This is a genomic window from Flavobacterium algoris (genome assembly GCF_048158525.1).
Taxonomy (GTDB): domain Bacteria; phylum Bacteroidota; class Bacteroidia; order Flavobacteriales; family Flavobacteriaceae; genus Flavobacterium; species Flavobacterium algoris.
The window spans coordinates 1-57,671 of the sequence record NZ_JBLNKT010000004.1 but is presented as its reverse complement, the minus strand read 5'-3'; the positions used below and the strand labels follow the sequence as shown (position 1 = coordinate 57,671).

Sequence of the window (57,671 nt, the reverse complement as noted above, 5' to 3'; positions counted from 1 at the left end):
GTACTAACACGACAGAATGTCCTTCACAATCAACAAAAACACTAGACGATGGTGAATACACGGTAGTCTCTAAAATAACTGGAACAATAGCTAGCGATCCTGACAATATTCACGGAGATTTAGCTTGGTACAATGGGGAAGATCATACTACAGGCGATACTAATGGAAGGATGGCTGTTTTTAACGCCAGTTTTACACCCGGCACATTTTATGAAACAACTATTACCGGGGTTTTGTCAAATCTACCAATAACCTATAGTTTTTGGGTATTAAACATAATGGCACAATCTACTTTCCCAAGTTCAATTTTGCCTAATGTAACAGTAGAATTTTATGATTTATCAAATAATCTCCTTACCTCTTTCAACACAGGAGACATCGGAAGATGCTCTGGAAGCATTACAGACAATACCTGCACTCAAGGAGTTTGGAAACAATTCACTACTCGTGTCAACTTAGGAAATGTGAATGCCTTTACCATCCGTTTCAAAAACAATGCTCCTGGTGGTGGTGGTAATGACCTTGCATTGGATGATATTCTAATTTCACAAACTTTATGTGATTTAGACAATGATGGCGTTGCTGATATGTTTGACTTGGATGCTGACAATGATGGAATTGAAGATGTTATTGAAGCTGGCTTAGGAAACTTGAGCAATGCCAAAGGAAGAATTGATGTGGCTTGGGTGGATACTAACGGAAATGGACTTATTGACAGTGCCGAATCTACAGCTGCATTACCGGCATTAGACTCTGATGGTGATGGAATCCCAAATTATATCGATTTAGACAGTGACAACGACAGTCTCTTTGATGTGGACGAATCTGGTGCAGGAAATGCAAATGCGGTAACTGGATTCGAAAATGGCGATGGTGATATCAACGGGGACGGAACAGGAGACGGTCCGGAATCAGAAACATTTAGAAGCAAAGACATTAATGGAGATGGAATAGTTGAAGGTTTTGGTGACGGAATATTAGACATTTATGACTATGGTACGGGAGCTACTAACCAATACGGAAATTTAGGACAAGGTACTGCAACTGCAAATCCTGCTACTACCTATCTAAAAGATACCGACGCAGACGGAATCCCCGATTATCTTGATGTAAAATCTAATGGAAGTACATTTGATATTGCCAATACTTTATTAATCTATGATTATAAAACTTTAGATACCACTAACGATGGTATTATTGATGGCACGACTGACATTGATAAAGATGGAATTCTGGATACTTTTGACACCAATACGTCTCAGTGGGGGTCACCAAGGGATTTACACACTAAACTATTTTTAGACTTTGACGGCAGAAATGATTATGGTCAAAGCACATCAATTCTTGGTGGCTTAGCCAATGCATCTCTAATGGCATGGATTGATTTGAATGGTACTTTTTCTACCGATGGTGTTATTGTAGGACAAAATAATTTTCAAATACGAATTACTGCTGCAAAGAAATTGGAAGCAGTAGTAAATGGCACTACGGTAACCTACAATACAGCTTTAAATACATCACAGTGGTATAATGTTGGAGTAATTTATGATGGTGCAAATATAAAGTTATATTTAAATGGTGCTTTAGTGGCAAACCAAGCTAAAACTGGAAGTATAGCAGCAGATGCATCATTACTTACTTTAGGAAGAGATCCAGGTACAGCTACAAAATATTTTAAAGGAAAAATAGATGAAGTAAGAGTGCTTAATATGGCTTTGTCCGAATCACAATTACAAAGAATGGTGTATCAGGAAATTCAAGATACTGGCTCACAAATTAGAGGCACAATAGTTCCTAAAAATGTTGCTACATCTCCTACTTCTTTACCTTTTAGTAATTTACTGCGCTATTACAGAATGGATACCTACAAAGATGATATTATTGATGACTTGACAACAACAGCTATCGATGTTACAGGAACAAAAATATTTAATCATAAAAATATTTATATGCAACAGGCTCCTATGCCTTTTTTAACAGAGCGAACCGGAAACTTTGCAACTGCAGTGAATAGTCCCACAAAAGAAATTAGAGGTAATGATATCATGGAGCAGGATTGGTCTATAGTAAAAGTTCAGCATGATATTACTGAAACGGCTAATACTATTGATTTAGGAATGTTAGTCGATTCCGGAAAAAATATAGTGATGAATAATGATACCAAAATACAAAATGATTGGTACTTAAAATTAGATGGAAAAATAGATTTAGCAGGAATGTCACAGTTAGTTCAAACTATAGAAAGTGATTTAGATGTTACCAGTTCCGGATCAATAGAAAGAGACCAACAGGGACAATCCAATAAGTACAATTATAACTATTGGAGTTCCCCAGTAAGCCCTATAAATGCAACAACTAATAATACCAATTATAGTGTTACTGGTGTTATGAAAGATGGCACTACAACAACTCCTCAAAACATTAACTGGATTGGAGGCTATGACGGAGCTGCTACTACCCCTATTAGTTTAGCACGATACTGGCTTTATAAATTTGACAATTATACTAATGCTTATGCCAATTGGGTTCGCATTTTAGAAACAGATGCATTGCGTGTAGGACAAGGATATACATTAAAAGGAAGCGGTACAGCATCAGGAACCCAAAATTATACTTTTGTTGGAAAACCAAATAATGGTTCCATAGCAACAAATGCTGTTGGTGATGATCAATTATTGTTAACCGGTAACCCCTATCCATCTTCATTAGATGCAGATGCTTTTATAACTGACAATATAAGTTCTTTAGAAACTTTTACAAGTCCGTCTATTGATGGAACGCTATATTTTTGGGAACATTATGCCTCTAATAATACCCATATTTTACGCGACTATCAAGGTGGGTATGCTGCAAGAAACTTAACAGGTGGATTAGCGCCTTCAGCAGCAGGAGTTGATTTTATTAGTCAAGCAGGTACCCCATCAAGAGGTATTCCCAATCGATATATCCCAGTAGGACAAGGCTTTTTTGTAAACGGGAAAGTTGGTTCGGGTGGTACCGTTGTTTTTAGCAATAGTCAAAGAGCCTTTCATAAAGAAAATGAAGCTTTAAATTCGAATGTGATGTATAAAATCATGCCCGTTAAAGGCAACACTTGGAATAACAATAATAATGACCCTGTCATAAATAATACTTATAAAAAAATTCGTTTGGGATTCAATTCGCATAATGATTATCACAGACAAGTGCTTTTAGGATTTATGGATGAAAAAGCTACCAGCAAAATGGATTATGGTTATGATGGTTTAAATATTGACGATTTCCCTAATGATATGTATTTGTTAAATGGAGAAAATCAACTCGTAATTGAAGGGGAAGGTTTTTTTGATCCCAGTGCCTCCTACCCTATTGGCGTAAAAACAGATGCCGAAGGAACCGTAAAATTCATGATTGATGACTTAGAAAACTTTGGCCATGAACAAACTATTTTTATTTATGACAACGATACTGATATGTATCATGATATTCGCAATGAAACATTTGAAATAAACCTTCCTGAAGGGGAAAACAATACCCGTTTTTCACTACGGTTTACTGACAAAACATTGAGCATTGATGAGAAAACTATCAATGATAATGCGATTAAAATTACTCATTTACAAAATGGAAACACACTTGTAATCAACAATCATTTATTAGATACAACTGTTAAAAAAGCGACTCTATTTAATATTATTGGTCAATCAATAAGTACTTGGGACATTAAAAATCAAGATCAAAAAAACATTCAATTACCTATTAAAAAAATAAGTTCTGGTGTATATATTGTAAAAATCCAGACTACAAAAGGAGATTTTAGTAAAAAAATAATTGTACCATAACCTAATAAAATTAATTTCAAAAATATAAAACTGTCTGAAAAGGCAGTTTTTTTTATGTCAAAATCAACCTTAAATAATGGAAAAACGGAAATATCTAAAGTTTATTTCCTGAAAACGAGCAGTTCATCGGATGATAAAATCCTTTCATCGGAAAAAAAATTTTTTTTAAAACAATATCATTCTAAATAGTTAATTTTAAGACATGTAAGCCTTACACATTAAAACAAAAACAAATAAATAGTACTCCGAGCACAACTCTTTTTGTTGCTTTTTGTGTGAAAAAATTATAAAAAATTGCACCAAAAAAAGTAACAGAATCCATTTTTCATTGAAAATAATACCACTACAATAAACATTTTTTTGTTTCTAAAAACAGCATAAGTTTTTCTATACATTTTTATAAAAATATTAATCGTTTGGTTTTAAAATGTAGGTGTCATGAAAAAAAAATACTTATTTATAATTCTATTGTCTCTAAATTCGCTTTGCAGTTTTGGACAAGATTGCATCACAGAAAAAATCATATCTGACCCTACAATATGTTTAGGTGAAAATGCCATAATCACGTTGTTTAATAGTGAGACCGGTATGGATTATCAATTACGAATAGGAACTACAGATATTGGTAGTCCTGTGACTGGCTTAACAGGAACGGACATACCTTTTTCAGTTTCTCCTTCCACTACAACTATTTATAATGTAATTGCATCAAGTGGAGCAATCTGTACTATCACCTATTCTGATGTAGCAACAGTTACTGTTAATCCTTTGCCAATAGTTTCAGCTGGAAGCAACTCTCCACAATGCGCCGGTTCTACATTAAACCTTACTGCATCGGGAGGGATTTCTTATAGCTGGACTGGACCAAATGGCTTTACATCAACATCACAAAATCCATCAATTACTAATGTAACAACTGCTGCTTCGGGAACTTATACAGTGACCGTAACAGATGCAAATAGTTGTTTCAATACAGCAACGGTAGGGGTAACGGTGAATACACTTTTAGTACCATCAGTAAACATTGGAGTAAATCCAGGAAATAATATATGCGCCGGTACTTCTGTTACCTTTACGGCCACTCCTGTTAATGGTGGCACCACTCCTATTTATCAATGGAAGATAAATGGTGTAAACGTAGGAATTAATAGTCCAACGTTTACTACTTCTTCATTAGTAAATACTGATAAAGTGACAGTTGTTCTAACTTCTAATGCTACTTGTCCTTCTCTTACAAAAGTAACCAGCAATGTAATTACGATGACGGTAAATGATATTGTGATACCATCAGTAAGTATTTCCTCATCGGCTACAACGATTTGCCCAGGTAATTCAATAAATTTTTCTGCTATAGCAATAAATGGAGGCAGTACTCCTTCATATCAATGGATGATTAACGGTTTTAATGCTGGTATTAACAGTCCAAATTTTTCTACCTCATCATTCGTTAATGGTGATATAGTTACTGTTGAACTAACATCAAATGCAGCTTGTTCGTCTCCCACTACTGCGATTAGTAATCCTATTACTATTACCGTAAACCCAGCAACGCCAGCAACACCCGCAGCTATCATAGGAACAACTCCTGTATGTCCTGGTGTTACAACTTTAACTTATGACATTACACCAGTCCTTAATGCGACAACCTACACTTGGACGGTTCCAGCAGGATGGTCAATTACTGCAGGTGCAGGAACTAATTCAATTACTGTAACATCAGGAAGTACAGGTCAAAATGGGAATATTAGTGTTACTGCTGGAAATAGTTGCGGAACGAGTGCTACAAGAACTTTGGCTGTAACTGTAAGTCCGGCAACACCAGCAACGCCTGGAGCAATAACAGGTATTGTTAAACAATGTCCCGCGGTTACTGGCCAAATATATAGTATCGCTGTAGTGACTAATGCGACAACTTATAATTGGACAATTCCAACAGGATGGGCTATTACTGCAGGTACAGGAACTAATTCAATTACTGTAACATCAGGTAATACTGGTCAAAATGGAAACATTAGCGTTACAGCTGAAAATAGCTGTGGCACAAGTGCTACAAGAACTTTGGCAGTAACAGTAGCACCAACAACTCCTGCAACTCCTGGATCAATAACAGGTACAGTTACACAATGTCCTGCATTAACAGGGCAGATTTATAGCATCGCTGCAGTTACCAATGCGACAACTTATACTTGGACAGTTCCTATAGGATGGTCAATAACCGCTGGAGCAGGAACTAATTCAATTACTGTAACATCAGGTAACGCGGGTCAAAATGGAACTATTAGTGTCACTGCTGGAAATAGCTGTGGTACAAGTTCAGCAAACACTTTAGCAGTAACTGTAAGTCCCGCAACACCGACAACACCGGGAGCAATAGCCGGTACTTCATCTGCATGTCCTGGAATTACCGGATTAACGTATAGCATTGCTGCAGTAACCAATGCGACAACTTATAATTGGACAGTTCCAACAGGATGGTCAATAACCGCCGGTACAGGAACTAATTCAATAACTGTAACATCAGGAAGTACTGGACAAAATGGAACTATTAGTGTGACTGCTGAAAATAGTTGCGGAACAAGTGCTGCAAAAACCTTGGCAGTAACCGTAAATCCAGCAACACCAGTAACACCGGGAGCAATAACTGGAACGGTTACACAATGTCCTGCATTAACAGGGCAGATTTATAGCATCACTGCAGTAACCAATGCGACAACATATATTTGGACTGTTCCTACGGGATGGTCAATAACTGCTGGCGCAGGAACAAATTCAATTACTGTAACATCAGGTAGTGTGGGTCAAAATGGAAATATTAGCGTTACCGCTGGAAATAGCTGTGGCACAAGTGTAGCCAATTCCTTGGCAGTAACTATAAGTCCAGTGACACCGGCTACACCGGGAGTAATAAGTGGAACTTCACCAGTATGTCCAAGCATTACTGGGTTAACGTATAGCATAACTGCAGTAGCTAATGCAACAACTTATACTTGGACAGTCCCTACAGGATGGTCAATTACAGCAGGTACTAATACAAATTCAATTACTGTAACATCCGGTACTGCCGGTCAAAATGGAAACATTAGCGTTACCGCTGGAAATAGCTGTGGTACAAGTGCTGCAAAAAATTTGGCTGTAACTGTAAGTCAGGGAACACCGGGAACACCGGGAGCAATAAGTGGTTCAACAGAACAGTGTATAAGCAAATCAGGCCTTATTTACAATATAACTGCTGTTCCAAATGCTACTTCTTATACATGGACTTTACCTTCAGGATGGAGTATAACAGCAGGAGTAAATACAAATTCTATTACGGTTTCAACATCAGGAACTGCAGTTGGTGGAAATATTACCGTAACCGCAACCAATTCTTGCGGTACAAGTAGTGCGCAAACTTTCGCCGTAACTGTAAATACTGCTATTCCAGTAACACCAGCGATACCAACTAGCCCACAATCTACATCAGTATGTCCCGTTGTTTCTGGATTACAATACAGTGTTACCGCTGTGGCTAATGCTACAAGTTATACATGGACCTTACCAACAGGCTGGATTATTACTGCTGGATCTGGTACAAATTCCATCACGGTTACTGCATCATCTTCTGCTGTTACTGGTAATATATCAGTAAAAGCAAGTAATGCCTGTGGTTCAAGTGCATCTAGTGCAAATTTACTCGTAACTGTTGGTAATTTTGCTTTTGTGGATGCAGGGGTTGATCAGGTAGTTTGCGCTGCATCACCGGATGTTTCCCTTTCTCCTACAACTGGAGGAGCAACAGGGAACAATAACGTAGTATGGAGTTCTTCTAACGGAGGTTCTTTTTCTCCTAATGCAAATAAATGGAATGCAACTTATACTCCCGGAGCTGCTGCAATAACTGCGGGAACTGTAACATTAACCATTACATCTGATGATCCGTCAGGATCTTGTACAGCAGTAAGCGACCAAATGATAGTAACCATAACACCGATTGCAAGTATCGCTTCTGTTACGGGGATAAGTACTTTATGCAGTTCCGCAACAACAACCTACACAGCGAACTCTGTCGTTCTTAGTGGTGGTATTGGTGCTTGGAGTAGCAGCAATACTGCTGTAGCCACAGTTAACAGTTCAGGAATCGTAACAGGAATCGCAGCAGGTAATTGCAATATTATTTATACTATCACTGGAGGCTGTGGCGGAACTAAAACAGCCTTTCAATCTATCACTATTAACGCAGCACCAACTGTTAATGCTGGAGGACCTAATGTGGTTTGTCAATCTGCAACTCCTGCAGCCATTACATTAGCCGGTGCATCTGTGGGCGGTGGAGCTACAACCGGTGCATGGTCCATAATCTCAGGCGGGGGACTATTAAGCAGCACAGCACAAACTGCAACTCCTGCAACAGTAACTTATACTCCTGCTGCAAACTTTAGCGGAACTGTTACACTTACACTTACCACAAATGCTCCTAGTGCATGTTCTGTTATAAGTGCAACAAGAACTATAACTATAAACGCTGCTCCAACTGTTAATGCCGGAGGACCTGATGTAGTCTGTCAATCTGCAACTCCTTCAGCTATTACATTAGCTGGTTCATCCGTAGGCGGAGGAGCTACAACTGGCGCATGGTCCATAACCTCTGGTGGGGGATTATTAAGCAGCACAGCACAAACTGCAACTCCTGCAACAGTAACTTATACTCCTGCTGCAAACTTTAGTGGTACTGTTACGCTTACACTTACAACAAATACTCCTAGTGCATGTTCTGTTGTTAGTGCAACAAGAACCATAACTATAAACACTGCTCCAACTGTTAATGCAGGAGGACCCGATGTAGTTTGTCAATCTGCAACTCCTGCAGCCATTACATTAGCTGGTTCATCCGTAGGCGGAGGAGCTACAACCGGTGCGTGGTCTATAACCTCTGGCGGGGGATTATTAAGCAGCACAGCACAAACTGCAACTCCTGCAACAGTAACTTATACTCCAGCTGCAAACTTTAGCGGAACTGTTACGCTTACACTGACTACAAATGCTCCTAGTACATGTTCAGTTATTAGTGCAACGAGAACCATAACTATCAACACTGCTCCAACTGTTAATGCAGGAGGACCTGATGTGATTTGTCAATCTGCAACTCCTGCAGCCATTATATTAGCCGGTGCAACTCTAGGCGGAGGAGCTACAACTGGTGCATGGTCTATAACCTCTGGTGGGGGATTATTAAGCAGCACAGCACAAACGGCAACTCCTGCAACAGTAACTTATACTCCTGCAGCAAACTTTAGTGGTACTGTCACTCTTACGCTTACTACAAATGCTCCTAGTGCGTGTTCCCTTGTAAGTGCAACAAGAACTATAACTATAAACGCTGCCCCAACTGTTAATGCCGGAGGACCCGATGTAGTTTGCCAATCTGCAACTCCTGCAGCCATTACATTAGCTGGCGCAACTCTAGGCGGAGGAGCTACAACCGGTATATGGTCCATAACCTCTGGCGGGGGACTATTAAGCAGTACAGCACAAACAGCAACTCCTGCAACAGTAACTTATACTCCAGCTGCAAACTTTAGTGGTACTGTTACGCTTACACTGACTACAAATGCTCCTAGTGCATGTTCTGTTGTAAGTGCAACAAGAACCATAACTATAAATGCTGCTCCAACCGTTAATGCAGGAGGACCCGATGTAGTTTGTCAATCTGCAACTCCTGCAGCCATTACATTAGCTGGAGCAACTCTAGGTGGTGGAGCAACAACTGGCGCATGGTCCATAACCTCTGGCGGGGGACTATTAAGCAGCACAGCACAAACTGCAACTCCCGCAACAGTAACTTATACTCCTGCACCAAACTTTAGCGGTACTGTTACTCTTACGCTTACTACAAATGCTCCTAGTACATGTTCTGTTGTAAGTGCAACAAGAGCTATAACTATAGACTCGGCTCCAACTGTTAATGCTGGTTCTGACTTAACAATTTGTTCAAATACAACTGCTACAATGGCTGGTTCTTTTGGAGGAAGTGCTACTTCAGCCACCTGGAGTACAAGCGGAAGCGGTACATTCAATAACAATACACCAACTGCAATTTACACCCCAAGCGCTGCTGATATTAGTACAGGTATCATTACGCTAACATATACTACTAATGATCCGATTGGTCCATGTCCATCCGTAAACGCAACTATCTTCCTAACGATTAAAAAAGCTGCAGTAATTACAACACAGCCTTCAAACACGAGTATATGTGCCAGTTTCCCTGTAAATTTAAGCGTCGTTGCCATTGGTGATGGATTGACTTATCAATGGTATAAAGGTTCAGCTCCAAGCGGGACACCAGTAGCTAATTCAGCCAATATTTCAGGTGCTCAATCAACAAATCTTCATTTTAATCAGGCAAATTTAACTGATGATGGTTATTATTATGTAATAGTTGGTGGAGCGTCACCATGCGCATCAGTTACCTCTGCTCAAAGAACATTGAACGTAGACCAAGCTATTATTGTATCAACACAACCAGTTTCACAAGCATTATGCACTGGTTCTAATGTCACATTTACTGTTGTTGCTGATGCAAATGGAGATCCTTTGTCTTTTCAATGGAGAAAAAATGGAATAAATATAAGTGGGGCAACTTCTACCACAACATCTTCTACATTAACAATAAATAATAGTACAGCAGCAGATGCAGCAAATTACGATGTCTTGATTTCAGGCCCTATAGGTTATACGTGTTCATCCGTTCAATCTGCTGTTGCAACATTAACTGTTAATCCGCTACCAACAATTAGTGGAACACTAAATGTGTGTGAAAGTTCCACAACTCAATTAAGCGGTTCAGCAGCACCGGCAGCGGTCAATCCTTGGCTATCTTCTAATACTTTAGTAGCTAGTGTAAGCAATAATGGTCTAGTAACTGGCATAACTGCAGGTACGGCGGTAATAACTTATTCCAATAGTAATGGTTGTAAAATAACTGCTACTATCCTTGTTAATCCAACACCAAGTGCTCTAGCCACAAATGCTACACAAACAATTTGCTCAGCTGGTACAATTACCACAATAGCTTTCTCAGGAAATGTAGCTGCTACAACTTATAATTGGACTAGAAATAATACAGTAACCGTAACCGGAATTCCTACTAGTGGAACCGGTGACATTAGCGGAAGCTTGACCAATTCCACTAATGCGCCAGTAACCGTAACTTTTACCATTACACCTACAGCAAATGGATGTCCTGGAACACCAATAACAGCAACGGTTTTAGTAAATCCAACTCCTAATGCAGTTGCAACTCCAGCATTACAAACAATATGTTCAGCCAGTGCAATTACAACAATAGCACTTTCTGGAAGTGTTGCTTCGACTACTTATAATTGGACAAGAAATAATACAGTAGCAGTAACTGGAATAGTAGCTAGCGGAAGTGGAAATATTAGCGGAAGCTTAATCAATTCCACTAATACGCCTATAACAGTAACTTTTAATATTACTCCTACAGCTAATGGATGTCCGGGAACACCAATAACAGCTACAGTTCTCGTGAATCCAACACCAAATGCAGTTGCTACTCCAGCTTCACAAATGATATGTTCAGCCAGTGCAATTACGGCTATAGTTTTATCAGGAAACGTAGCTTCAACTACTTTTAATTGGACTAGAGATAATACAGTTGCAGTAACCGGAATTTTGGCTAGTGGAAGTGGCAACATCAGTGGAACTTTGACAAACACAACTAATGCCGCTGTAACGGTAACTTTTACGATAACTCCTACTTCAAATGGATGTCCGGGATTACCAATAACAGCTACAATCTTGGTAAATCCAACTCCTAATGCAATTCCAACCCAAGCATCACAAACGATATGTTCAGCCAGTGCAATTACAACAATAGCACTTTCTGGAAGTGTTACTGCAAGTACTTTCAATTGGACTAGAAATAATACTGCAACTGTAAACGGTATAGCAGCAAGCGGAAGTGGAAATATTAGCGGAAATTTAACCAATACAACCAATGCTCCAGTAACGGTAACTTTTACGATAACTCCTACTGCTAATGGATGTCCCGGAACACCAATAACAGCAACAGTTCTGGTGAATCCAACACCAAATGTAGTTGCGACTCCAGCGTCACAAACAATATGTTCAGCCAGTGTAATTACGGCTATAGTTTTATCAGGAAACGTAGCTTCAACTACTTTTAATTGGACCAGAGACAATACAGTCGCAGTAACCGGAATTTTGGCTAGTGGAAGTGGCAACATCAGTGGAACTTTGACAAACACAACTAATGCCGCTGTAACGGTGACTTTTACGATAACTCCTACTTCAAATGGATGTCCGGGATTACCAATAACAGCTACAATTGTTGTTGCAGCACCTTCAATAGGTGGTGTAGTTACTTTCTCAAGTGGTGCCAAAACATTTACTGATTGTCATTCTGCAAGTGGAACTGTAGCTTTAAGTGGGCAAATCGGTATTGTTGATAGATGGCAATCTTCAACAGATGGTGGTAACACATGGTCAGATAAAGGAAATGCCGGCAATACAACATATACTTATACCGCCATAACAACAGCTACCCTGTTTAGAGCCGTTGTTAAAAATGGATTATGTGCAATAAGCTATTCTGATACAGCCATTTTATTTATAATTCCAAACATTAAACCAACACCCGTAAGTGCAAGTCCTTCCACAATTTGCGAAGGAGAATCAACAACTTTAATTTCATTAACTAGTTTTTCAAGCAGTCAAGCCCTACAAAATGGAGGCCTTTTCAATACCGCTCAGCCTCCGGGTTGGTATGTAGATGGAGGAAATTTTAACGCCTCTGGTGATAATGGAAAAAATCATACATTTTCAGAAACTAATGGAAATGCAGGTGACGAATATAATTCTGTCGATAAAAAATTTGCCATAGTACGTGGTAATTTAAATTCGATAATGGAGACCCCAATTTTTGATCTAATCGGATTAACAACAGCTAATTTAACATTTGATAGTGCTTATAAATTAAATAATGGAGCATGGGGAAAAGTGGATCTATCCTTTGACGGAGGCCTAACCTATCCGACTAATTTGGCCAATTATTCAGGGAATCAAGCTCCTTATAATGTATTTAACACCGCAATTAGTTTAAATTTAGATGCATACTTAGGATACAATAACTTAAGAATACGATTTAGTTATCATGGAACTGAAGACAGAAATCTTCCTTCAAATGTAGGTAGTTCCTGGGCACTAGATAATATTAAAATTCCTCAAACTCCAGTTCCTGCATTAACATCCGATTGGAAAGATCTTGGAACAGGGGCAATTATAAGCATTGCCAATTCAACAAACGTAACAGTAACACCACCAGTAACCACGACCTATGAAGTAACATCCTATCTTAATGGTTGTCGAAGTTATGGTAGCGAAGGAACGACACTTATTACAGTAACCGTAAATAAAAGACCTACTGCTAATATAGGGGTAAATCAAACTATTTGCTATGATGGGACAGCTAATTTTAATATTACATTAACGGGTAAAGCACCATGGATTATCACTTATAGTAATGGTACGACACCCACTACCGTAACATATAATGGTGCCAGTCCGTATCTATTTAGCGTTTCTAATATCAAAGCAAACTGCACCTATACTGTTACCAATTTAAGTGACGCAAACTGTACAGTAGCATTACCACAAGGACTGATAGGAGCGGCAACAGTAACAGTGCTGACTGGTACTCCGGGTATATGGACTGGTTTAGTGAGCACCGATTGGTTTGATTGTAAAAACTGGGAACAAGGGTTGCCTTCTCTTACAATTGATGCACAAATCCCTACCAATCCGTCAGGAGGTCCAAGAATGCCGGTAATCGATCGAACTTCTCCTTTTGCTTCTTTATATAACTATATCGCAAGTGCCAGAGATATTATTATAGCAAACAGTGCTTCAGTTACCATGGTGAATTACAATAATTCCGAATTACAAATTAGTCGTGACTGGAAAAATAGTGGTGCTTTTATTCCGGGAACAGGAACAGTAACTTTTAATGGCTATACATCAAATCAGATTCAGAATATAAATCTTGGCATAAAAGCCAAAGAGACCTATTATAATTTAACAACTAATAATTCGGGCGGTGCCAAAGGAATAAGTGTAATTGATGGATTTGAATTAACCGTATTGAATAATTTATCGCTCCTAAGCGGAGATTTACGTTTAACTGGTGAAGCGCAACTGATACAAGCTGGAACTGCAACAAACCCAACAGCTGGTACAGGATATCTATTGAGAGACCAACAAGGGCAAAGAAACAGTTTCAATTACAATTACTGGTCGTCCCCTGTTAGTCTAAATAATACTAATTATTCTGTTGGAAGTGTTTTAAGAGATGGTACAGATATAACAAATGTTATAAATCTTTCTAATTTTAATCAAGAAATCATATCCTTTGGTGATGGAGCCTATTTTGCTGATGGTTCTTTATCAAACCCAGTAAAAATAAGTAACAGATGGATCTGGTCCTACAATTCATTAACACCGGATTCTAATACGGATTGGGATAATTATTACCAATGGAACTATATTGGAAGTACCGGAGTGATTAGAAAAGGTGAAGGATTTACAATGAAGGGAACTGATGGAACATCTTCTCTTCTATCAATGCAGAATTATGTCTTTGTTGGCAAGCCAAATTCTGGAACTGTCGCATTAAACATTAGCCTAGATCAAACCTATTTAATAGGGAATCCATATCCATCTTCACTTGATGCTGATGAGTTTATAAAAGACAATTTAAAAGATTGTACTGGTTGTAGAGCAAGTGCAAATATTTTTAGTGGAGCACTCTATTTTTGGGATCATTTCGGTTTAACAAGCAATCACTTTCTGGCGGAATATGTTGGAGGTTATGGAACTTATACCTTAATGGGTGGGTTAGTTGCCATCGCCGATGATCCTTTGAATGTAAATAATGGTTCAACCGGAACAAAAATACCAAAACGTTACATTCCAGTAGCCCAAGGATTCTTTGTAGACGCTTCTTTAGACCCATCATTAGCAGGAACAGCAACTACCGTTCAAGGTGGAACCTTGAATTTTAAAAACAGTCAAAGAGCCTTTATTAGAGAAAGTTCCGGGAATTCAATATTTATGAAACAAAGTGTTCCTAAAAAAATGGCAGTCGAGCAAATTGACCCAAGATCTAAAATCAGATTGAGTTTAGTATCGGCTTTAGGAATAAATCGACAATTATTAGTGGGAGTAGACAGTAATACCACTAATGAATTTGACATTGGTTATGATGCCCCAATGCTAGAGATAGAAGGAGATAACATTTATTGGGAATTTAGTAATAGTAAGTTTGTGATTCAAGGTGTCCCAGATTTTAATGATGACCAAATAATTCCTATAGGGCTTACTATAGCAAATGAAGGCTTGACTACCATCAAAATTGATGCGTTAGAAAACGTACCTGAAACTACTAAAATTTACTTATATGACAATATTTCCGGAAATTATCATGATATGAAAAATAGTGGATTTGCTATTCCGCTTGCTGTTGGTGAATACAATAATCGTTTCTCTTTGCGATTTACTAACAAAACACTTGGTATTGAAGACAATACTATTAATGATGGTATTCTAATCTTATATTCAAACAACTATAAAGTTTTAATTATTCAAAACAAAGTACTTGACACGATGGTTAAGGAAGTCCACCTGTTTAATCTATTAGGACAAGATCTTACAAAATGGGATGTTGAAAATATAGATCAAACCAGAATTCAGATTCCAATCAAGAATCTAAGTTCCGGAGTTTACATAGTAAAACTAAAAACTTCAAAGGGAGATTACAATAAAAAAATTATAATCAAATAAAAAAGTCATATCTAATGCTAAAACTGGCGTAATTAAGCAAACATTAACCATAAATTTAAAATTGATATTAATTATTCTTTTTATATTTGAAGAATTAATTCCAATTAATTTTTGAACAAAACAATAATTACAATTTTAACTTTACAAAAATGAAAAAAATAGGTACCCTTTTAGCAATACTTTTATTTACAATCAGTGCCAGCGCACAAGATGCTAAACCAGTTGCAAAAGAAAAAGCTAAAAAAGAATCTTGTTGTGCAAAAGCAGATTCGAATGAAAAAACAATGACTGCGGCAGAAGTGGAAAAATGCAAAATTAAATGCAAAGCTGAAGGTAAAAAATGCGACGCAAAAATGGCGCAAGCTGAAGGTAAAAAATGTAGTACTACAATGGCCAAAGCCGAAGGAAAAAAATGCTGTGCTAAAAAAGCATAACTTACTTTAAAAATGAAACGCCTCTAAATTTAGAGGCGTTTTTCTTTTTTATAATTCCTATTACACTAATTTACAAGCGTTTTATTTAACTCTTACACTCCATTCAAAATCCATTTCGGATACTTGGACTCCTTTTTCATCTGTTCCAATGGATTTCATCCAAAAGGTTTGCCCTTCTCCACTAGCAATAGTTTCTTGAATGGCTTTTTCTATTAAAGAACCATCTTTACAAGTAAAAGTGATTCTTCCTGTCGCTTTCTTTGTGAAATTTCCTTTGTTGTTAGCCACTAACATCGATATCTTTCTGCCGCTTTTTTGAATTTGATACATAACCAAAGCTCCCGTAGAAAGCTCAGCAGCCATAGCTTGCACAGCAAAATACATAGAATTAAATGGATTTTGGTTAATCCAGCGGTGTTTTACTGAAACTACACATTTATGCTCGTCTATCTCTTTTACACGTACGCCACAGATAAATGCCGATGGTAATTTGAATAATAAAAATTTATTAAGTTTTGATACGGTAAGTTTCATATGTAGCTACTATTTGTTTTTTATAGGAATTATGGTATCGCCATTCTTCATTATCTTTTGTGTCCCGAAGCTTCGGGATTGAATCATCGCGAGTTGATTATTGCTGCTTTTTTTGCTAAAATACAAAAAAATACTATGCATACATATAAAAACATATTGTTAATGTTTTGTTAATATTTGGTACTATGCGAAACAAGATACTGTCTTTTAGCTATAAATTTGCATAAGAAATTACTATATACTTTTAATCATGGAAACAACAACTGAAAAAAACACCGCTACATTTACTCATTTGAGTGCATTAACTCAATATTTTATTCCTTTTGGGAATTACATTTTTCCAATATTGATTTGGTCTTCAAAAAAAGACAAATCAGAATTTGTAGATCATAATGGAAAACAAGTGCTGAATTTTCAATTGAGTTTATTATTGTATTCTTTAGTACTAATTATGATAGCTGTTCCTATCTTTCTAATTACTTTCTTAAAGAATATTCCTTTTGAGGCGCTAATAAATGATCACGATATTATTTTAAGAAATTTTAGTTTTGAGGGTAACATCGGATTGTTAACAGTAGGTTTAGTAGCTGTTTTGATTTTTGGACTTTTGAAAGTGGCTGAATTCTTTTTAATCATTTATGCTTCCATAAAAACATCAAATGGTGAAAAATACAACTACCCAATTACGATTCCGTTTATTAAATAAAAAAGATTACTTCACTTAAAATCTATTTTCATTGGAGTTCAGTGAACTTCGTTTGAAATGGAAAGCAGGAATAAGCTCCAAAAAAAAATCAATCATCAATCAAAAAATGAATAGTTTAATCAACCAAAAATTAAAAAAAAGAAATTATGAACATTGAAAACACAAAAGCCCAGATGCGTAAAGGTGTTCTCGAGTTTTGCATCTTATCCGTATTGAAAGAAAAAGATGCCTACACATCGGAAATATTAGACACTTTGAAGAACGCTAAATTGTTAGTCGTGGAGGGAACCATTTATCCATTACTTACAAGATTGAAAAACGATGGATTACTCAACTACCGTTGGGAAGAATCAACATCAGGACCACCAAGAAAATACTATGGTCTAACCGAAATAGGACAAACTTTTTTAAACGAACTTAGTGGTACTTGGACTGAATTATCTGATGCCGTAAACCTTATAACCAACCAAAAACAATAGTCATGAACAAAACTGTAAATATAAACCTAGGCGGAATGTTCTTTCATATAGATGAAGATGCATACCAAAAATTAACACGATACTTTGATGCTATAAAACGTTCTTTATCGAATTCATCAGGGCACGATGAAATTATAAAAGATATCGAAATGCGTGTTTCGGAATTATTGAACGAGAAACAAAAAAGCGACAAACACGTTGTAGGATTAAAAGATGTAGATGAGGTAATTGCTGTAATGGGACAACCTGAAGATTACATCATTGAAGATGAATTGAAAGGCTCTCAAACATATAGTGACAACACTAATAGAAGATCAAAAAAATTGTACAGAGATAAAGAAAAAGGAATGATTGGCGGTGTTGCTGCAGGATTAGGGCACTATTTTGGAATCGATTCAGTTTGGATTAGAATTGTTCTTCTATTATTAGTTTTTGCTGGATTTGGAACTGGTATTCTTGCTTATATTATCCTTTGGATTGTAACACCAGAAGCCATTACGACTTCAGAAAAACTAGAAATGACTGGAGAACCGGTTAACATTTCGAATATCGAAAAAAAAGTTAGAGAAGAGTTTGAAAGCGTTTCAGGAAAAATAAAAAATGTAGATTACGACAAATATGGTAATCAAATAAAAACGGGCGCCAGCAAAATAGGAAACTCATTTGGTGATTTTATCATGACAGTTTTTAAAGTTTTTGCAAAATTTTTAGGAGTGATTTTGATTATCACCGGAATTGCAACTTTAATTTGTTTACTGATAGCCGTTTTTACTTTAGGTTCTTCTAATTTTATCGATGTGCCTTGGCAAAGTTTTATTGAAGCGGGAAATTTTACTGATTATCCAATATGGTCATTTGGATTATTGATGTTCTTTGCAGTTGGAATTCCGTTCTTTTTCTTGACTCTTTTAGGTTTCAAATTATTGTCTCCTACTATGAAGTCAATAGGAAATATTGCAAAATATACGCTGTTGGCACTTTGGATAATTGCTATAGCAACCCTAATTTCAATTGGAATAAAACAAGCATCTGAAGTGGCATACGAAGGAAAAACAGTTCAAAAAGAAACTATTAATCTAATGCCAACTGACACTTTATATGTAAAATTCAGATACAATGATTATTACACAAAAAGTATTAATGACAGAGAAAACTTCAAGTTTGTACAGGATTCTGCAAATGCTCAATTAATTTATTCCAATAATGTGAGATTCCAAATTTTACATACTGATGAGAAATTACCATTCATTCAGATTGAGAAAATGGCAAGAGGAAAATCATTTCAAGACGCTAAACTAAGAGCTGAAAAAATAAAGTATGCTATTAAAATTGAAGGAAATCATGTTATTCTTGACAATTATTTATTGACTGAAGTGAGTAATAAATTTCGTGATCAGGAAGTGGAAATCTTCTTATACTTACCTGAAGGAACTTTATTGAAACCAGATTCATCGGTTCAGGATTACGACAGGTCCGATGATTCATTCTTCAACTTACATTACAGTTCTGACAACTACATTTATAAAGTAGAAAACTCACAAATAAAATGTTTGAATTGTCCTGCTGATGAAAATGAATATGATGACGTAGATAATGATACGGACAATGACAGCAGTCAAACATCTGTTACAATCAACAAAGAAGGAGTTTCAGTAAAAAATGACACTATCATTAACTCAAAAAACAACATTCAAGAATTAAAAATTAATAAAGACGGCATTATCATTAAAACCAAATAGCCATGATAAAAATCATCACATTAATCACAAAATTCATTATTGTCACTTTAACTGCCTTATTATTTGCATCATGTAATCATATGATAAACATGAAATCAATAGAAGGAAGTGGCCATGTGACAACCGAAAAACGAATTGTACAAGGCGATTTTAAAAGTGTTGAAGTCAGCAATGCCATAGAGCTTGTCATTGAACAATCAGACAAAACAGAAATTATTGTTGAAGCAGATGACAATTTGCAGAAAGAAATCACCACCAAAGTGGAAAACGGTGTTCTTATTATTGCTTGTGATTTCAATTCTTTCAACAATATAAAATCAAAAAAAGTAACGGTAAAAATGCCTGTTATTGATCGACTAGAGGCTTCCAGTGCAGCTACAATCAAAAGTAGCAATACATTGAAAGGGGAAAACATTAAACTGGAATCCTCAAGCGCGGCCTCAATAGATGTAAATATTGAATCCGATGCTATTTTTGGCGAAGCCAGTAGCGGCAGCACTATTAACATAAATGGGAAAGCACTTAAACTTGATACTGAAGCATCAAGCGGCAGTACAATAGATGCCAAAGATTTATTGGCAAATGAAATCAGTGTTGAGGCTTCAAGTGGCGCATCTGTCCATGTTCATCCAATTGTTAGCCTGAATGCACAAGCATCTAGCGGAGCGTCCGTAAGTTATAATACAGTTCCTAAATCAATTCAAAAAGAAGCAAATTCCGGAGGAAGCATTCATCAGGAATAATAAAACTATTTACTTTAAAAATAAGATCAATCATCCATCAAAAGTGGATGATTTTTTTATATTTGTATACATCCTAATCCAAATGAAATGAAAAAATATACTGCTATACTCCTACTCCTTTTAACAACCACATTGACATTGGCTCAAAAAAAAGATAAAACAAAAGGATCAAAAACGGTAACCATTGAACAAAAGGAAGTTGGCAATTTTGAAGCGTTAGAAGTTGAAGACAATCTCGAAGTTCATTTAGAAAGAGGAGAAAAAACGGAACTTAAAATTGAAGCAGATGACAATTTACATGATATTATTTCATTCGATTTAAGAGACAAAACACTTCGTATTTATACCACTAAAGAAGCCGTAAATTATAAAAAACTAATTGTAAGGGTTACTTATACTAAAGATTTAAATTTGATAACTTCAAAAAATGAATCGACTATAAATGCAATACAAGAAATTCAACTAGACAATTTAACATTTAAAGCCCATGATTTTTCCCAACTTTATTTGAATGTCAATGCTAAAAATTTCATATTACAAGCGGATGATAAATCAAAGACCGAACTGAATTTAAAATCAGAAAGCGCAATTGTTGAATTAAGTAAAAATTCTTCTTTAAAAGCATTAGTTACTGCTATTGATTTGAAAGTTGATATGTACCAAAAATCAAATGCAACTATTGAAGGTGATGCAACCAATGCAATTATCCGATTGGATAATAATTCAAACTTAACAGGGAATAAACTAATTCTAAAAAATGCCGATGTCACCACCGAAAGCTATTCCAATTGCAGTTTAAACGCAACAACAGCAGTAATTATTGATGCTGCTAATAAATCAGAAATTCAACTTTTAGGAACTCCAAAAATTGAAATCAGGAAATTTATCGATGAGGCTAAATTGATAAAAAAACTAAAATAAAAAATCTTCCCCAACCCCTCCGAAGGAGGGGAGCAAAACTTGGACTAAATAATTTATCTCCTAACCAACAAAAAGTCCCACTTACTAAGGCAAATGGGACTTTTTCATTTTGAAAAGTTAGCAAGATTAAAAAAATCTAATTGACTTTATTCTTTAGAAGCTAAATATCTTTCGGCATCCAGAGCAGCCATACAACCTGTTCCAGCAGCAGTAATTGCCTGACGGTATAAATGATCTGCGGCATCACCGGCTACGAAAACTCCATCAACATTCGTTTTTGAAGTCCCAGGAGTATTGATAATGTATCCTGTTTCGTCTAAAGTAATATAGTCTTTAAAAATATCTGTATTTGGTTTATGACCAATAGCGACAAAGAAACCGGTAGCTTCAATATCAAAAATGGCACCTGTCGTTTTATTTAAAGCTTTTACCCCTTCAACAACTTGTTCGTCACCTAATACTTCAACAGTATCGTGATTCATTAATATAGTTATGTTCTCTGTTTTACGAACGCGTTCTTCCATGATTTTAGAAGCCCTGAATTTTTCACTTCGCACCAACATGGTTACTTTTTTACAAAGTTTTGACAAATAATGTGCTTCTTCACAAGCTGAATCTCCAGCTCCAACAATTACTACTTCTTGGTTTCTATAGAAAAAACCGTCACAAACAGCACAGGCAGAAACGCCACCACCCATTTTTAAATAATGTTGTTCTGAAGGCAACCCTAAATATTTAGCAGACGCTCCGGTTGAAATAATTACGGTTTCACAATGCAATTCTTTAGTGTCATTGATCCAAACTTTATGAATATCTCCTGAAAAATCTACTTTAGTAGCCCAACCATCACGCACATCAGTACCAAAACGTTGTGCTTGCGCTTGTAATTGAACCATCATTTCAGGTCCTGTAACTCCATCAACATAACCAGGAAAGTTCTCTACTTCATTGGTTGTTGTCAATTGGCCTCCAGGTTGGATTCCTTGGTATAAAACTGGATTCATATTAGCTCTGGCGGCATAAATCGCTGCAGTATAACCTGCTGGACCAGAACCTATAATAAGACATTTAATTTTTTCTATTGTATCAGACATAGTACGATTATATTATAATTTTTAACAGGACAAAAATAAGTTATAATTGCTGTATTATAGAAGCTGAATAATCAGTTTTTGTTATTCTATAATAAAAAAATCCCTTCTGTTGAGACAGAAAGGATTTTTAGTCGGGGTGGCAGGATTCGAACCTGCGGCCTCCTGCTCCCAAAGCAGGCGCGATAACCGAGCTACGCTACACCCCGAAAGCGGGTGCAAATATACAACTATTTTTTGCTTCTCCAAAACTATTTTGAAAATAAGAAATAAATTTATTTGGTGCAAAAATAGTTCGAAAACCTAAAAGAAATGGACAACACAAAACAGCATTAAACCCTAACTCTCCTAGCCCAGATGGCAGTAAAAAGCTTCGCCGAACAACCCCCTATTTTTTCTTGACATAAAAGAGCGACCAAAGTAAGCTCCTTTTATGGCTTCCGAAAAAACGTAGGAGTAGGCTACAGTCCCGAAGTAACGGGATTGAAATGAACAGCTGAAATAGCTCCAGAAAATCATATTCGTTTTAAAAAATTATAATCTGTCAAATAACGACTAATCAAGCTTTAACAAATGTTAACAAAATAGATTTTTAGAAACCATAAATAATTGTATTTTTACGGTTCAAAATTTAGAAAAATAAATGGGCAAAATCATCGCGATTGCTAATCAAAAAGGTGGAGTTGGAAAGACTACAACGTCAGTAAATCTTGCAGCTTCATTGGGGGTTTTAGAAAAGAAAGTATTACTTATTGATGCTGATCCACAAGCGAATGCATCTTCTGGATTGGGTATTGATGTTGAATCTGTTGAAATAGGTACCTATCAAATTCTGGAACATAGTCATACTCCGAAAGAGGCCATCATACAATGTTCTGCTCCAAATGTGGATGTAATTCCGTCACATATTGATCTTGTTGCCATTGAAATCGAATTAGTAGATAAAGAAAATAGGGAATATATGCTTAAAAAAGCATTGGAAAGTGTCAAAGATGATTACGATTTTATCATCATCGATTGTGCACCATCGCTGGGATTGCTTACCTTAAATGCTTTGACTGCTGCTGATTCTGTAATTATTCCTATTCAATGTGAGTATTTTGCACTAGAAGGTTTAGGGAAATTATTGAATACGATAAAAAGCATCCAAAAAATTCACAATCCGGATTTAGACATCGAAGGCTTATTATTGACCATGTTTGACTCGAGATTGCGTTTATCTAACCAAGTAGTTGAAGAGGTTCAAAAACATTTCAACGACATGGTTTTTGATACCATTATTCAAAGAAATGTAAAACTGAGCGAAGCGCCAAGCTTTGGAGAAAGTATAATAAACTACGATGCCACAAGCAAAGGAGCTACTAATTACTTGCACCTTGCTCAAGAAGTTATAAAGAAAAACAGTAAATAGTTTTATGGCAAAAGCACTAAAAAAACAAGCCTTAGGAAGAGGATTATCCGCATTGTTAAAAGATCCGGAAAACGATATAAAATCCGTAAACGATAAAAATGCCGATAAAGTTGTAGGAAATATTATTGAGCTTGAAATTGATGCGATTGAAATAAATCCGTTTCAGCCCAGAAGTAATTTCAATGAGGAATCATTGAGAGAACTAGCCACTTCTATCAAAGAATTAGGCGTTATTCAGCCCATTACCGTACGTAAATTAGACTTCAATAAATACCAATTGATTTCGGGTGAGCGCCGTCTTCGTGCGTCAACTCTTGTGGGATTGACTACCGTTCCTGCTTACATTCGTATTGCAAATGATAATGAATCGCTGGTTATGGCATTGGTTGAAAATATTCAGCGTCATGACTTAGATCCAATTGAGATTGCACTTTCGTACCAACGTTTGATCGATGAAATTCAGCTGACTCAAGAACAGATGAGTGAACGTGTAGGAAAAAAACGTTCTACAATTGCTAATTACTTGAGACTTTTAAAACTGGATCCAATAATCCAAACCGGAATTCGTGATGGTTTTATCAGTATGGGGCATGGTCGTGCAATAATCAACATTGAAGACCAAGATATTCAAACTGATATTTATCAAAAAATCGTTAGTCAAAACCTTTCGGTTCGCGACACGGAAGCTTTGGTAAAAAATTATCAGGAAAGTTTAAAACCTAAACCTGCAGGAAAACCTAAAGCGGCTTCGTTTGAAATTGCAGATGCTCACAAAAGTACTTTTACAAATTATTTTGGTACCAAAGTAGATGTGAAAGTAGCCGGAAACGGTAAAGGAAAAATTACTATCCCATTTCATTCGGAGGAAGACTTCAACAGAATTATCAAACTAATAAACGAGTAGTGCATAAAATCATTTTCATAGGTCTATTCCTTTTTATAACAGGAAACACTACTGTTTTTGCACAAACGAAAACCGATGCTGTTTTGGTGGCGAAAGACACTTTGAAATCGAATGATATAGATCCTTTAACCCCTGCAAAAGCAGCATTTTATTCGGCTGTCTTACCAGGATTGGGACAAGCTTACAACAAAAAATACTGGAAAATACCGCTCGTTTACGGAGCTATTGGAACCAGTTTGTATTTTTATATTGATAATAATAAAAAATACCATCAATATAGAGATGCTTATAAAAGAAGATTAGAAGGTTACACGGATGACAATTATGCTTATCTGGACAAAACCAGATTGATTGCCGGTCAAAAATTCTATCAAAGAAATAGGGATTTGTCTGCTTTAGTCACTTTGGCATTTTATGCATTGAATATTGTGGATGCTAATGTGGATGCTGCATTAATACAATTTAATGTTGATGAAAACTTATCCGTAAGACCAATTATTTATCCAAATGATGTAACATTCAAAACAAACTTCGGACTAACTCTTAATTATAATTTTTAACTACAAGACAAACAACCTGTCAGGTTATTGATTATTTAAATTTTAAAAAATTAAAACAAATGAAAATTGCGCTTTTAGGATACGGAAAAATGGGTCAGGTAATAGAAAGAATTGCTCTTGAAAGAGGTCATGAAATCGTTTTGAAAAAAGATGAATTCAATACTTATGATGGGCTTTCAAATGCTGATGTAGCGATCGATTTCAGTGTTCCAACTGCCGCAGTTAGCAATATTTCCAGTTGTTTTCATGCCAATGTACCTGTGATTTCAGGAACTACGGGCTGGCTGGAACATTATGATGAAATGCTCGCACTATGCGCAGCAAAAAACGGAGCCTTTATTTCCAGTTCAAACTTTAGCCTAGGCGTAAATATTTTCTTTGAGCTCAATGAATATTTGGCAAAAATCATGTCAAAATTCGACAGCTACACAGTAGAAATGGAAGAAATTCATCATACTCAAAAACTGGATGCACCAAGTGGAACTGCAATTTCATTAGCAAAAGGAGTTATCGAAAATAGTTCATACACCAATTGGACATTAGAAAATCCTGAACCAAATCAAATTCATATCGAAACCAAAAGAATTGGTACTGTTCCCGGGACTCATACGGTAACGTACAATTCATCTGTAGATGCTATAGAGATAAAACATACGGCACACAATCGTGAAGGTTTTGCTCTTGGTGCAGTGATTGCAGCCGAATGGATTGTGGGTAAACAAGGCGTTTTCACAATGAAAGACGTATTAGATTTAGATAAAATTCAATAGACGAATTAGATAATAAATTTTAATTCATCTAATAAACGATTAACAAAATAACATTATTATGACACTATATCAATGGTTTGTGTTTTTTCTTCTGGTTCAGATTATTCACTTTTTAGGAACTTGGAAGTTATATGAAGCTGCTGGCAGAAAACGTTGGGAAGCTGCTATTCCAGTATATAATGCCATCGTGTTAATGAAAATAATAGGTCGCCCTACTTGGTGGACTATTTTACTTTTTATACCTATCATTAACCTTATAATGTTTCCTGTAATTTGGGTTGAAACTTTAAGAAGCTTTGGAAAAAGAACTTCTTTAAATACCTTTTTAGGCATAATTACTTTTGGTTTTTATATCTATTATATTAATTACACGCATAAATTAGATTACGTAACCGACAGAAGTTTACAGCCTGTAAATAAAACGGCAGATACCATTAGCTCGTTACTTTTTGCAATTATTGTAGCTACTTTAGTGCATACATATTTTATTCAACCGTATACCATTCCTACATCATCACTGGAGAAATCATTGTTAATTGGTGACTTTTTATTTGTGAGTAAAATGAATTATGGAGCAAGAGTCCCTATGACCACTGTGGCTTTGCCAATGGTTCACGATTCAATTCCTTTGACTAAAAGTAAATCGTATCTAAGTTGGCCACAATTACCTTATTTCAGATTACCTGGCATTCAAAATATAAACCGAACAGATATTGTAGTTTTCAACTGGCCGGTCGATACCGTTTATAAATTTTTTGACACATCAAAAAGAAGAGCATATAAGCCCGTTGATAAAAAATCGAATTACGTAAAAAGATGTGTTGGTATTCCCGGTGACAGTTTGTCTATAAAAGACGGCATCGTTTACATCAATGGTACAATATTACAATTACCGGAAAGAGCAAAACCTCAGTTTTCGTATGCAGTAGCATTGGACAAAAAAACACCAATCGATTTCGAATCTCTATTAAAAGAATTAGATGTTACGGATGATGCAGGCTTTAAAAGTGATTTAAGAGACACATTATTCTTAAAAGCACTTACTGCTGCCGGAGCGGAAAGGTTAAAAAATGTTCCCGGAGTGGTATCTGTTACCAGACAAATTTCAAAAGGTGTTGAAGATGGGATATTCCCTCATATCAACAAATGGAACCGTGACAATTTTGGTCCGATTTATATTCCTCAAAAAGGGAAAACTGTTGCATTGACCACCGAAACGCTACCATTTTACAGAATGATTATCTCTGAATATGAGAAAAAAGATTTAAAAGTTAATGGAAGCGAAATTAGAATTGATGGTAAAGTAGTTAATAATTATACTTTCGACCAAAATTACTATTGGATGATGGGAGACAACCGTCATAACTCTGAAGACAGCCGTTATTGGGGTTATGTTCCTGAAGATCACATCGTAGGAAAACCAATTTTCATATGGCTAAGTATTGACCCACATGGAAAAGGATTAAATAAAATTCGTTGGGATAGAGTTTTCACAACTGTTAGCGGTGAAGGCCAACCGCAATCATATTTTAAAATTTTCCTACTTGCTTTAGTTGCCTTCTTTATTGGAGAATATTTTTGGAAAAAAAGAAAAGAGAAAAAGGACCTCTAACTAAAACTCAAATCTAAAAAACTTTAAACTATAAACAAATATCATGACACTAAATCAGTGGTTTCTTTTTTTTCTAATCATTCAGGTCGTTCACTTTTTAGGGACTTGGAAACTATACGAAAGCGCAGGTAGAAAAAGATGGGAAGCAGTCATTCCAGTTTATAATGCTATAGTTTTAATGAAAATAATAGGCCGTCCCACTTGGTGGACGGTTTTACTTTTTATTCCGATTATAAATCTCATTATGTTCCCTGTAATTTGGGTTGAAACACTGAGAAGTTTTGGAAAAAAATCTTATTTAGATACTTTTTTAGGCATAATAACTTTTGGATTCTATATCTATTATATCAACTATACTCAAAAGTTAGATTATAAAGCTGACAGGAGCTTACATCCTGAAAACAAAACAGCAGATACCATTAGCTCTTTACTTTTTGCTATCATTGTTGCTACTTTGGTTCATACTTATCTTATACAGCCATTTACGATTCCGTCTTCTTCATTAGAAAAAACATTATACATTGGCGATTATTTATTTGTGAGTAAATTAAATTTTGGAGCAAGAACTCCTATGACTACAATTGCGCTACCTATGGTTCATGATTCAATCCCCTTTTTAGGAGTTAAGTCATACCTATTCAATGATGATATTACAAAAAAGGAAACTTCGATTTTGAACAAGTTTCAATTACCATATTTTAGATTCCCTTCGATTGAAACGATTAAACGCAATGAAATTGTTGTGTTTAATCAACCCGCGGATACTTTATTGGATATGGATAATTTTAAACCAAAAAGAAATTATTACAAACCGATTGACAAAAAAACAAATTTAGTAAAACGCTGTGTTGGAATACCCGGAGATTCTTTGGAGATTCGTGAAGGGAAGATTTACATCAATGGAAAACCAACTAAATTACCAGAAAGTGCAAAACTCCAATATAATTTTTTTGTAAATACTCAAGGTACAAGTATGGATCAAAATTCGCTAGTAAACATGTATGGTGCTAGAGATGGTTTAAAGAACGGGAATGGAGATTTTGCATTGACCAATAATGGAGAATATATATTAACATTAACCGATAACGAAGCAAACAGAATAGCAAACAATCCCGTAGTTAAAGATGTCAAAAAGTTTTTACTTCCAAAGGGAGAAGATGGAGATGTATTTCCTCATATTCATTCGTTAGGATGGAACATAGACAATTTTGGACCAATTTATATTCCAAAAAAAGGAGAGACAGTTAAATTAGATAAAAAAACACTCCCATTTTATAAACGCATCATACAGGAATACGAAAAAAACACATTACTGATTAACGGTGACAAAATTATAATAAACGGAAAACCAGTTAGCACCTATACTTTTAAGCAAGATTATTATTGGATGATGGGAGATAATCGTCAAAATTCTTTAGATGCAAGGTTTTGGGGATATGTTCCTTTTGATCATATAGTTGGCAAACCCGTATTCATTTGGTTTAGTTGGGATAAAGATGGAAAAGGAATTCAAAAAATAAGATGGAATCGAGTTTTTTCTTTCGTAAATACAAATGGAGAGCCTAAATCTTATTTAATTCATTTCTTAATCGCTCTTGCCGCCTTTTTTGTTGGTGAGTATTTTTGGAAAAAAAGAAAAGAGAAAAATAATTAGTTAAAAGTTTCAAAGTCAAAAGTTTTAAAGTTTATATTATCAAACTTTAAAACTTTTGACTTTATTACTTTAAAAACTTTAGACAAACATGAACACACTATTACATCCTACCTATTTCCCATCGATTAGTCATTTTGCGGCCATGGCACAATCTGAAAGTATTACATTTGAAATAGCCGATAATTTCCAGAAACAAACCAATCGCAACCGAACTTATATTTATAGTCCAAATGGGATTCAGTTATTGAATATCCCTGTAAAGCATTCGAAAGAAAGTCATCAAAAAACAAAAGATATAAAAATAGAAACTGATTTTGATTGGCAAAAACAACATTTTAAATCACTGGAAGCAGCATACAGAAGCTCTCCCTTTTTTGAATTTTTCGAAGATGATTTACGTCCAATATTCGAAAAAAAATACACCTTTCTCTTAGATTTAAATTTTGAATCTTTAGCTGTTTTAACTAAGTGTTTGCGAATGAAACTGGAATATTCTAAAACTACCGAATATTTTCATGAAGTAGATACAAATGCCATAAAAGACTTCAGATTTTTGGTAGATGGAAAAAAGGATCCTTCTTCCTTTGAAACATACACACAGGTTTTTGATGACAAATATGGTTTCATTAATAATTTAAGCATTCTGGATTTATTATTTAATGAAGGGAAATATGCAATGGATTATTTGAAGCAACAAGACCTTATAATAAAATAGATTCCAACAGTTTTATTCGAAAGATAATCTGGCCATTATAGGAAAATGATCGGAATTTATAAATTCGGGGAAATTTTCAAATTTCTTGACAGCAATTTTTTCGTCAGCAAATATATAATCGATACGGGCAGGATAATATCTAAATTTATAAGTGACACCAAAACCTTTTCCAGCTTCTTCAAAACTGTCTTTAAGCTTACCTTTAATACTACGGTAAACATAAGAGAAGGCACTATTATTCATATCTCCACAAATTATAATAGGATATTTACAATCCTTTTTATGTTCCATAAAAATCTCTGCTTGCTCTTGTTGCTGTTTAAAAGCAACACTAATTCTTTTGAACATCATTTGAGATTTATCCTGATTAATTGATTCAATATTCTCATCAATTTCATTAACATCAGGAGATATTTTTAAGGATTGTAAATGCATATTATAAACCCTGATGACATCTTTTCCTTTTTTAATATCTGCAAAAACAACATTATTAGTTGAGTTCGGAAAAATAATATTTCCTTGGTCAATAATAGGGAATTTAGAAAAAATAGCCTGCCCACTTTTAATATTGTTTCCATCTGTAAAAATATATCGATGTGGATATACTTTTAAATCAATATTAGCTGAAGAAGAATATTCCTGAATACACAAAATATCAGGATTTTTTTCATTTATAAACGTTAGAATCTCGGCAGGAACATCATCTCTATCAATCCACTTGAACACATTAAACAGGTGAACATTATAACTCATTACCGTAAAATCCTTCTCTTCGACTGGAAAGTCCGTTGTAGAAAATTTATAAAATTTATTTATAAAAGTAATTCCTATCAAAAGAACTAAACCGGAAACAAACATTCTTTTTTTAAACTGTAATGCCCAATAAACAAAAAATAACCCATTCAAAATAAAAAAAAGTGGCATAAAAAGTGTCAATACCGACAAAAGAGGGAAAGATTTCGGAGCTAAAAAAGGGAAAACATAAGCAATGAATGTCACTATAGTGAGCATCATATTTAAAATAAACATACCTTTATTGAACCACGAAAGATTTTTCATTTTTTAGTTTTTTTTCTGCAGATTGAACGCTGGAAACTACCAATTTACTTCCCCGCTTTAAACAAGAATTCTTTTTCTTCTTTGGTTAAACTATCATAACCGGATTGACTTATTTTATCCAAAATCTCATCAATCTGTTGCTGCGCCTTGTCTTTTGTAATTATTCTTGAAGTACTTTTTTCAACTGGTTTGCTATAATTTTTATGGACTGCTTTAAAGGGCCTGGAAGAAGATTTTGAAAATAAATTAGTGAAAAAATCTAAAAAACAAGAAACTATTTTACTTAAATCAATTCCATTTTGGAGCAATTTAATGAAAATAAATCCAAAAAAAGCTCCTGAAAGGTGAGAAATATGACCTCCAGTATTTTCTAATCGAAACTGCATTAAATCAATCAGAATAATTACAAAAGTAATATGCCATAGTTTTACATTACCTATTAACAGTAATCTCACATTCATCAAAGGATGATACGTTGTTGTAGCAACTAAAATAGCCATTATTGCAGCCGAAGCTCCAACAATAGCCGAACTTAAATTCAAGAAATAATATCCGGTAACAAAAGCTATTCCAGCAAATATAGCGCTCAATATATACAACCCAAAATATTGTTTTGGAGTAAAAAATGTCAAAAATAAAGTACTCGAAAAGTTCAAAACCATCATATTAAAAAACAAATGCAAAAAACCATCATGTAGAAACGCATATGTTAAAAAGGTCCAAGGTTTTATAATAAAATTAGAAGGCTCTGAGGAAAGTGCCATCCAACTTGGAAAATCAAATGCGCCAACCTTAAAATTATAAAAAAACAATAATGAAACTAAAAAACAAAGAACATTCCAGAAGATTAGCCTAATTGCTACTCCTCCTATTTTGTATTGTAATTTAAGATCGTCTATAATATTCATAATTTAATTCGTTTTTAATGTCATTCATAATAGCCTTAAAACAGAACCGTACAAATGAAAATTAATTCCTTTTTTAATTCCAGCGATTTTTATTAAACTGATTTTTCTTCCAATACCACATAATTAAAAAGCCAAATAAAGCCCCACCGACGTGAGCAAAATGGGCAACTCCTCCTCCTCCACCAAAAATAGATTTACCAGAAACGCCTAAATACAAGTCTACCAAAACTAAACCTGGCACAAAATATTTGGCTTTTATTGGCACTGGAATAAACATCAAAGCCAATTCAGCATTAGGAAACATAAAAGCAAAAGCAACAATTACACCATATATAGCTCCAGAAGCTCCAACTACAGTTCCAAAATAGGCACTTACGAAATTTTGAAAACTAGGACTATTTAAAAGCGGTACAATCTGATCATTCCCTTTTCCATTTAAAACTGCTAATATTTCCGTTTTAGAAAATCCTTGCTCCATCAAAACATTTAGTCCATCCTGATAGTAATAATAGTTGATTCCTGTATGAAGCAATGCAGCACCTAAGCCACAGGAAATATAGAAAAAGAGAAACTTTTTACTTCCCCAAATACTTTCTAATGCAGAACCAAAAGAATATAACGCAAACATATTGAAGAAAATATGCATAAATCCACCATGCATAAACATGTGTGAAATAGGCTGCCAAACTTGGAAATTTGGGTTTTCAGGAAAATACATGGAAAGCATTTTATAAGCGGGATCCCCTAAAGCAAGTGTCCCCACAAAAAATAAAATATTAATAATGATTAATTGCTTAACCGTTTCTGTTACGTTTCTCATAGTGCAAACTTTTTATCTAAATCTTCCACACGCATTGTGATGAAAGTGGGTTTATGAAATGGGGAAACATTGGGCTCTTTACAGGCAAAAAGCCCATTTACCAAGTTTTCCTGTTCTTTTTCTGTAAGGTGTGTTCCTGTTTTTACTGCTAAACTTTTCGCCATAGATTTGGCAATTGTATCATTCTGGCTAAAACTGCTTTCTGGAATTCCATCCTGTAAATCACTTAGTAATTGTTCCAAAACTAATGAAACTTCACTCTCTGTCACATTCACAGGTATTCCTGAAATGACGATATGATCGGTGTTATTTTCTTCGAAAACAAATCCGGTGTTCATTAATGACAATTGTAATTCAGCGATAAGTTCCATTTCGCTTGACGAAAAAAACAAGTTTAATGGAAATAACAACTGCTGGCTTGATGCCTGATTAACTGTCATATTAATCAGAAACTGTTCGTACAAAACACGTTGATGGGCCCGATGTTGATCCACAATAACCATTCCTGATTTTATCGAGGAAACAATGTATTTTTTATGAATTTGATAGGTTTTATGAACCGCATGCTCCACTTCTTCATCATTAAATAAAGATGAAGTCACTTCTTCATTTTCGAAAGTAATAGGACCAATTTCATCTGTATCTTGCTTTAAGCCTACATACAAACTTTCCCAATTTGCTGTTGGTTCCGGTTTTCTATAACTAGAAAATTGTTTGCTGGGTTTATCTTCAGAGAACGGATTGAAATTCCCATCAACCTGAATCGTTGGCGTAGCACCTTCTAAATCTTTGTAATGATAGGGTGTGTCCAAATTAGAATCCCGATCAAAATCCAAAACTGGAGCCACATTAAATTGTCCCAAACTATGTTTTATTGAAGCTCTTAAAATCGCATATAAAGCGTGTTCATCATCAAACTTAATCTCCGTTTTAGTGGGATGAATATTGATATCAATCGTATTAGGCGGTACTGATAAATATAAAAAATAACTGGGTTGCGCACCATCTTTCAAAATCCCGTCATAAGCAGCCATAACAGCATGATGCAAATAACCACTTTTTATAAAACGGTCATTCACAAAGAAAAACTGTTCTCCACGGTTTTTCTTGGCAAATTCTGGTTTACTTACAAATCCTTGAATAGCTACTATTTCTGTTTCTTCCTGAACTGGCACTAATTTCTCATTGGTTTTACCCGAAAAAATAGTGACAATTCTTTGTCGCAAAGTCGAAGGTGGCAAATTAAACATTTCACTGCCGTTGTGATAAAATGTAAAATGTATTTTGGGGTGAGCCAAAGCCACTCGTTGAAATTCATCAATAATATGGCGGTATTCCACCGTATCTGATTTTAAGAAATTGCGTCGTGCAGGAATATTAAAAAATAAGTTTTTGACAGCAAATGAAGTGCCTTTTGGCAAAACAGCTACGTCTTGAGAGACAAACTTACTGCCTTCAATTATAATGTGCGTCCCAAGTTCTTCTTGATCTTGTTTGGTTTTCATTTCAACATGGGCAATCGCCGCAATAGAAGCCAATGCTTCTCCACGAAACCCTTTGGTATGCAAAGAAAATAAATCTTCGGCTTGACGAATTTTGGATGTGGCATGACGTTCAAAACACAAACGCGCATCGGTTACGCTCATTCCTAAACCATTATCAATCACTTGAACCAATGCCTTCCCTGCATCTTTAATAATTAATTTGATATCCGTTGCTCTGGCGTCAACTGCATTTTCAAGCAATTCTTTAACCACCGAAGCTGGTCTTTGGACAACTTCTCCAGCAGCAATTTGATTGGCAACGTGATCAGGAAGTAATTGAATAATACTCGACATTAAAAATTTTAGGTTTAAAGTTTACGTTTTTAGGTTTTGAAAACCAAGAAGTACAAATTTAATGAAATTCTATTGGGAATGGTAGCTTATTTAATCATAAAAAAAACAAAAAACCTATACTATTCATGAAACAGTATAGGTTTTAATAATTAGTATTTTTATTATTTATTCTTTCAACTCTAAAGGTGAACCTTCTTCAATTTGAATTGCTCCTGCAGACAATAAATGTTGATTATCTATTTGATGTGATAACGAAGCCTGCTGACGAATATACGCCATTTTTATGGCCGCAATAGCCGCTTCAGTACCTTTGTTCCCGTGAATTCCTCCACTTCTATCAATAGATTGTTGCATGGTATTATCAGTCAAAACACAAAAAATAACCGGAATGTCAGTTTGTACATTCAAATCTTTAATTCCTTGAGTTACTCCTTCACATACAAAATCAAAATGCTTTGTTTGCCCCTGGATTACACATCCAATAGCGATAACAGCATCAACATTCTGAGTTTGCAACATTTTCTTTGAGCCATATATAAGCTCAAAGCTTCCAGGAACATTCCAGCGAATAATATGCTGGGATGGAACTTGATTTTCCAAAAGGGCTTCTATAGCACCTTTATAAAGTCCTTCAGTTATGGAATCATTCCATTCTGAAACAACAATCCCAAAGCGAAAATCTTTCGCGTTTGGGATTGAATTTTTATCGTACTCGGATAAGTTTTTATTTACGGTAGCCATTTGATTTGAGAATTTTGATTTGAGAATTTTGATTTGAGATATTAAAGATAGCATTTTGAAAACAAAAATCTTCAATCTTCAATCAGGAATCTTAAATCATTTTTACTATTGTGCCAATCCTATCAAAACGTCAATTGAAGCTGCTTCTGGAGTTGCATCAAAATTTTCTTTTATGTCTGTAAAATATTTCAAAGCATCCGCTTTATTTCCTAATGCCAAAGCAGTTTTTCCTGCTTTCAACAAGAAACGAGGTGTAGTGAAATCATTTTTATTTGTCTCAGCAGCTTTCACATAATTCTCCAAAGCTTGTTTCGGTTGATTTTTTTGAGAATAAGCATCACCTATTGCTCCTTTTGCCAAAGCACCCAATACAATATCTTCAGATTTGAATTTACCTAAATATTCAATTGCTTCAGTATATTTACCCGTGTTCAAATAAGCAATACCAGCATAATAGTTAGCTAAATTTCCTGCATCTGTTCCTGAATACTCATCAGCAATTTTTAAAAAACCAAATTTACCTTCTGAACCATTCAAAGATAATTTATACAATGAATCACTAGCTACTCCGTCAGTCGCTTTTTGAAAATTTTGTTGTGCAACAAACATTTCATTAGCCGCTTCGTCTTGTTTTGGCGTAGCAATAAATTTTTGATATGCTAAATAACCAACAGTAAATAATGCAACACCTGCAACTAATCCAATAATGACTTTTTGATTTCTGGCAACCCAATCCTCAGTTCTTGAAGCTGTTTCGTCTAATGTTGAAAAAACACCAGCTGTTGTACTGTCTTTTTCGTCAATTACTACCTCTTCAACTCCGTCTTTTACTTCCTTTTCTTTTGGTGCTTTATATCCTCTTTTACTGTAAGTAGCCATTTAATTTTAATTTAGTGAGTCGCAAAAATAAAATTTTTATTCAAACCGACATAAAAAATATGCTTTTATATTCAAAAAAATATTATAGGAGGTTCTTTCTTTCCAAAGAAAAAATAATTTCCATAGAAAAAATCTAAAAGCCATTTTTATCGATATTTTTCAATAATTTGCACCCACTTTGAAAAACCTGTTCAAAAACATCAAAGTTCTCAATACCAGCAAGCCTTACAGATGTATTTAAAAAAAATTTCATTATTCAATTATAAGAATTTTTCGGAAGCAAATTTCGATTTTGACAACAAAATAAATTGTTTTGTAGGTAAAAATGGTATTGGAAAGACTAATGTGCTCGATGCAATCTACCATTTATCCTATGGAAAAAGCTATTTCAATCCATTAGCTGTTCAGAATATAAAACACGGTGAAGAATTTTTTGTAATTGATGCTGAATTTGAAAAAAACGAAAGAAACGAACAAATCCTTTGCAGTCTAAAAAAAGGTCAAAAAAAAATATTAAAACGCAACGGGAAAGCTTACGAGAAATTTTCAGATCATATTGGTTTTATTCCTTTGGTTATTATTTCACCAGCCGACAGGGATTTGATTGTAGAAGGCAGCGAAACCAGAAGAAAATTCATGGATAGCGTAATTTCGCAACTAGATTCCCATTATTTACAGCAACTAATTCAATACCAGAAAGTAATGAGCCAGCGTAATGCTTTGTTGAAATATTTCGCGCTGAATCATGTTTTTGAAAACGATACCTTATCTATATATAATGAGCAGCTCAACAGTTTTGGAAATTACATTTTCGAAAAAAGAAAAGAATTTATCGACCAGTTTATTCCTATTTTCAACACACACCATCAAGCCATAACCGGCTCGCAGGAAACCGTTCAACTGGTATATGAAAGTCATTTATTCGAGAAAAATTTACTGACGCTTTTACAAGAGAACATTAATAAAGACAGAGCGCTACATTATACTAGCGTGGGAACTCATAAAGATGATTTATCATTTGAAATAGACGGACATCCTATCAAGAAATTTGGATCACAGGGTCAACAGAAATCATTTCTAATTGCTTTAAAATTAGCACAGTTTGAATTTCTAAAAAAACAAAGTGGCGTAAAACCGATTCTATTATTTGATGATATCTTTGATAAACTAGACGAAAGTCGGGTATCTAAAATTATTGAAATGGTCAACAGTGATACTTTTGGACAGCTTTTTATCTCAGATACACATCCGGAACGCACGGAAGCTATTGTAAAATCGACGCATCAGACTTATAAAATTTTCAATTTATAACTTTTATTTAATAATTTTAAAGGTTCAACATTTGAAAAAATACCTAATTTAGCCTATTTCAATTTAAATCAAATTATAATGAAATTTCATTCTATATGTCTTATAATCTTCTCTTTTGTAATTTTATCCTGTAATGGACAAACTTCAAAAAACGTAAAAACCATTGAAGCCAAAGCTTTTGCAGAAAAAATAAAGGAGACTCCAAATCCTCAAATTCTCGATGTAAGAACTCCTGAAGAATTTGCATCAGATCATATTGACAATGCCAAAAATGTAAATTGGCTTGGAAATACTTTTCTTACTGACGCAGAAAAATTTGATAAATCAAAACCAGTTTTTGTGTATTGCAAAAGCGGAGGAAGAAGCCAAAAAGCAGCTGAAAAATTAAGCGAATTAGGCTTCACAACAATTTACCAATTAGACGGAGGAATTCTAAAATGGGATGCAGCAGGATTATCAAAACCAAGCGATAAAACCATTGGAATGTGCAGTCCGGAATATGCCGAATTATTAAACTCCAATAAAAAAGTATTGATTAATTTCTATGCAGAATGGTGCGCTCCTTGCAAAAAAATGGCTCCGTATATTTTACAAATGCAAAAAGATTTAGCAAATAACGTGACCATCATTCGATTGAATGCAGATGAGAATAAAACATTGATGGCTGAATTGAAAATCAGTGAACTTCCTACCTTATTATTGTATGAAAACGCAGCAGTAAAATGGAAACATTCTGGTTTTATTAGTGAAGACGATTTAAAAAAACAATTACAATAGTTCAAAATGCTTTCAAAAGACACACTACAATTTCTGGATGATTTAAAGGCCAACAACAATCGTGATTGGTTTTTGGAAAATAAAAAAAGGTATGAAGCTGTTAAGAAAAATTACCAGCAATTAGTCACTGATTTACTTGACGTCATGAAACCAATGGATCCTTCGCTGGAAATGTTGGAAGTAAAAAATTGCACTTTTAGAATCAATCGTGACATTCGGTTTTCTAAGGATAAGACTCCTTATAAATCGCACTTAGGCGTTTGGCTTTCTTCGGGAGCAAAAGGTATGAATCGCTCTGGTTATTACCTTCATTTAGAAAAAGGCGCCAGTTTTATTGCCGGTGGATTGTATTGCCCCGAAGCGCAAGATTTAAAAAAAATGCGCAAAGAAATTGCTTATTTCCATGATGATTTAGAAGCTATTCTTAACGAAAAAGATTTTAAACGGGAATTTAAAGATTTTGATAGAAATGAAAAGGATACACTAAAGAATCCGCCACGAGGATATGAAAAAGAACATCCTGCTATTGAATTTTTAAAATTGAAAAGTTTCGAATGTTCTCAAAGAATTGATATCTCCGAAGTGACAAAAAAAGATTTTGTCGCTACAATGAGTAAAAAATTAATCACATTAAAACCGTTGAATGACTTTATAAATCGCGCTTTAACTTCTGAGTAATTCTAATTTATACCGATGCAAAAAAAGAAAATACTTTTTCTGGGAGAATCCTATAGAGCAGATGCCATCACTTGGATGAATGGTCTCAAGGAGTTTGGTGATTTTGAAATCATTACTTGGGAATTAAAAACCCCCAGCAACTGTATTTATAATCGAATTTTAAGGATTTTTGAATTTGAATTGGCTTTTTTTAAAATTAGACAACTAATAAAAACGCATCAGCCAGATATGGTTATTGCAGAAAGAACCACAAGTTATGGATTCTTAGCTGCATTATCCAATGTAAAATCTATAGCAATTGCACAACAAGGCAAAACCGATTTGTGGCCAGAAAAATCTATTTTATTGCCTTTAAAAAAACTCATTCAACATTATGCTTTCCAGAAAGCCAATTTAATTCATGCTTGGGGTCCTGTGATGACACTTTCTATGATAGAAGCCAAAGTAGATATGAATAAAGTTTTCGTTTTACCAAAGGGAATTGATTTGAAAAAATTCGGCAATACCAACAATGCCAATCCAGAAAAAATTTGTGCTATCGTTACTCGCTCCTTGTTGCCGGAATACCGCCATGATATTATTTTAAAATCCTTTGCTATTTTAAACCAAAAAGGAATGGATTTCGTACTTACAATTATAGGAAATGGAACACAACTTTCGGCATTAAAAGAATTAGCAAAAAAATTAAACATTGAAGACAAAGTCTATTTTACCGGAAGGATTCCAAATACAGCATTACCAAAACTATTACAGCAATCTAATATTTACATTAGTATGCCAATAACTGAAGGAGTTTCGGCCTCTCTATTTGAAGCGATGGCTACTAATTGTTATCCAATTGTAACTGATATTCTAGGAAATCAAAGTTGGATTAAACACCGAGAAAACGGACAATTAGTTACCGTTGATAATTTTGAAATGCTCGCAGAAGAATTAATCTGGGCATTTGAAAACAATAAATATCGAAACGAAGCCGTTTTAAAAAATAGAATATTTGTAGAACAAAATGCAGATTACAATATTAACATGAGAATTATTGCCCAAAAATACCACGAATTAATTAACACAAATAATAGCCCCAACTAACTATGTGTGGAATTAATGGAATCTTGCATTTACAATTACAAAAAAAAGTTGACGAACGCGTTCTTACAAAGATGCGCGATTCGCTCGAACATCGCGGACCTGATGATAAAGGATTGTTTATAGAAAACAATATTGGCTTTGGACACAGAAGACTTTCAATTTTGGACATTTCCTTAGCCGGACACCAACCTTTCCTGTCAGAAGACGGAAGGTATGTGCTGGTTTATAATGGTGAAATCTACAATTTCAAAGAATTTTATCCCGAGTTAAAAAGCAATGGATTTGATATTAGGACCAGTTCGGACACAGAAGTTTTGATGAAATTATTCCAATTACATGGTTTAAAAATGCTCAACCGTCTCAATGGAATGTTTGCATTTGCTATTTGGGATAAAATGGAAAAAAAGCTAACTGTTGTTCGTGACAGAATGGGAGTTAAACCGCTATATTATTCTTTTTACAACGAGACTTTTTATTTCGCATCCGAACAAAAAGCACTTTTCACAGCTGGGGTTCCTCTCAAAATGGCACAAGACGGACTGGAGGAGTATATTTTTAACCGATTTGTTGCTGGTGAAAACACATTGTACCAAAATGTAAAAAAAGTATTGCCTGGGCATATCATGACCATTCATGAAGGTGGAAAAACCACTACTGAAAAATGGTGGAATTTAAAAAAGGAAATTCAAAATCAACCCGAAATAAAAAATCCGGCAGAATGGTTTCGCGAAACTTTTGATGATTCCGTAAAACTGCGAATGGTAAGCGACGTTCCTGTTGGTGTATTATTGAGTGGCGGACTGGATTCTTCTTCGGTTTTAGCTTCCTTACACCACCAAAAATACAAAGATATTGAAACGTTTAATATTGGTTTCAAAGAGAAAGAACATAACGAAGCACATTTGGCTAAAATAGTAGCAAATAAATTCGATTACGGTTTTCACACGATGCAATTAGAAGGTAAAAATCTTTTCGATAAACTATTAACTTCTACCTATTTTCAGGATGAACCTATCATGCATTTAAGTGAGCCGCATCTTCTTGCAGTTTCTCAAATGGCTAAACCGTCAGTAAAAGTATTGCTTTCCGGCGAAGGTGCTGATGAATTTATGGGTGGTTATGTACGTTACAAAGCCTTACAATATCCATCATTATTGAATTCCATTGCCACAATTGGTAATTTAGATGTTTTTACAAAACAACCACGGTACGAAAAGTTAACTCGTTATGCCCAAATTATTAAAAAATCTGATTTAATCATATATAATGGGTCCAATATTTACCCCAATGATATTGCGGAAACTTTTGGAATTAATACTCCGCCAACAAACGAATACAGGAGACAAATTTACAAAGAAGCAAAATCTTTATATCCGGACAATTTACGCCGACAAGCACTTTATTTTGACCAACATACTTATTTATGCTCGCTTCTGGACAGAAATGACCGCTGTACAATGGGTGCATCAATTGAATGTAGGGAGCCGTTTTTGGATCCAAGATTAATTGTTGGATTGGGCTCATTGGAAGACAAATGGCTGTTTGCTGGAAAAAAGTGGAAATTCATCCTGAAATCAGCAATGCAAGAACGCTTACCTGATGAAATTCTAAAATTCAGAAAAGTAGGATTGAGTGCTCCTTGGGGAGATTATATCACAAAAAGCCCTGCCTTTAAAGAAGAATTAGAATCTTTTTCTAAAAGTGATTTATTTCAAATCCCTTATTTTGAACACATAAACATTCAGAAATTAATTCAAAATTTACAAAAAGGAGACACCAGAATGACGCCTTATATTATGCCTTTGTTTATGATGCATATCTGGATGAAAACGTATGCAACTAAATTTTAATTCTTACTTTTGACATAGGATTAAACTATTCAAAAAAGCACTTTCTTTTATGGAAATACTACATAATTTCTCTTTAAAAAAATACAATACATTTGGCATTGAAGCCAAAGCAAAACAATTTGTTGCAGTTCATTCAAGCGAAGAATTAAAAACTATTTTACAAGAAAATAAATCCCATAAAAAATTCATTTTAGGAGGCGGAAGCAATATGCTTTTGACAAAAGATATTGATGCTCTTGTGATTCATATTGATTTGAAAGGCAAGAAAATTATAGAAGAAAATGATGATTTTGTTTGGGTCGAAAGTCAGGCCGGCGAAAACTGGCATAGATTTGTGCTTTGGACCATCGACCAAAATTTTGGTGGTTTAGAAAACATGTCACTAATTCCCGGAAATGTAGGAACCACTCCAGTACAAAATATTGGCGCTTACGGTACTGAGATTAAAGACACTTTTGTTTCCTGCGAAGCGATGATAATAGAAAATCAGAAAATAAAAGCGTTCACAAAAGGCGAATGTCATTTTGGCTACCGAGAAAGTGTTTTTAAAAACGAATCTAAAGACCTATATGTCATTACATCGGTTGTTTTTAAATTGACAAAACGCAATCATAAAATCAATACTTCTTACGGCGATATTACGTCAGAATTAGAAAAAAACAACATTACCAATCCTACTTTAAAAGACGTCAGTAATGCTGTAATTGCCATTCGACAAAGTAAATTACCGAATCCAAAAGAACTAGGAAACAGTGGTAGTTTTTTTAAAAATCCTATTCTATTAAAATCGGATTTTAAAAAAATACACCAGCAATTTCCAGAAATGAAATACTATGATGTTTCTGAAACCGAAGTAAAAGTGCCTGCAGGCTGGCTGATTGAACAAGCAGGTTTCAAAGGAAAACGTTTTGGTGATGCCGGAATCCATAAAAACCAAGCTTTAGTTTTAGTAAATTATGGTAATGCGACCGGGCAGGAAATTTTGAATGTTTCAAAAGATATTCAAGCAACGATTTTTAAAACATTTGGCATTCACATTGAAGCCGAAGTAAATGTGATATAGGTTTCAGATTATCAATACCAAAATAGTATTTCAAAAATTCTAATTCTTAAATTAAAGATGTTTATTCCAGAAATCTACAAAAACGAGAATCAAGAAGAAATCAAAAAATTTCTTCAAGAAAACAGCTTTGGTATCCTAGTCAATCAAACGGATGGAAAATTGTGCGCAACACATATTCCATTAGAACTGGATACTAATGAAGATGGAAATCAAATTTTATGTGGCCACATTTCTAAAGAAAACCCACAATGGAAAGGTTTTACTGATAACGACCAAATTTTAGCTATTTTCTCTGGACCACATTCTTATATTTCTTCCTCTTGGTACGATCATGAAAATGTGCCAACATGGAACTATATTGCTGTTCATGTTTACGGAAAAATCAAAATCATCGAAGGAGAAGCAGTAATAGAATCCCTAAAAAAACTGGTTGATAAATACGAACAAAATTCTGAAAATCCAGTTCGTGTAGCAAATTTATCTAAGAAAACAATGATGCAAACCCGAGGGATTGTAGCATTTGAAATTGAAATTACAGAAATCCAAGCCACTAGAAAATTATCGCAAAACCGAGATAATAAAAATTTCCAAAACATTATTTCCGAATTAGAGAAGACAGAAGATGCCCAAGCGATTGCTGTAGCAAATGAAATGAAGAAATGCCCTCGATAAATTATTTCGAAATTCATACATTGTACTTAACAATTCACAATTCTATTCATACCTTTGCACTCTCCCGAAATTTCGGGATTAAAAACTCATTAAAATCAGATGTTTATACTAATTCTTTACTTTTTTATTTTTATAGTTGCTGTTCAAATTTCGTATTATCTGGGTGTTTTTGGAAAGTTTGCTTTCGCCAAAGCACAAAAGATAACGCCAAAAAGAATCCCGATATCGGTTATTGTTTGTGCCAAAAACGAAGCAGAAAATGTAACAAATTTCATCCCGTTACTCGCTGAACAAAACTATCCTGACTTCGAAATCGTCTTGATTGATGATGCTTCGAGTGATAACACTTTGGCTATTTTTGAAGAATTTGAAAAGCAATATTCAAATGTACGTTTGGTAAAAGTGGAAAACAATGAAGCTTTTTGGGGGAACAAAAAATACGCACTGACTTTAGGAATTAAAGCCGCAAAAAAAGAATATCTATTATTCACTGATGCCGATTGTTACCCGACTTCAAAGGATTGGTTAACAGCAATGAGTTCTCAATTTACGATGCAAAAAACAATTGTTTTAGGTTACGGTAAATATGAAAAAATCCCTAATTCATTTCTGAATAAAATAATTCGCTTTGAAACTCTGCTTACGGCAATTCAATATTTTTCTTGGGCAAAAATAGGACATCCTTATATGGGTGTAGGACGAAATTTAGCCTACAAAAAAGAAACCTTTTTTAATGTAAATGGTTTTATAGAACACATGCAAGTCCGTTCTGGAGATGATGATTTATTTATCAATCAAGCAGCAAATGCAAAAAACACCACGATTGCTTTTACACCAGAAAGTTTTACACTTTCTAGACCAAAAACGACATTCAAAGACTGGTTTACCCAAAAAAGAAGACACGTATCAACGGTAAATTATTACAAACCTTTCGATAAATTACAATTAGGAGCCTTTTATTGTTCGCAATTACTATTTATTTTATTGCCTATTCTCTTATTGGCTTTCCAATTTCAATGGATCTTAGTTTTGGGTTTAATAGCGCTCCGATATTTAGTTGCTTGGACTGTTGTTGGGTTTTCAGCAGGAAAATTAAAAGAAAATGACATTAAATTCTGGTTTCCTATAGTTGAAATAGTACTTATATTTACACAAATCAATATCTTTATAACGAACATATTCTCAAAACCAGTACTTTGGAAATAAACAAACAAATAGAAAAAGCAAAACAAGGCGATCAGGTTGCCTTTACTTTTCTATTGAATTATTATTGGAATGAAGTGTATGGTTTTATGCTCAAGCGTACTGAAAACGAAACCAATGCGGAAGACATTACCATCGAAACGTTCTCGAAAGCCTTTGACAAAATAGCGACTTACAATTCGGAATTTCAGTTTAATACGTGGCTCATCGCTATTGCAAAAAACGTTCACATTGATTTATTGCGAAAAAAGAAATCGAGTCTTTTTGTAGAAATTACGGAAGATGAAGATCAGCAAGCTTACAATATTGCCGACACTACTCCATCGGCTGAAGACGAATTGATCACGGAACAAAACCTTTCGCAATTATTGCAATTCATCAAAGAATTGAAACCTCACTACCAAGAAGTCATCCAATTGCGCTATTTTCAGGAAATGAGTTATCAGGAAATTGCCAACAAAATTGACGAACCGCTGAGTAATGTAAAAATTAAATTGCTTCGCGCCAAAAAACTTCTGGCCGAAATCATTCAGAATAAAAGGTAACTTTAGGTTTATTCGATAATTTGGTTAATCGTTTAATCGAAACTTAGCCTAAAGGTCAAACGAATAAACGGTTAAATAATTAAACTAAAAAATAACCTACACTTTACATACTAAATTTCTTGTTATTTACGTTGTTAAATAAAAACAACACTTGCTTATGATTTACTGATACTTAACCTTTAAATCCATAAATTATGTCCAAATTAAGCATTTACGAGACCCGCTGGATTGACCTTGTTTTTCAATACAGAAACAAAGAATATGGAGCGTATCAGTTACGCCAAGAAAGCACCAAAACTTCAATAATGGCACTTTTTATGGGAATATTACTTTTAACTTCTGCTTTGAGTATTCCTGTGATTTTGAATTATTTTAATCCAGAAAACAAGATAGCAATACCTGAATTTACAAATACCTTAGTGAATGTAACTGACATTATTATACCAAATCAGCTTCGGGAAATAGAAAAACCAGTTCTTCCAGAAGTAAAAGCACAAAATACGGAAGCACCAATTCAAAGTGATCAACTTGTGAATCCTGTAATTGTGCAGGCACAACTGGCAAATCAAAATATTGCAAAAAATACTGATAATACTACCGTTACAAACACGACTACAGAAGGAAGAGCAACTGTTGGTATAAATCCAACTTCTTCCAGTGGAACAGGAACGGCAACTGATACTCCTATTGATCCCGGAAATACGATTGTAGCTACTGCAACTCTGGATAAACTTCCTGAATTTCCGGGAGGAATTAATAAATTCTATACTTACGTAGGAAATAATTTTGAAAAACCAGATGTTGACAGTGGCAGCACCATGAAAGTTTATGTGGCTTTTGTAATAGAAAAAGACGGAAGCATGACTGACATTCAAGTAAAAAGAGACCCTGGTTATGGTTTAGGAAAAGAAGCCATCCGAGTATTGAAATCATTGAAAACCAAATGGTCGCCAGGAATGATTGGCTCAAAACCGGTTCGAACTGCCTATAATCTTCCCATTACAGTACAAATGAATTAATTTATAAAGCAAAAAAGCAGAACCCAAAAGTTCTGCTTTTTTTATCCAATTTAAAAAAATCTTATTTCTTCTTTTTGATTGTAGTTTTTTTAGTCGCTGTAGTTTTAGTAGCGACAACTGCTTTTTGTTGTATATACGGTTTGTACATTCCATCCGTTTCAGCTCTTTGTCTTGCAGCTTCAGCTCTTTCTTTAGAATCAGGATGTGAACTCATCATTCTGTCCAAAAAAGAAGCTTGAGTTCCTTCGCTCATTTTTGCCAAAATAGAAAAGGCTGAAGAAACCGCATTCACATTATATCCATTTTTTTTCATGAAATTATACGAGAACTCATCTGCTTCTGATTCTTGCTTTCTGCTGTGTTTGCTGTCAATCATCACACTTCCCAATTTAGCCAATTGGCTATCTGTTACTGCCGCCACTTTATTCGATTGTGAAGCAACAACATCTATCAAAGCTTCTTTTTTATACGCCGCTTTCATAGCATCTCGCGAATCATGATTAGCCACATGACCTATTTCATGACCAATAACTGCCAGCAATTCATTATCATCCATAATATCCATCAATCCTGAATAAACACGAACACTTCCATCAGCAGTAGCAAATGCGTTTACTTCATTTAGCTTATAGACTTTATAATTTAATGCATATCCGTCCCCGCTTGTGTGTTTTCCAAAAACTTTATTAAGACGGATGGTGTAAGGATCTTTTGGTCCAGTAACGATATGTTCCGCATCCATTTTATCAACAGCTGCTTTAGATAAAGCTGCCGCATCAGCATCGCTAAAAGTGAATCCTGCAACCCCTTTTTGAACCGCACCTAGTGCTTTTTCTCCAAAATTAATTTGTGCATTGGCTTTTGAAAGACCAAAAACTACCAATAATACCCCTAATAGTATTGATTTATTTTTCATTTATTTTTGATTTTGAGTTTCAAATATAATATTTTTTGAATAACTGGTTTAATGGCATACAACAAAAATCAATCTTTCTTAAGAACGAATCTTCTCAACGATCCTTTCTAGCCCAGATAGCAGTGGAAATTGCCCTTAAAATTATTGAAATTTGCACTCTTAAATCGTAATTCTAAAACCTTATTTCTTAAATCAACTTTCCTTATCTTTGTACTTTGAAAATTGATATATGGAAACTGTTTTAGAAAATACTTTACCTATAGGAAAACCGAAATGGTTGAAGGTAAAACTCCCAATTGGCCAAAAATATACAGAGCTTCGTGGCTTAGTAGATAAATATAGTTTGAACACTATTTGTACTTCCGGAAGTTGTCCAAATATGGGCGAATGTTGGGGTGAAGGAACGGCTACATTCATGATTTTAGGAAATGTATGTACGCGTTCTTGTGGTTTTTGTGGTGTAAAAACCGGGAGACCGGAAACTGTGGATTGGGATGAACCTGAAAAAGTGGCGCGTTCTATCAAAATAATGAACATCAAACATGCCGTAATTACCAGCGTTGACAGAGATGATTTGAAAGATGGCGGATCAATAATTTGGATTGAAACCGTAAAAGCCATTCGCAGAATGAACCCAAATACAACACTTGAAACATTGATTCCTGATTTTCAAGGTATCGAAAGAAATATTGATCGTATCGTGGAAGCTAATCCTGAAGTAGTTTCACATAATGTAGAAACCGTTCGCAGGCTGACTCGTGAAGTACGTATTCAAGCTAAATATGACCGAAGTCTGGAAGTATTGCGCTACTTGAAAGAAAAAGGAATCAATAGAACAAAGTCAGGAATCATGCTAGGTCTTGGTGAAAAAGAAGAAGAAGTTTTTCAAACGATGCGCGATTTACGCGAAGCAAATGTTGATATTGTAACGATAGGTCAATACTTGCAGCCGAGTAAAAAACACTTGCCGGTTAAGGAATTTATAACGCCGGATCAGTTTGCAATATATGAGAAATTTGGTTTGGAATTAGGATTTCGTCATGTAGAAAGCGGACCATTAGTTCGTTCTTCTTATAAAGCACAAAAACATATTTTATAAAAAATTTATTTGTTTAATCGGTTAATTCGGTTAACCAAATAAACGAATAAACGAATCCATTTGAAAACAAGAATTGCCATTAATGGTTTTGGAAGAATTGGTCGGAATTTATTTCGCCTGCTTTTAAACCATCCTACCATTGAAGTAGTTGCCATAAATGATATTGCTGATAAAAAAACCATGGCACATTTAGTGAAATACGACAGTATTCACGGTGTTTTACCATTTACAGTAAGTCCTGATGAAAAAGGTTTCTCTATAGATGGAAACCATTTTTTGTTCTTTCACGAAAAAAGTATTTCTAACTTGGATTGGAAAAGTTTAGACATTGATTACGTAATTGAGTCCACTGGAAAGTACCTCACTTTTAAAGAAATAAATGCTCATATTTTGGCCGGTGCCAAGAAAGTAATTCTTTCTGCGCCTTCAGAAGAAGATACCATAAAAACGGTTGTTCTGGGTGTGAACGAGAATATTCTTGACGGCACTGAAACTATTATATCCAATGCCAGTTGTACAACGAATAATGCGGCGCCAATGATGAAGGTCATTGATGAACTTTGCGGTATTGAACAAGCCTATATTACTACTATTCACTCGTATACTACCGATCAAAGTTTACATGATCAACCACATAAGGATTTACGCAGAGCTCGAGGAGCAAGTCAATCCATTGTACCTACAACTACCGGCGCAGCGAAGGCATTGACAAAAATTTTCACTAAATTGCAAGGAAAAATTGGTGGATGCGGCATTAGAGTCCCTGTTCCCGATGGTTCTTTGACGGATATCACATTCAATGTGAAACGAGCTGTTACCATAAACGAAATAAATGCTGCTTTCAAAACCGCAGCACAAACTAACTTAAAAGGGATTCTCGATTATACTGAAGATCCTATTGTTTCTGTAGATATTATTGGAAATAGAAACTCTTGTCTTTTTGATGCCCAACTCACCTCAGTAATAGATAAAATGGTGAAAGTAGTAGGTTGGTATGATAATGAAATAGGGTATTCATCTAGAATTATTGATTTGATTCTTTTGGTAGAAAGTAAAAAAAATTAACAATAAAAAATTTAGTTATAAATGAAATACCTTTTCATTTATAACTAAATTTTTTATTCAATTCTGTATTCTCAAACCAATGAGAAAACAGATAGTATTTCATATTACACTAATTTAAGCAAATCCAATATCTTAAATAATAAATACAAAAATGCTCTTTTATACACGCAAAAAGCAATAAATTATACTAAGGAAATCCGCAATGTACAAGCTCAGGCAAATCAAACGTATAGCTCTTTGCTAAAATTTATTTTGATTTAAAAATATACAATGATGCCATTGAAATTTTTCATAAAAGTATTGCATTATATAAAAATTTAAACCCAACGGCCACATACGCCTATTCTTACTATTATCTTGGTATATGCTATGTAGCAAAATCAAATTTTGTTGATGCGAAAACTTGTTTTGACCAAACTCAATCCATATTTGACGAATTAAAAATCACAGATACTGCCGAAATACTAACACTTCAAAGAGGAATAATTAGTAAGTCGATAGGAAATTCAGAAGAAGCATCAACAATTTTTAAAACCATTATTGCAAAACCGGACAGTCCAGTAATATTAAATGCTAAAGCAGAGGCCCTATGTCAAATTGGGACTATTGAAGCTACAAAAGACAGATACAACTTGGCTTTAAATTATCTGAATAAAGCATTACAACTAAATTAAAAAAAATGAAAATTTAGAGCAAAAATCAAACATCCTACTGGCATTGAGTTCAGTATATGAAAAAATGCTGGATAAAAACAATGCCTATTCTTATTTGAAACAACACCTTAATCTAAACGAAAGTATTTCTATTTTGAATAATGAAAGACTGGGAATTGATGATTATGATAAATTTAAAGAATCCGAACGTTTAAAAGAATTAGCACAAGTTAACCAAGAAAATAAACAGCAGGAAAAAGCAAGTAAATTTTCTAAATTAATTAGCATTCTCGCAATAGCTTTAATATCAATACTATCGTCATTAAGTTTGTCCTTGTATAAAAACAACATCATTAGAACACAGTCCAATCAAATGCTGAAAGAAAAAAAATAAAGAATTGGAAATTACTAAAGAGAAAGCAGAAAAAGCTTCTAATGCCCGATCCGAATTCTTATCAACTGTGAGTCATGAACTTAGAACACCATTAAATGTCATAAATGGAATCGCTCATTTATTATTAGAAGAAAAGCCAAAAAAGTTCCAAATGAACTATTTGTCTTCCTTAAATTTTCTGGAGACTATTTGACAAAGTTTATAAATGAAATTCTGGAAATTAATAAAATTGATTCTAATAAGCTAGAAATAGAATACATCAACTTTAATCTTAAACAATTATTAGAAGACATCCAGAACTCTTTAAAAGAATTAGCTTGTGTAAACAATAATAAATTTAATTTAAAAATTGACCCGGCTATTCCTGATTATTTGATTGGTGATCCTACAAAAATATCTCAGATGATTATGAATCTGATTAACAATGCACTTAAATTCACAAAAAACGGTAATGTTAGTGTAATTGCAAAACTTCATTCTTTGGAAGATAAAAATGCGACTTTATATTTTGAAGTAATTGATACCGGAATTGGAATTCCTGCAGACAAATTACAAAGTGTTTTTGATAGTTTTTCACAAGGCTCCATAGAAATCAATCGCAAATATAGCGGAACTGGTTTAGGCTTAACAATTGTAAAAAAATTGATTAAAATTATGGGGGGAAGAATAAATTTAAATAGTGTAGAAGGAAAAGGCTCCTCTTTTTCATTCGAATTACAATTTAAAATAGGATCCCAATTAGTGAAACTTGTCGAAAAACCTAAAACATACGATGCTTCTTCCTTAAAAAACAAAAAAAATACTTTTAGTGGAAGACAATAAAATCAATCAGATGATTACCGAAAAAATGCTTCGTAATAGAGGAATATTTTGCGAAATAATTGACAATGGTGAAGATACTATAGAAATAGTAAAAAACAACAACTTTGATTTGATTCTTATGGATGTGCATTTACCTGGAATCAATGGAACAATGCTACAGAAGAAATTAGAAAATTTGATACTAAAACACCTATAATTGCACTCACCGCTATCTCATTAGATGAAAATCGAGAGATGCTTTTATCCTTTGGCATGAATGATGTTGTTACCAAACCATTCATCCCAGAAGAATTCTATGCTGTAATTGCTAAAAATGTATAGCAATTATTAATATTTCAAAATCAATTCTTTAATAAGACTTCTCACTTTTGGCTCTGCATTTTTAGCTGCTTCCAAAACTTCATCGTGGGAAATAGTTCCTATACTTTCTTCATTTCCCATATCAGTAATTACAGAAATTCCGAATGTTTCTAAATCCATATGACGAGCAACAATCACCTCTGGAACCGTCGACATTCCCACGCAATCAGCACCGAGAATTTTTACCATTCTATATTCAGCCAAAGTTTCAAAAGTAGGGCCTTGTAAACCCAGATAAATCCCTTCATGAACGGTAATATTTAATTCCTGTGCCAATTCTTGAGCCTTAGCAATCATTTTTCTGGAATACGGTTCACTCATGTTTACGAAACGAGGTCCGAAGCGTTCGTCGTTTTTACCTCGCAAAGGATGCTCTGGCGTCATATTGATATGATCGGTAATCAGGACAATAGAACCTACATTATAATTTTGATTCACTCCACCGGACGCATTTGAAACAATTAATTTCTCAATCCCCAAAAATTTCATTACTCGAACTGGAAAAGTTACTTCTGTCATCGAATAGCCTTCATAGAAATGAAACCGACCTTGCATGGTAACTACCTTTTTAGTTCCTATTGTTCCAAAAACCAACGCTCCCTTGTGGCCTTGAACGGTTGACACAGGAAAATTTGGAATTTCGTTGTAAGGCAGCGTAAATTCTACCTTCATTTCGTCAGTAAAACTTCCTAAACCTGAGCCTAAAATCACACCATATTCTGGTGTGAAATCTATTTTTTCTTTAATATAGGTTACGGTTTCTTGTACTTGTTTCCACATAATTTATAATGGTTTTATCAAAATTTTCACTTCCTGAAATAAAAGAACTTTTTATGGGCAGATAGAAAAGTTGCTCACTTGGCAAACTTCCTTTCAATCGCACATAATCTTTTTCGGTAGTGATAATAAGGCTCTTCTGAGCTATATTTTTAATTTCTAAAATGTCTTTATCGGTAAAATTATGATGGTCCGGAAAAGACAAACAGGCATCATTTGTATTCTTCAAAAAAGTAAAAAACGGTTCGGGCTTTGCAATTCCTGCCAGTAATACTTTATCAAGTGATTTAATTTCATCAACTTTTATCTTTGTATTTTCAGAAAAAATACAATCGTCATAATCGATGTACGTAAAATACAATTCTTGACTAGTAGAAAGTTTCAATTTATTTTTAATCTCTTTTTGTTCGTCAAGCGAAAGAGGAAAAGGACATTTAGTGACTATAATTATATTCGCTCTTTTTGCTCCACTTCTGCTTTCGCGTAAATTACCTGTTGGCAAGATAAAATCATCCGAATATAAATCCCCGTAAGAAGTCAGTAAAATATAGAAACCTGCTTTTACTTTTCTATGCTGAAAAGCGTCGTCAAGCAAAATCATTTCTGGTTTTTCTTGTCGCCCAAGCAATTGTTCTATTCCATTTTTTCTATTGGCATCAACTGCAACTTGAATATTTGGAAATTTTTGATAAAACTGAAAAGGCTCGTCTCCAAGTATTGCAGCATTTGAATTAGCATCAGCCAAAATAAACCCTTCCGATTGTCTTTTATAACCTCGGCTTAACGTGGCAATTTTATATTTATCCGAAAGTAACCGAATCAAATATTCAATTTGAGGCGTTTTTCCGGTTCCACCAACGCTAAGGTTCCCAACAGCAATAATAGGTAAATCAAAAGAATAGGATTTTAAAATGCTTTTGTCGAAAAGAAAATTCCGAATACTCGTTATCAGACCATATAAAACGGCAAACGGAAACAGTATTTTTCGCAGTAAAATCATTTTACGAAGATAATTTTTTAGCCACGAATTACACGAATTAGCACCAATTAATTTACAGTAAAATAATAAAGCCATATCTTTGAATATAATTTAAAAATTCAATTTTTACTTTTTACTTCATGCTAATTCGTGGCTAAACTATGAAAATCAAAGAAATAATATCCGTGCTTGAAGAAATGGCGCCACTCGCCTACGCTGAAGATTTTGACAATGTGGGTTTATTGGTTGGAGATCAAGAATCGGAAGCGACAGGTGTTTTAGTTTGCCATGATGCTTTAGAACATATAATAGACGAAGCGATTGCAAAAAACTGCAACTTAGTGGTTTGTTTTCATCCCATTTTATTTTCGGGTTTAAAAAAAATAACGGGCAAAAACTACGTGGAGCGAGCAGTTATTAAAGCCATAAAAAATGATATTGCCATTTATGCCGTTCACACCGCTTTGGATAATCATCAAGAAGGCGTGAATAAAATATTTTGTGATGCTTTGGGATTGGTAAACACAAAAATCTTGATTCCAAAACAACATTTTATTCGAAAATTAGTAACTTATACGATTCCTGAAAATGCAGAAGAAGTTCGAAATGCACTGTTTGATGCAGGTGCGGGAACTATTGGAAATTATGAAAATTGCAGTTTTAATTCGAAAGGAGTTGGAACCTATATGGGAAATGAACATAGCAATCCTCAAGTAGGTGAGCGATTCGAATTTGTACAAGGAGACGAAATCAAAATCGAAGTTACTTTCGAAAAACATTTAGAAAATAAAATTCTAAAAGCATTATTCAAAAGCCATGCTTATGAAGAAGTGGCTTATGAAATTTATGACTTGCAAAACCAACATCAAAATATTGGCTTGGGAATGATTGGCGAATTAGAAACCCCAATGAACGAGAAAGAGTTTCTGCTTTTTGCAAAAGAAAAAATGCAAAGTGACGGGATTCGACATTCCAACTTTTTAGGTACAGCAATTAAAAAAGTGGCAGTTCTTGGTGGAGCCGGAAGTTTTGCAATAAAAAATGCAATTCAGGCTGGTGCAGATGCTTATTTAACGGCTGATTTGAAATATCATCAGTTTTATGAAGCCGAAAATAGGCTTTTATTGGCCGATATTGGACATTTTGAAAGCGAACGCTATACAAAAAATTATATTGTTGAGTATCTTCGGAAAAAAATCCTTAATTTTGCAGTTATTTTATCAGAAGAAAATTCAAATCCAGTTAAGTACTTATAGAATATGGCGAATACGAAAGAATTAAGTGTTGAGGACAAGTTAAGAGCAATTTACGATTTACAGCTAATTGACTCTCGAATTGACGAAATCAGAAACGTAAGAGGAGAACTTCCTCTAGAAGTAGAGGATTTAGAAGATGAAGTTGCAGGTTTAAGCACCCGTTCAGAAAAATTGAAAAGTGAACTTGAAGTTATCGAAGATCTTATCAAGGTAAAAAAGAATGCAATTGATGAGCACAAAGAGGCTATCAAAAAATATACGAAGCAACAAGAAACTGTTCGTAATAACAGAGAATTTAATTCGTTGACTAAAGAGGTTGAATTTCAAGAATTAGAAATTCAATTGTCTGAAAAACAAATTAAAGAAATGAAAGCTTCTATCGAACACAAGAAAGAAGTAATCTCTAGTTCTAAAGAAAGATTAGAAGCAAAATCTAATCACTTGAAACATAAAAAATCAGAGTTAGACGCTATCATGGCTGAAACTGCTAAAGAAGAAGCTTTTTTATCTGAGAAATCAGCTGAATACCAAGCTTTAATTGAAGAAAGATTGTTGAAAGCTTACACTAGAATCAGAACAAGTGTTCGTAATGGACTAGCTGTTGTTTCTATTGAAAGAGGAGCATCTGCAGGATCATTCTTTACGATTCCGCCTCAGACGCAAGTAGAAATTGCTTCAAGAAAGAAAATCATCACTGATGAGCATTCAGGAAGAATATTAGTCGACAGCACATTGGCCGACGAAGAAAAAGAGAAAATGGAACAATTGTTTTCTAAATTCTAATTACTTTTAAGCCTCCTAATCGGAGGCTTTTTTATTATGAAGAAATTGTTGTTTTTTATATTGACTAAATCCATTGGATTATACATTAACATTTTGAGTTTTGTATTTCCAAAGAAAGCTTCGCAACTGGCGTATGCTTTTTTTAGTGAACCCAGAGAAGGAAAGCTATCAAAAAAGAATCTTCCTGAAATTCTACAAGAAGCACAATCCGAAACATTTTATCAAGAAGAACATTCTTTTCAAACCTATACTTGGAAAGGAAATAACACCATTATCCTTTTGGTTCACGGATGGGAAAGTAACGCTTCTCGATGGGAGAACATCTTACCTTATTTAAAAAAATCAGGAAGTACTATTATTGCTATCGATGCTCCAGCACATGGCTTATCCAGCGGAAAAGAATTTAACATTCCTCAATATGCCGAATTTATTCATATTGCTGTCCAAAAATTCAAACCACAATACCTGATAGGCCACTCTATGGGAGGAAAAACCTGTTTGTATTATCAATCGGTATATCAAAATGATGCCCTTAAAAAAATGGTAATTCTGGGAGCGCCAAGTGATTTCAATATTATCCTGAATAATTACATTGCGTTATTAAGCTTGAACTCTAGAATTTCAAAAGCTTTAGAAAATCACTATTTAAATCATTTTAAACTGCAATTAGAACATTTTTCAGGCAAAATGTTTGCTTCAAAATTAAATATAAAAGGACTGATAGCTCATGACATTGACGACACGGTAGTTTTATTTGAAGAAGGTAAAAAAATTGCTGGCGCGTGGAAAAATTCAATTTTTATCGAAACTAAAGGCTTGGGACACAGTATGCACGACGATGAATTATATAAAAAGGTGGCTCATTTCTTATTTGAAACAAAATAACTAAAATAAATAATTAGTATTTTCTTGCTGCCTTCTCAATTTTTCAAATAAACAAATTACGACACAAACGATTAAACAATTTAGCACTACTTTTGCATCATGGAAGAAAATCTAAAACGCCTCAACAAATTCATAGGAGAAACTGGGTATTGCTCTCGCCGAGAAGCCGATAAAATCATTGAAGAAGGTCGTGTAACCATCAATGGAGTCGTTCCGGAATTAGGGACAAAAGTTTCTCCAGATGACGAAGTGCGTATTGACGGAAAACTAATCCGTGAGAAAAATGAGAAACCCGTTTATCTTGCTTTCTATAAACCCGTAGGAATTGAATGCACAACCAATTTAGATGTTCGTAATAACATTGTAGATTACATCAACTATCCCAAACGTATTTTTCCTATCGGAAGATTGGACAAAGCCAGTGAGGGACTAATTTTTATGACTAACGATGGTGACATCGTAAATAAAATATTACGCGCCAGAAACAATCACGAAAAAGAATATACGGTTACGGTAAACAAACCTATTACAGATCGTTTCATCGAAAGAATGGGAAATGGCGTGCCAATTTTGGACACAGTTACCCGAAAATGTAAAGTGGAACAAATCAGTAAATTCACTTTCAAAATTATCTTGACACAAGGTTTAAACCGTCAAATCCGTAGAATGACAGAATATTTGGGGTATGATGTTACGGCTCTAAAACGCATCCGAATTATCAATATTTCTTTGGATATTCCTGTTGGTCGTTACCGAGATTTGACTGATACCGAAATCAAAGAATTAAACGAATTGATTGAACCTTCGAGCAAAACAGAAGAAGCCAGTTTACCAAAAACAGAAGCGCCAAAAAGAAGAACCGAATTCATCAAAAAAGACGATCCAAGATTTAAGAAAAGAGGAGATTATTAAGAATAAAAATCCCATTCGTATCTAATCTGAATGGGATTTTGCCTTTATTTTCTAGTTAGAAATTCGTAGTACAAAGCTTTTGATAAAAATTTTTCAGATTCCCAATTTCAAACCAATTAGTACAATTAATGGGGGGCAGTAAATTAAACATTATAGCTTTAGAAAGTGGCGGATCAAGTTTTAGTTTCGAAATCCCATTCAAAATTAATACAAATGTTATTTCAATTGAAGACAACAATGAAACTGAATTTAACCCGTTGGGTGTAATTAAATGATTTGATTTTTGATATTATTTATTGGTCTATCAAAGATAAATTTATTGATATATTGAACCAATGTTAATGCTGTTATTTTTGCTAAAATTCTTG

46 protein-coding genes, 1 tRNA gene and 2 pseudogenes (1 of these 49 running past the window's edge) are annotated in these 57,671 nt (G+C 34.5%); 36 read left to right on the top strand and 13 right to left on the bottom strand.

What is annotated here, in order from left to right:
* The 3 genes from ACM55I_RS03195 to ACM55I_RS03185 all read left to right on the top strand — a co-directional run.
* Positions 1-3,821, top strand: partial view of a LamG-like jellyroll fold domain-containing protein gene (locus tag ACM55I_RS03195; protein WP_416845326.1) — the 3' portion only. Its footprint begins 1,894 nt before the window's first position; only the last 3,821 of its 5,715 coding nucleotides appear in the window; its start codon lies beyond the left edge, outside the window; its stop codon occupies positions 3,819-3,821.
* Positions 3,822-4,259: 438 nt separating this feature from the next.
* Positions 4,260-15,680 carry a PKD-like domain-containing protein gene (locus ACM55I_RS03190; RefSeq protein WP_416845325.1) on the top strand — a complete coding sequence of 3,807 codons (11,421 nt, stop codon included), beginning with the start codon at positions 4,260-4,262 and terminating at the stop codon, positions 15,678-15,680.
* 149 nt (positions 15,681-15,829) lie between these two features.
* Entirely contained in the window at positions 15,830-16,114 is a 285-nt protein-coding gene (locus ACM55I_RS03185; RefSeq protein ID WP_416845324.1) for a hypothetical protein, read from the top strand.
* Positions 16,115-16,195: 81 nt separating this feature from the next.
* Here the strand turns inward: ACM55I_RS03185 and ACM55I_RS03180 are convergent, their stop codons facing one another.
* Positions 16,196-16,648: a DUF4442 domain-containing protein gene (locus ACM55I_RS03180; RefSeq protein ID WP_416845323.1), complete on the bottom strand. Its 453-nt coding sequence runs from the start codon at positions 16,646-16,648 to the stop codon at positions 16,196-16,198.
* A 250-nt stretch (positions 16,649-16,898) separates the two neighbouring features.
* On the opposite strand from ACM55I_RS03180, the gene ACM55I_RS03175 reads away from it, so the two are divergent.
* The 5 genes from ACM55I_RS03175 (at position 16,899) to ACM55I_RS03155 (ending at position 21,236) form a co-directional block, all read left to right on the top strand.
* Positions 16,899-17,354: a DUF4870 domain-containing protein gene (locus tag ACM55I_RS03175; RefSeq protein WP_416837048.1), complete on the top strand. Its 456-nt coding sequence runs from the start codon at positions 16,899-16,901 to the stop codon at positions 17,352-17,354.
* A 146-nt stretch (positions 17,355-17,500) separates the two neighbouring features.
* Positions 17,501-17,833 carry a PadR family transcriptional regulator gene (locus ACM55I_RS03170; protein WP_039110051.1) on the top strand — a complete coding sequence of 111 codons (333 nt, stop codon included), beginning with the start codon at positions 17,501-17,503 and terminating at the stop codon, positions 17,831-17,833.
* A 2-nt stretch (positions 17,834-17,835) separates the two neighbouring features.
* The gene (locus ACM55I_RS03165; RefSeq protein ID WP_416845322.1) at positions 17,836-19,572 is read left to right on the top strand and encodes a PspC domain-containing protein; all 1,737 of its coding nucleotides are present in this window, start codon (positions 17,836-17,838) and stop codon (positions 19,570-19,572) included.
* A 2-nt stretch (positions 19,573-19,574) separates the two neighbouring features.
* The gene (locus ACM55I_RS03160) at positions 19,575-20,315 is read left to right on the top strand and encodes a head GIN domain-containing protein (RefSeq protein ID WP_416845321.1); all 741 of its coding nucleotides are present in this window, start codon (positions 19,575-19,577) and stop codon (positions 20,313-20,315) included.
* Between the two features lie 87 nt (positions 20,316-20,402).
* Complete coding sequence (locus tag ACM55I_RS03155) at positions 20,403-21,236, top strand: GIN domain-containing protein (protein ID WP_416845320.1); 834 nt, start codon at positions 20,403-20,405, stop codon at positions 21,234-21,236.
* Positions 21,237-21,382: 146 nt separating this feature from the next.
* Here the strand turns inward: ACM55I_RS03155 and trxB are convergent, their stop codons facing one another.
* Together trxB and ACM55I_RS03145 are read right to left on the bottom strand one after the other, a co-directional pair.
* On the bottom strand, positions 21,383-22,330 hold the full coding sequence (gene trxB / locus ACM55I_RS03150; protein WP_416845319.1) for a thioredoxin-disulfide reductase: 948 nt from the start codon (positions 22,328-22,330) through the stop codon (positions 21,383-21,385).
* 131 nt (positions 22,331-22,461) lie between these two features.
* Positions 22,462-22,536: transfer RNA gene (locus ACM55I_RS03145), tRNA-Pro, on the bottom strand.
* Positions 22,537-22,970: 434 nt separating this feature from the next.
* On the opposite strand from ACM55I_RS03145, the gene ACM55I_RS03140 reads away from it, so the two are divergent.
* From ACM55I_RS03140 to ACM55I_RS03110, 7 genes are all read left to right on the top strand, one after another.
* Entirely contained in the window at positions 22,971-23,738 is a 768-nt protein-coding gene (locus ACM55I_RS03140; protein WP_416845318.1) for a ParA family protein, read from the top strand.
* Between the two features lie 4 nt (positions 23,739-23,742).
* Complete coding sequence (locus ACM55I_RS03135; protein WP_416845317.1) at positions 23,743-24,642, top strand: ParB/RepB/Spo0J family partition protein; 900 nt, start codon at positions 23,743-23,745, stop codon at positions 24,640-24,642.
* Positions 24,642-25,202: a DUF5683 domain-containing protein gene (locus tag ACM55I_RS03130; protein WP_416845316.1), complete on the top strand. Its 561-nt coding sequence runs from the start codon at positions 24,642-24,644 to the stop codon at positions 25,200-25,202. Before ACM55I_RS03135 ends, ACM55I_RS03130 begins: the two co-directional genes overlap by 1 nt.
* A 59-nt stretch (positions 25,203-25,261) precedes the next feature.
* Positions 25,262-25,972 carry a 4-hydroxy-tetrahydrodipicolinate reductase gene (gene dapB, locus ACM55I_RS03125; protein WP_416845315.1) on the top strand — a complete coding sequence of 237 codons (711 nt, stop codon included), beginning with the start codon at positions 25,262-25,264 and terminating at the stop codon, positions 25,970-25,972.
* 58 nt (positions 25,973-26,030) lie between these two features.
* Positions 26,031-27,584 carry a signal peptidase I gene (gene lepB, locus ACM55I_RS03120; protein ID WP_416845314.1) on the top strand — a complete coding sequence of 518 codons (1,554 nt, stop codon included), beginning with the start codon at positions 26,031-26,033 and terminating at the stop codon, positions 27,582-27,584.
* Positions 27,585-27,627: 43 nt separating this feature from the next.
* Positions 27,628-29,238 (top strand): signal peptidase I, encoded by a 1,611-nt coding sequence (lepB, locus tag ACM55I_RS03115; protein ID WP_416845313.1) that lies wholly within the window; start codon positions 27,628-27,630, stop codon positions 29,236-29,238.
* 88 nt (positions 29,239-29,326) lie between these two features.
* Positions 29,327-29,953, top strand: coding sequence for a WbqC family protein (locus ACM55I_RS03110; RefSeq protein WP_416845312.1), 627 nt, complete (start codon positions 29,327-29,329; stop codon positions 29,951-29,953).
* A gap of 12 nt (positions 29,954-29,965) precedes the next feature.
* Here the strand turns inward: ACM55I_RS03110 and ACM55I_RS03105 are convergent, their stop codons facing one another.
* From ACM55I_RS03105 to ACM55I_RS03080, 6 genes are all read right to left on the bottom strand, one after another.
* A complete protein-coding gene (locus ACM55I_RS03105; protein ID WP_416845311.1) occupies positions 29,966-31,012 on the bottom strand; it encodes an endonuclease/exonuclease/phosphatase family protein in 1,047 nt (348 codons plus the stop codon).
* Positions 31,013-31,056: 44 nt separating this feature from the next.
* On the bottom strand, positions 31,057-31,920 hold the full coding sequence (locus tag ACM55I_RS03100) for a rhomboid family intramembrane serine protease (protein WP_416845310.1): 864 nt from the start codon (positions 31,918-31,920) through the stop codon (positions 31,057-31,059).
* Between the two features lie 73 nt (positions 31,921-31,993).
* Positions 31,994-32,740 (bottom strand): rhomboid family intramembrane serine protease, encoded by a 747-nt coding sequence (locus ACM55I_RS03095; protein WP_416845309.1) that lies wholly within the window; start codon positions 32,738-32,740, stop codon positions 31,994-31,996.
* Positions 32,737-34,578: a DNA mismatch repair endonuclease MutL gene (gene mutL / locus ACM55I_RS03090; RefSeq protein ID WP_416845308.1), complete on the bottom strand. Its 1,842-nt coding sequence runs from the start codon at positions 34,576-34,578 to the stop codon at positions 32,737-32,739. The genes ACM55I_RS03095 and mutL overlap by 4 nt, the downstream gene beginning before the upstream one ends.
* A gap of 165 nt (positions 34,579-34,743) precedes the next feature.
* Positions 34,744-35,319, bottom strand: a complete 576-nt coding sequence (gene ribH / locus ACM55I_RS03085; RefSeq protein WP_039110067.1) for a 6,7-dimethyl-8-ribityllumazine synthase — start codon at positions 35,317-35,319, stop codon at positions 34,744-34,746.
* A 105-nt stretch (positions 35,320-35,424) separates the two neighbouring features.
* Positions 35,425-36,198, bottom strand: a complete 774-nt coding sequence (locus tag ACM55I_RS03080) for a tetratricopeptide repeat protein (RefSeq protein ID WP_416845307.1) — start codon at positions 36,196-36,198, stop codon at positions 35,425-35,427.
* 231 nt (positions 36,199-36,429) lie between these two features.
* On the opposite strand from ACM55I_RS03080, the gene recF reads away from it, so the two are divergent.
* The 10 genes from recF to ACM55I_RS03030 all read left to right on the top strand — a co-directional run bounded on the left by recF (position 36,430) and on the right by ACM55I_RS03030 (position 46,402).
* Positions 36,430-37,509: a DNA replication/repair protein RecF gene (gene recF / locus ACM55I_RS03075; protein ID WP_416845306.1), complete on the top strand. Its 1,080-nt coding sequence runs from the start codon at positions 36,430-36,432 to the stop codon at positions 37,507-37,509.
* Between the two features lie 78 nt (positions 37,510-37,587).
* Positions 37,588-38,286 (top strand): thioredoxin domain-containing protein, encoded by a 699-nt coding sequence (locus ACM55I_RS03070; RefSeq protein WP_416845305.1) that lies wholly within the window; start codon positions 37,588-37,590, stop codon positions 38,284-38,286.
* A gap of 6 nt (positions 38,287-38,292) precedes the next feature.
* Positions 38,293-38,964, top strand: coding sequence for a DUF2461 domain-containing protein (locus ACM55I_RS03065; RefSeq protein WP_416845304.1), 672 nt, complete (start codon positions 38,293-38,295; stop codon positions 38,962-38,964).
* A gap of 15 nt (positions 38,965-38,979) precedes the next feature.
* Positions 38,980-40,050 carry a glycosyltransferase gene (locus tag ACM55I_RS03060; RefSeq protein WP_416845303.1) on the top strand — a complete coding sequence of 357 codons (1,071 nt, stop codon included), beginning with the start codon at positions 38,980-38,982 and terminating at the stop codon, positions 40,048-40,050.
* Positions 40,051-40,052: 2 nt separating this feature from the next.
* Positions 40,053-41,900 (top strand): asparagine synthase (glutamine-hydrolyzing), encoded by a 1,848-nt coding sequence (gene asnB / locus ACM55I_RS03055; RefSeq protein ID WP_416845302.1) that lies wholly within the window; start codon positions 40,053-40,055, stop codon positions 41,898-41,900.
* A gap of 49 nt (positions 41,901-41,949) precedes the next feature.
* Entirely contained in the window at positions 41,950-42,963 is a 1,014-nt protein-coding gene (murB, locus tag ACM55I_RS03050; protein ID WP_416845301.1) for a UDP-N-acetylmuramate dehydrogenase, read from the top strand.
* Positions 42,964-43,020: 57 nt separating this feature from the next.
* Positions 43,021-43,635, top strand: coding sequence for an FMN-binding negative transcriptional regulator (locus ACM55I_RS03045; RefSeq protein ID WP_416845300.1), 615 nt, complete (start codon positions 43,021-43,023; stop codon positions 43,633-43,635).
* A gap of 99 nt (positions 43,636-43,734) precedes the next feature.
* Positions 43,735-44,841 carry a glycosyltransferase gene (locus ACM55I_RS03040; protein WP_416845299.1) on the top strand — a complete coding sequence of 369 codons (1,107 nt, stop codon included), beginning with the start codon at positions 43,735-43,737 and terminating at the stop codon, positions 44,839-44,841.
* Positions 44,832-45,383, top strand: a complete 552-nt coding sequence (locus tag ACM55I_RS03035) for an RNA polymerase sigma factor (protein ID WP_416845298.1) — start codon at positions 44,832-44,834, stop codon at positions 45,381-45,383. The genes ACM55I_RS03040 and ACM55I_RS03035 overlap by 10 nt, the downstream gene beginning before the upstream one ends.
* A gap of 194 nt (positions 45,384-45,577) precedes the next feature.
* Positions 45,578-46,402: an energy transducer TonB gene (locus ACM55I_RS03030; RefSeq protein WP_416845297.1), complete on the top strand. Its 825-nt coding sequence runs from the start codon at positions 45,578-45,580 to the stop codon at positions 46,400-46,402.
* Positions 46,403-46,463: 61 nt separating this feature from the next.
* On the opposite strand, the gene ACM55I_RS03025 is transcribed toward ACM55I_RS03030, so the two are convergent.
* Positions 46,464-47,318, bottom strand: a complete 855-nt coding sequence (locus ACM55I_RS03025; RefSeq protein WP_416845296.1) for a M48 family metalloprotease — start codon at positions 47,316-47,318, stop codon at positions 46,464-46,466.
* Between the two features lie 229 nt (positions 47,319-47,547).
* Between ACM55I_RS03025 and lipA the strand changes: the two genes are divergently transcribed.
* From lipA to ACM55I_RS02990, 7 genes and pseudogenes are all read left to right on the top strand, one after another.
* A complete protein-coding gene (gene lipA / locus ACM55I_RS03020) occupies positions 47,548-48,417 on the top strand; it encodes a lipoyl synthase (RefSeq protein ID WP_039110082.1) in 870 nt (289 codons plus the stop codon).
* A 60-nt stretch (positions 48,418-48,477) separates the two neighbouring features.
* Positions 48,478-49,482 (top strand): type I glyceraldehyde-3-phosphate dehydrogenase, encoded by a 1,005-nt coding sequence (gene gap, locus ACM55I_RS03015; protein ID WP_416845295.1) that lies wholly within the window; start codon positions 48,478-48,480, stop codon positions 49,480-49,482.
* 245 nt (positions 49,483-49,727) lie between these two features.
* Positions 49,728-50,156 carry a tetratricopeptide repeat protein gene (locus ACM55I_RS03010; RefSeq protein WP_416845435.1) on the top strand — a complete coding sequence of 143 codons (429 nt, stop codon included), beginning with the start codon at positions 49,728-49,730 and terminating at the stop codon, positions 50,154-50,156.
* A gap of 43 nt (positions 50,157-50,199) precedes the next feature.
* Positions 50,200-50,529 carry a hypothetical protein gene (locus tag ACM55I_RS03005; RefSeq protein WP_416845294.1) on the top strand — a complete coding sequence of 110 codons (330 nt, stop codon included), beginning with the start codon at positions 50,200-50,202 and terminating at the stop codon, positions 50,527-50,529.
* 4 nt (positions 50,530-50,533) lie between these two features.
* Positions 50,534-50,722 (top strand): sensor histidine kinase, encoded by a 189-nt coding sequence (locus tag ACM55I_RS03000; RefSeq protein ID WP_416845293.1) that lies wholly within the window; start codon positions 50,534-50,536, stop codon positions 50,720-50,722.
* Positions 50,719-51,351, top strand: a complete 633-nt coding sequence (locus ACM55I_RS02995; protein ID WP_416845292.1) for a sensor histidine kinase — start codon at positions 50,719-50,721, stop codon at positions 51,349-51,351. The genes ACM55I_RS03000 and ACM55I_RS02995 overlap by 4 nt, the downstream gene beginning before the upstream one ends.
* Positions 51,352-51,361: 10 nt before the next feature.
* A pseudogene (locus tag ACM55I_RS02990) lies at positions 51,362-51,672 on the top strand (response regulator).
* A gap of 6 nt (positions 51,673-51,678) precedes the next feature.
* Here the strand turns inward: ACM55I_RS02990 and ACM55I_RS02985 are convergent.
* Positions 51,679-52,491 carry a purine-nucleoside phosphorylase gene (locus tag ACM55I_RS02985; RefSeq protein ID WP_416845291.1) on the bottom strand — a complete coding sequence of 271 codons (813 nt, stop codon included), beginning with the start codon at positions 52,489-52,491 and terminating at the stop codon, positions 51,679-51,681.
* The gene (gene lpxK, locus ACM55I_RS02980) at positions 52,454-53,488 is read right to left on the bottom strand and encodes a tetraacyldisaccharide 4'-kinase (protein WP_416845290.1); all 1,035 of its coding nucleotides are present in this window, start codon (positions 53,486-53,488) and stop codon (positions 52,454-52,456) included. The genes ACM55I_RS02985 and lpxK overlap by 38 nt, the downstream gene beginning before the upstream one ends.
* Positions 53,489-53,628: 140 nt before the next feature.
* On the opposite strand from lpxK, the gene ACM55I_RS02975 reads away from it, so the two are divergent.
* The 4 genes from ACM55I_RS02975 to rluF all read left to right on the top strand — a co-directional run bounded on the left by ACM55I_RS02975 (position 53,629) and on the right by rluF (position 57,303).
* Positions 53,629-54,723 (top strand): Nif3-like dinuclear metal center hexameric protein, encoded by a 1,095-nt coding sequence (locus ACM55I_RS02975; protein ID WP_416845289.1) that lies wholly within the window; start codon positions 53,629-53,631, stop codon positions 54,721-54,723.
* Positions 54,724-54,726: 3 nt separating this feature from the next.
* The gene (locus tag ACM55I_RS02970; protein WP_416845288.1) at positions 54,727-55,506 is read left to right on the top strand and encodes a zinc ribbon domain-containing protein; all 780 of its coding nucleotides are present in this window, start codon (positions 54,727-54,729) and stop codon (positions 55,504-55,506) included.
* 36 nt (positions 55,507-55,542) lie between these two features.
* Positions 55,543-56,391, top strand: coding sequence for an alpha/beta fold hydrolase (locus ACM55I_RS02965; RefSeq protein WP_416845287.1), 849 nt, complete (start codon positions 55,543-55,545; stop codon positions 56,389-56,391).
* Positions 56,392-56,490: 99 nt separating this feature from the next.
* Positions 56,491-57,303 (top strand): 23S rRNA pseudouridine(2604) synthase RluF, encoded by an 813-nt coding sequence (rluF, locus tag ACM55I_RS02960; RefSeq protein ID WP_416845286.1) that lies wholly within the window; start codon positions 56,491-56,493, stop codon positions 57,301-57,303.
* A gap of 267 nt (positions 57,304-57,570) precedes the next feature.
* Here rluF and ACM55I_RS02955 read toward each other — a convergent pair.
* A pseudogene (locus ACM55I_RS02955) lies at positions 57,571-57,671 on the bottom strand (IS982 family transposase); the annotation flags it as partial.

Excerpts from the sequence above, each read along its gene's own strand:
- ACM55I_RS03140 (WP_416845318.1), top strand. The coding sequence starts at position 22,971 with ATGGGCAAAATCATCGCGATTGCTAATCAAAAAGGTGGAGTTGGAAAG.
- lepB (WP_416845313.1), top strand. The coding sequence starts at position 27,628 with ATGACACTAAATCAGTGGTTTCTTTTTTTTCTAATCATTCAGGTCGTT.
- ACM55I_RS02985 (WP_416845291.1), bottom strand. The coding sequence starts at position 52,491 with ATGTGGAAACAAGTACAAGAAACCGTAACCTATATTAAAGAAAAAATA.
- ACM55I_RS03185 (WP_416845324.1), top strand. The coding sequence starts at position 15,830 with ATGAAAAAAATAGGTACCCTTTTAGCAATACTTTTATTTACAATCAGT.
- ACM55I_RS03155 (WP_416845320.1), top strand. The coding sequence starts at position 20,403 with ATGAAAAAATATACTGCTATACTCCTACTCCTTTTAACAACCACATTG.
- ACM55I_RS03025 (WP_416845296.1), bottom strand. The coding sequence starts at position 47,318 with ATGAAAAATAAATCAATACTATTAGGGGTATTATTGGTAGTTTTTGGT.
- ACM55I_RS03135 (WP_416845317.1), top strand. The coding sequence starts at position 23,743 with ATGGCAAAAGCACTAAAAAAACAAGCCTTAGGAAGAGGATTATCCGCA.
- mutL (WP_416845308.1), bottom strand. The coding sequence starts at position 34,578 with ATGTCGAGTATTATTCAATTACTTCCTGATCACGTTGCCAATCAAATT.
- lipA (WP_039110082.1), top strand. The coding sequence starts at position 47,548 with ATGGAAACTGTTTTAGAAAATACTTTACCTATAGGAAAACCGAAATGG.
- ACM55I_RS03170 (WP_039110051.1), top strand. The coding sequence starts at position 17,501 with ATGAACATTGAAAACACAAAAGCCCAGATGCGTAAAGGTGTTCTCGAG.
- ACM55I_RS03045 (WP_416845300.1), top strand. The coding sequence starts at position 43,021 with ATGTTTATTCCAGAAATCTACAAAAACGAGAATCAAGAAGAAATCAAA.
- lepB (WP_416845314.1), top strand. The coding sequence starts at position 26,031 with ATGACACTATATCAATGGTTTGTGTTTTTTCTTCTGGTTCAGATTATT.
- ACM55I_RS03105 (WP_416845311.1), bottom strand. The coding sequence starts at position 31,012 with ATGAAAAATCTTTCGTGGTTCAATAAAGGTATGTTTATTTTAAATATG.
- ACM55I_RS03100 (WP_416845310.1), bottom strand. The coding sequence starts at position 31,920 with ATGAATATTATAGACGATCTTAAATTACAATACAAAATAGGAGGAGTA.
- ribH (WP_039110067.1), bottom strand. The coding sequence starts at position 35,319 with ATGGCTACCGTAAATAAAAACTTATCCGAGTACGATAAAAATTCAATC.
- ACM55I_RS03190 (WP_416845325.1), top strand. The coding sequence starts at position 4,260 with ATGAAAAAAAAATACTTATTTATAATTCTATTGTCTCTAAATTCGCTT.
- ACM55I_RS02965 (WP_416845287.1), top strand. The coding sequence starts at position 55,543 with ATGAAGAAATTGTTGTTTTTTATATTGACTAAATCCATTGGATTATAC.
- ACM55I_RS02970 (WP_416845288.1), top strand. The coding sequence starts at position 54,727 with ATGGCGAATACGAAAGAATTAAGTGTTGAGGACAAGTTAAGAGCAATT.
- ACM55I_RS03095 (WP_416845309.1), bottom strand. The coding sequence starts at position 32,740 with ATGAGAAACGTAACAGAAACGGTTAAGCAATTAATCATTATTAATATT.
- ACM55I_RS03030 (WP_416845297.1), top strand. The coding sequence starts at position 45,578 with ATGTCCAAATTAAGCATTTACGAGACCCGCTGGATTGACCTTGTTTTT.
- asnB (WP_416845302.1), top strand. The coding sequence starts at position 40,053 with ATGTGTGGAATTAATGGAATCTTGCATTTACAATTACAAAAAAAAGTT.
- ACM55I_RS03180 (WP_416845323.1), bottom strand. The coding sequence starts at position 16,648 with ATGAAACTTACCGTATCAAAACTTAATAAATTTTTATTATTCAAATTA.
- trxB (WP_416845319.1), bottom strand. The coding sequence starts at position 22,330 with ATGTCTGATACAATAGAAAAAATTAAATGTCTTATTATAGGTTCTGGT.
- ACM55I_RS03165 (WP_416845322.1), top strand. The coding sequence starts at position 17,836 with ATGAACAAAACTGTAAATATAAACCTAGGCGGAATGTTCTTTCATATA.
- ACM55I_RS03175 (WP_416837048.1), top strand. The coding sequence starts at position 16,899 with ATGGAAACAACAACTGAAAAAAACACCGCTACATTTACTCATTTGAGT.
- recF (WP_416845306.1), top strand. The coding sequence starts at position 36,430 with ATGTATTTAAAAAAAATTTCATTATTCAATTATAAGAATTTTTCGGAA.
- ACM55I_RS03160 (WP_416845321.1), top strand. The coding sequence starts at position 19,575 with ATGATAAAAATCATCACATTAATCACAAAATTCATTATTGTCACTTTA.
- dapB (WP_416845315.1), top strand. The coding sequence starts at position 25,262 with ATGAAAATTGCGCTTTTAGGATACGGAAAAATGGGTCAGGTAATAGAA.
- rluF (WP_416845286.1), top strand. The coding sequence starts at position 56,491 with ATGGAAGAAAATCTAAAACGCCTCAACAAATTCATAGGAGAAACTGGG.
- ACM55I_RS02975 (WP_416845289.1), top strand. The coding sequence starts at position 53,629 with ATGAAAATCAAAGAAATAATATCCGTGCTTGAAGAAATGGCGCCACTC.
- ACM55I_RS03070 (WP_416845305.1), top strand. The coding sequence starts at position 37,588 with ATGAAATTTCATTCTATATGTCTTATAATCTTCTCTTTTGTAATTTTA.
- lpxK (WP_416845290.1), bottom strand. The coding sequence starts at position 53,488 with ATGATTTTACTGCGAAAAATACTGTTTCCGTTTGCCGTTTTATATGGT.
- murB (WP_416845301.1), top strand. The coding sequence starts at position 41,950 with ATGGAAATACTACATAATTTCTCTTTAAAAAAATACAATACATTTGGC.
- ACM55I_RS03040 (WP_416845299.1), top strand. The coding sequence starts at position 43,735 with ATGTTTATACTAATTCTTTACTTTTTTATTTTTATAGTTGCTGTTCAA.
- ACM55I_RS03080 (WP_416845307.1), bottom strand. The coding sequence starts at position 36,198 with ATGGCTACTTACAGTAAAAGAGGATATAAAGCACCAAAAGAAAAGGAA.
- ACM55I_RS03060 (WP_416845303.1), top strand. The coding sequence starts at position 38,980 with ATGCAAAAAAAGAAAATACTTTTTCTGGGAGAATCCTATAGAGCAGAT.
- ACM55I_RS03110 (WP_416845312.1), top strand. The coding sequence starts at position 29,327 with ATGAACACACTATTACATCCTACCTATTTCCCATCGATTAGTCATTTT.
- ACM55I_RS03065 (WP_416845304.1), top strand. The coding sequence starts at position 38,293 with ATGCTTTCAAAAGACACACTACAATTTCTGGATGATTTAAAGGCCAAC.